General features: G+C 69.9%; 52 protein-coding genes and 3 pseudogenes (2 of these 55 only partly in view). 28 read left to right on the top strand and 27 right to left on the bottom strand.

The window, feature by feature from the left end:
- The 5 genes and pseudogenes from ACGFSA_RS01070 to ACGFSA_RS01050 form a co-directional block, all read left to right on the top strand.
- On the top strand, positions 1-1,813 hold the 3' portion of the coding sequence (locus ACGFSA_RS01070; RefSeq protein WP_393297795.1) for an acyl-CoA dehydrogenase. The gene continues 14 nt to the left of window position 1, outside the view; only the last 1,813 of its 1,827 coding nucleotides appear in the window; its start codon lies off the left edge, out of view; the stop codon is at positions 1,811-1,813.
- Positions 1,814-1,924: 111 nt separating this feature from the next.
- Positions 1,925-2,548, top strand: a complete 624-nt coding sequence (locus ACGFSA_RS01065) for a Uma2 family endonuclease (protein ID WP_393297792.1) — start codon at positions 1,925-1,927, stop codon at positions 2,546-2,548.
- Between the two features lie 35 nt (positions 2,549-2,583).
- The gene (locus ACGFSA_RS01060) at positions 2,584-2,787 is read left to right on the top strand and encodes a hypothetical protein (protein ID WP_393297789.1); all 204 of its coding nucleotides are present in this window, start codon (positions 2,584-2,586) and stop codon (positions 2,785-2,787) included.
- 34 nt (positions 2,788-2,821) lie between these two features.
- The gene (locus ACGFSA_RS01055) at positions 2,822-4,120 is read left to right on the top strand and encodes a M18 family aminopeptidase (RefSeq protein ID WP_393297786.1); all 1,299 of its coding nucleotides are present in this window, start codon (positions 2,822-2,824) and stop codon (positions 4,118-4,120) included.
- Positions 4,121-4,233: 113 nt separating this feature from the next.
- Positions 4,234-4,314 (top strand): annotated as a pseudogene (locus ACGFSA_RS01050) (DUF4232 domain-containing protein); the annotation flags it as partial.
- 13 nt (positions 4,315-4,327) lie between these two features.
- Here the strand turns inward: ACGFSA_RS01050 and ACGFSA_RS01045 are convergent.
- On the bottom strand, positions 4,328-6,145 hold the full coding sequence (locus ACGFSA_RS01045; RefSeq protein ID WP_393297783.1) for an NHL domain-containing thioredoxin family protein: 1,818 nt from the start codon (positions 6,143-6,145) through the stop codon (positions 4,328-4,330).
- A gap of 121 nt (positions 6,146-6,266) precedes the next feature.
- Between ACGFSA_RS01045 and ACGFSA_RS01040 the strand changes: the two genes are divergently transcribed.
- Positions 6,267-6,758 carry an LURP-one-related/scramblase family protein gene (locus tag ACGFSA_RS01040; protein WP_393297780.1) on the top strand — a complete coding sequence of 164 codons (492 nt, stop codon included), beginning with the start codon at positions 6,267-6,269 and terminating at the stop codon, positions 6,756-6,758.
- A gap of 112 nt (positions 6,759-6,870) precedes the next feature.
- Here ACGFSA_RS01040 and ACGFSA_RS01035 read toward each other — a convergent pair whose 3' ends face one another.
- The gene (locus tag ACGFSA_RS01035; RefSeq protein ID WP_393297777.1) at positions 6,871-7,671 is read right to left on the bottom strand and encodes a carbon-nitrogen family hydrolase; all 801 of its coding nucleotides are present in this window, start codon (positions 7,669-7,671) and stop codon (positions 6,871-6,873) included.
- A gap of 182 nt (positions 7,672-7,853) precedes the next feature.
- On the opposite strand from ACGFSA_RS01035, the gene ACGFSA_RS01030 reads away from it, so the two are divergent.
- Positions 7,854-8,678, top strand: a complete 825-nt coding sequence (locus tag ACGFSA_RS01030; protein WP_393297774.1) for a maleylpyruvate isomerase family mycothiol-dependent enzyme — start codon at positions 7,854-7,856, stop codon at positions 8,676-8,678.
- 72 nt (positions 8,679-8,750) lie between these two features.
- Here ACGFSA_RS01030 and ACGFSA_RS01025 read toward each other — a convergent pair whose 3' ends face one another.
- Both ACGFSA_RS01025 and ACGFSA_RS01020 read right to left on the bottom strand, forming a co-directional pair.
- A complete protein-coding gene (locus ACGFSA_RS01025) occupies positions 8,751-10,061 on the bottom strand; it encodes a nitrate/nitrite transporter (RefSeq protein WP_393297771.1) in 1,311 nt (436 codons plus the stop codon).
- Positions 10,058-10,732 carry a GntR family transcriptional regulator gene (locus ACGFSA_RS01020; RefSeq protein WP_393297768.1) on the bottom strand — a complete coding sequence of 225 codons (675 nt, stop codon included), beginning with the start codon at positions 10,730-10,732 and terminating at the stop codon, positions 10,058-10,060. The genes ACGFSA_RS01025 and ACGFSA_RS01020 overlap by 4 nt, the downstream gene beginning before the upstream one ends.
- A 173-nt stretch (positions 10,733-10,905) precedes the next feature.
- Between ACGFSA_RS01020 and ACGFSA_RS01015 the strand changes: the two genes are divergently transcribed.
- Both ACGFSA_RS01015 and ACGFSA_RS01010 read left to right on the top strand, forming a co-directional pair.
- Positions 10,906-11,805, top strand: coding sequence for a D-alanyl-D-alanine carboxypeptidase family protein (locus tag ACGFSA_RS01015; RefSeq protein ID WP_393297766.1), 900 nt, complete (start codon positions 10,906-10,908; stop codon positions 11,803-11,805).
- Between the two features lie 114 nt (positions 11,806-11,919).
- Positions 11,920-13,929 (top strand): PA14 domain-containing protein, encoded by a 2,010-nt coding sequence (locus tag ACGFSA_RS01010; RefSeq protein WP_393297763.1) that lies wholly within the window; start codon positions 11,920-11,922, stop codon positions 13,927-13,929.
- A gap of 77 nt (positions 13,930-14,006) precedes the next feature.
- On the opposite strand, the gene ACGFSA_RS01005 is transcribed toward ACGFSA_RS01010, so the two are convergent.
- Genes ACGFSA_RS01005 through pdhA (ACGFSA_RS00995) form a run of 3 tightly spaced genes read right to left on the bottom strand, consistent with a single transcriptional unit; the run spans position 14,007 to position 17,544 of the window.
- Positions 14,007-15,401 carry a dihydrolipoamide acetyltransferase family protein gene (locus ACGFSA_RS01005; RefSeq protein WP_393297760.1) on the bottom strand — a complete coding sequence of 465 codons (1,395 nt, stop codon included), beginning with the start codon at positions 15,399-15,401 and terminating at the stop codon, positions 14,007-14,009.
- A gap of 11 nt (positions 15,402-15,412) precedes the next feature.
- A complete protein-coding gene (locus tag ACGFSA_RS01000) occupies positions 15,413-16,393 on the bottom strand; it encodes an alpha-ketoacid dehydrogenase subunit beta (protein WP_393297757.1) in 981 nt (326 codons plus the stop codon).
- Between the two features lie 2 nt (positions 16,394-16,395).
- Positions 16,396-17,544: a pyruvate dehydrogenase (acetyl-transferring) E1 component subunit alpha gene (pdhA, locus tag ACGFSA_RS00995; protein WP_393297754.1), complete on the bottom strand. Its 1,149-nt coding sequence runs from the start codon at positions 17,542-17,544 to the stop codon at positions 16,396-16,398.
- A 338-nt stretch (positions 17,545-17,882) separates the two neighbouring features.
- On the opposite strand from pdhA (ACGFSA_RS00995), the gene ACGFSA_RS00990 reads away from it, so the two are divergent.
- From ACGFSA_RS00990 to ACGFSA_RS00980, 3 genes are all read left to right on the top strand, one after another.
- Complete coding sequence (locus ACGFSA_RS00990) at positions 17,883-18,542, top strand: response regulator (protein WP_393298360.1); 660 nt, start codon at positions 17,883-17,885, stop codon at positions 18,540-18,542.
- A 141-nt stretch (positions 18,543-18,683) separates the two neighbouring features.
- The gene (locus tag ACGFSA_RS00985; RefSeq protein ID WP_393297751.1) at positions 18,684-19,112 is read left to right on the top strand and encodes a pyridoxamine 5'-phosphate oxidase family protein; all 429 of its coding nucleotides are present in this window, start codon (positions 18,684-18,686) and stop codon (positions 19,110-19,112) included.
- A gap of 63 nt (positions 19,113-19,175) precedes the next feature.
- A complete protein-coding gene (locus ACGFSA_RS00980) occupies positions 19,176-20,159 on the top strand; it encodes a phosphotransferase (protein WP_393298357.1) in 984 nt (327 codons plus the stop codon).
- 28 nt (positions 20,160-20,187) lie between these two features.
- Here ACGFSA_RS00980 and ACGFSA_RS00975 read toward each other — a convergent pair whose 3' ends face one another.
- Complete coding sequence (locus tag ACGFSA_RS00975) at positions 20,188-21,816, bottom strand: protein kinase (protein ID WP_393297748.1); 1,629 nt, start codon at positions 21,814-21,816, stop codon at positions 20,188-20,190.
- A gap of 303 nt (positions 21,817-22,119) precedes the next feature.
- Here ACGFSA_RS00975 and ACGFSA_RS00970 point away from each other — a divergent pair, with 303 nt between their 5' ends.
- Complete coding sequence (locus tag ACGFSA_RS00970) at positions 22,120-23,763, top strand: protein kinase (protein WP_393297745.1); 1,644 nt, start codon at positions 22,120-22,122, stop codon at positions 23,761-23,763.
- A 417-nt stretch (positions 23,764-24,180) separates the two neighbouring features.
- Here ACGFSA_RS00970 and ACGFSA_RS00965 read toward each other — a convergent pair whose 3' ends face one another.
- Entirely contained in the window at positions 24,181-24,327 is a 147-nt protein-coding gene (locus tag ACGFSA_RS00965; protein WP_393297742.1) for a hypothetical protein, read from the bottom strand.
- A gap of 7 nt (positions 24,328-24,334) precedes the next feature.
- Between ACGFSA_RS00965 and ACGFSA_RS00960 the strand changes: the two genes are divergently transcribed.
- The 5 genes from ACGFSA_RS00960 (at position 24,335) to ACGFSA_RS00940 (ending at position 30,026) form a co-directional block, all read left to right on the top strand.
- Positions 24,335-24,697, top strand: coding sequence for a hypothetical protein (locus ACGFSA_RS00960; RefSeq protein WP_393297740.1), 363 nt, complete (start codon positions 24,335-24,337; stop codon positions 24,695-24,697).
- 84 nt (positions 24,698-24,781) lie between these two features.
- Positions 24,782-25,408 (top strand): PadR family transcriptional regulator, encoded by a 627-nt coding sequence (locus ACGFSA_RS00955; RefSeq protein WP_393297737.1) that lies wholly within the window; start codon positions 24,782-24,784, stop codon positions 25,406-25,408.
- 270 nt (positions 25,409-25,678) lie between these two features.
- Positions 25,679-26,452 carry an ABC transporter ATP-binding protein gene (locus ACGFSA_RS00950; protein ID WP_393297734.1) on the top strand — a complete coding sequence of 258 codons (774 nt, stop codon included), beginning with the start codon at positions 25,679-25,681 and terminating at the stop codon, positions 26,450-26,452.
- Positions 26,449-29,295, top strand: a complete 2,847-nt coding sequence (locus ACGFSA_RS00945; protein WP_393297731.1) for an FtsX-like permease family protein — start codon at positions 26,449-26,451, stop codon at positions 29,293-29,295. The genes ACGFSA_RS00950 and ACGFSA_RS00945 overlap by 4 nt, the downstream gene beginning before the upstream one ends.
- Positions 29,296-29,477: 182 nt before the next feature.
- Positions 29,478-30,026, top strand: a complete 549-nt coding sequence (locus ACGFSA_RS00940; protein ID WP_327245455.1) for a bacterial proteasome activator family protein — start codon at positions 29,478-29,480, stop codon at positions 30,024-30,026.
- Positions 30,027-30,123: 97 nt separating this feature from the next.
- Here the strand turns inward: ACGFSA_RS00940 and ACGFSA_RS00935 are convergent, their stop codons facing one another.
- The 7 genes from ACGFSA_RS00935 to pdhA (ACGFSA_RS00905) form a co-directional block, all read right to left on the bottom strand.
- The gene (locus tag ACGFSA_RS00935; RefSeq protein ID WP_393297728.1) at positions 30,124-31,110 is read right to left on the bottom strand and encodes an NAD(P)H-quinone oxidoreductase; all 987 of its coding nucleotides are present in this window, start codon (positions 31,108-31,110) and stop codon (positions 30,124-30,126) included.
- A gap of 57 nt (positions 31,111-31,167) precedes the next feature.
- Complete coding sequence (locus ACGFSA_RS00930) at positions 31,168-32,298, bottom strand: potassium channel family protein (protein ID WP_393297725.1); 1,131 nt, start codon at positions 32,296-32,298, stop codon at positions 31,168-31,170.
- Complete coding sequence (locus ACGFSA_RS00925) at positions 32,256-33,863, bottom strand: molybdopterin-binding protein (RefSeq protein WP_393298354.1); 1,608 nt, start codon at positions 33,861-33,863, stop codon at positions 32,256-32,258. The genes ACGFSA_RS00930 and ACGFSA_RS00925 overlap by 43 nt, the downstream gene beginning before the upstream one ends.
- 416 nt (positions 33,864-34,279) lie before the next feature.
- Positions 34,280-35,128, bottom strand: coding sequence for an NTP transferase domain-containing protein (locus ACGFSA_RS00920; RefSeq protein ID WP_393297722.1), 849 nt, complete (start codon positions 35,126-35,128; stop codon positions 34,280-34,282).
- An 84-nt stretch (positions 35,129-35,212) separates the two neighbouring features.
- Entirely contained in the window at positions 35,213-36,595 is a 1,383-nt protein-coding gene (locus ACGFSA_RS00915; protein ID WP_393297719.1) for a dihydrolipoamide acetyltransferase family protein, read from the bottom strand.
- The gene (locus tag ACGFSA_RS00910) at positions 36,595-37,626 is read right to left on the bottom strand and encodes an alpha-ketoacid dehydrogenase subunit beta (protein WP_393297716.1); all 1,032 of its coding nucleotides are present in this window, start codon (positions 37,624-37,626) and stop codon (positions 36,595-36,597) included. The genes ACGFSA_RS00915 and ACGFSA_RS00910 overlap by 1 nt, the downstream gene beginning before the upstream one ends.
- Positions 37,623-38,795, bottom strand: a complete 1,173-nt coding sequence (gene pdhA / locus ACGFSA_RS00905; RefSeq protein WP_345517227.1) for a pyruvate dehydrogenase (acetyl-transferring) E1 component subunit alpha — start codon at positions 38,793-38,795, stop codon at positions 37,623-37,625. The genes ACGFSA_RS00910 and pdhA (ACGFSA_RS00905) overlap by 4 nt, the downstream gene beginning before the upstream one ends.
- A 264-nt stretch (positions 38,796-39,059) precedes the next feature.
- Between pdhA (ACGFSA_RS00905) and ACGFSA_RS00900 the strand changes: the two genes are divergently transcribed.
- On the top strand, positions 39,060-39,566 hold the full coding sequence (locus ACGFSA_RS00900; protein ID WP_393298351.1) for an Lrp/AsnC family transcriptional regulator: 507 nt from the start codon (positions 39,060-39,062) through the stop codon (positions 39,564-39,566).
- 212 nt (positions 39,567-39,778) lie between these two features.
- Here ACGFSA_RS00900 and ACGFSA_RS00895 read toward each other — a convergent pair whose 3' ends face one another.
- A complete protein-coding gene (locus tag ACGFSA_RS00895; RefSeq protein ID WP_393297713.1) occupies positions 39,779-40,567 on the bottom strand; it encodes an alpha/beta hydrolase family protein in 789 nt (262 codons plus the stop codon).
- Between the two features lie 41 nt (positions 40,568-40,608).
- Positions 40,609-41,202 (bottom strand): TetR/AcrR family transcriptional regulator, encoded by a 594-nt coding sequence (locus ACGFSA_RS00890; protein ID WP_393297710.1) that lies wholly within the window; start codon positions 41,200-41,202, stop codon positions 40,609-40,611.
- 123 nt (positions 41,203-41,325) lie between these two features.
- Between ACGFSA_RS00890 and paaN the strand changes: the two genes are divergently transcribed.
- Positions 41,326-43,026: a phenylacetic acid degradation protein PaaN gene (gene paaN / locus ACGFSA_RS00885; RefSeq protein ID WP_393297707.1), complete on the top strand. Its 1,701-nt coding sequence runs from the start codon at positions 41,326-41,328 to the stop codon at positions 43,024-43,026.
- Positions 43,027-43,215: 189 nt separating this feature from the next.
- Here the strand turns inward: paaN and ACGFSA_RS00880 are convergent, their stop codons facing one another.
- Genes ACGFSA_RS00880 through ACGFSA_RS00870 form a run of 3 tightly spaced genes read right to left on the bottom strand, consistent with a single transcriptional unit; the run spans position 43,216 to position 45,994 of the window.
- Positions 43,216-43,950 (bottom strand): TrmH family RNA methyltransferase, encoded by a 735-nt coding sequence (locus tag ACGFSA_RS00880; RefSeq protein WP_393297704.1) that lies wholly within the window; start codon positions 43,948-43,950, stop codon positions 43,216-43,218.
- A complete protein-coding gene (locus tag ACGFSA_RS00875; protein WP_393297701.1) occupies positions 43,947-45,221 on the bottom strand; it encodes an HTTM domain-containing protein in 1,275 nt (424 codons plus the stop codon). Before ACGFSA_RS00875 ends, ACGFSA_RS00880 begins: the two co-directional genes overlap by 4 nt.
- Positions 45,218-45,994 (bottom strand): DUF5819 family protein, encoded by a 777-nt coding sequence (locus ACGFSA_RS00870; protein ID WP_393297698.1) that lies wholly within the window; start codon positions 45,992-45,994, stop codon positions 45,218-45,220. Before ACGFSA_RS00870 ends, ACGFSA_RS00875 begins: the two co-directional genes overlap by 4 nt.
- 115 nt (positions 45,995-46,109) lie before the next feature.
- Here ACGFSA_RS00870 and paaA point away from each other — a divergent pair, with 115 nt between their 5' ends.
- The 6 genes from paaA to ACGFSA_RS00840 all read left to right on the top strand — a co-directional run bounded on the left by paaA (position 46,110) and on the right by ACGFSA_RS00840 (position 51,144).
- Positions 46,110-47,225: a 1,2-phenylacetyl-CoA epoxidase subunit PaaA gene (gene paaA / locus ACGFSA_RS00865; RefSeq protein ID WP_393297695.1), complete on the top strand. Its 1,116-nt coding sequence runs from the start codon at positions 46,110-46,112 to the stop codon at positions 47,223-47,225.
- Positions 47,222-47,512, top strand: coding sequence for a 1,2-phenylacetyl-CoA epoxidase subunit PaaB (gene paaB / locus ACGFSA_RS00860; protein WP_030972485.1), 291 nt, complete (start codon positions 47,222-47,224; stop codon positions 47,510-47,512). Before paaA ends, paaB begins: the two co-directional genes overlap by 4 nt.
- Positions 47,509-48,210, top strand: coding sequence for a 1,2-phenylacetyl-CoA epoxidase subunit PaaC (gene paaC, locus ACGFSA_RS00855; RefSeq protein ID WP_393297692.1), 702 nt, complete (start codon positions 47,509-47,511; stop codon positions 48,208-48,210). The genes paaB and paaC overlap by 4 nt, the downstream gene beginning before the upstream one ends.
- Complete coding sequence (gene paaD, locus ACGFSA_RS00850) at positions 48,204-48,710, top strand: 1,2-phenylacetyl-CoA epoxidase subunit PaaD (RefSeq protein ID WP_393297689.1); 507 nt, start codon at positions 48,204-48,206, stop codon at positions 48,708-48,710. The genes paaC and paaD overlap by 7 nt, the downstream gene beginning before the upstream one ends.
- On the top strand, positions 48,711-49,769 hold the full coding sequence (locus ACGFSA_RS00845) for a 2Fe-2S iron-sulfur cluster-binding protein (protein ID WP_393297686.1): 1,059 nt from the start codon (positions 48,711-48,713) through the stop codon (positions 49,767-49,769). It abuts the gene before it with no gap.
- 187 nt (positions 49,770-49,956) lie between these two features.
- Complete coding sequence (locus tag ACGFSA_RS00840; protein WP_393297684.1) at positions 49,957-51,144, top strand: acyl-CoA dehydrogenase family protein; 1,188 nt, start codon at positions 49,957-49,959, stop codon at positions 51,142-51,144.
- Between the two features lie 52 nt (positions 51,145-51,196).
- On the opposite strand, the gene ACGFSA_RS00835 is transcribed toward ACGFSA_RS00840, so the two are convergent.
- The 4 genes and pseudogenes from ACGFSA_RS00835 to ACGFSA_RS00820 all read right to left on the bottom strand — a co-directional run.
- Positions 51,197-51,541, bottom strand: a complete 345-nt coding sequence (locus ACGFSA_RS00835; RefSeq protein ID WP_393297681.1) for a rhodanese-like domain-containing protein — start codon at positions 51,539-51,541, stop codon at positions 51,197-51,199.
- Positions 51,542-51,587: 46 nt separating this feature from the next.
- A complete protein-coding gene (locus tag ACGFSA_RS00830) occupies positions 51,588-52,490 on the bottom strand; it encodes a hypothetical protein (protein WP_393297678.1) in 903 nt (300 codons plus the stop codon).
- A 58-nt stretch (positions 52,491-52,548) separates the two neighbouring features.
- Positions 52,549-54,000 carry a DUF2252 domain-containing protein gene (locus ACGFSA_RS00825; protein ID WP_393297675.1) on the bottom strand — a complete coding sequence of 484 codons (1,452 nt, stop codon included), beginning with the start codon at positions 53,998-54,000 and terminating at the stop codon, positions 52,549-52,551.
- 146 nt (positions 54,001-54,146) lie between these two features.
- Positions 54,147-54,446 (bottom strand): annotated as a pseudogene (locus ACGFSA_RS00820) (hypothetical protein); the annotation flags it as partial.
- A gap of 75 nt (positions 54,447-54,521) precedes the next feature.
- Between ACGFSA_RS00820 and ACGFSA_RS00815 the strand changes: the two are divergent.
- Together ACGFSA_RS00815 and ACGFSA_RS00810 are read left to right on the top strand one after the other, a co-directional pair.
- The gene (locus tag ACGFSA_RS00815; RefSeq protein WP_393297672.1) at positions 54,522-54,989 is read left to right on the top strand and encodes a MarR family winged helix-turn-helix transcriptional regulator; all 468 of its coding nucleotides are present in this window, start codon (positions 54,522-54,524) and stop codon (positions 54,987-54,989) included.
- A 92-nt stretch (positions 54,990-55,081) separates the two neighbouring features.
- Positions 55,082-55,189: pseudogene (locus ACGFSA_RS00810) on the top strand (FMN-dependent NADH-azoreductase); the annotation flags it as partial.
- A gap of 352 nt (positions 55,190-55,541) precedes the next feature.
- Here the strand turns inward: ACGFSA_RS00810 and ACGFSA_RS00805 are convergent.
- Both ACGFSA_RS00805 and ACGFSA_RS00800 read right to left on the bottom strand, forming a co-directional pair.
- Positions 55,542-56,201 (bottom strand): response regulator, encoded by a 660-nt coding sequence (locus ACGFSA_RS00805; RefSeq protein WP_393297669.1) that lies wholly within the window; start codon positions 56,199-56,201, stop codon positions 55,542-55,544.
- A gap of 28 nt (positions 56,202-56,229) precedes the next feature.
- Positions 56,230-56,940, bottom strand: the final stretch of a protein-coding gene (locus tag ACGFSA_RS00800) for a sensor histidine kinase (RefSeq protein WP_393297666.1). 1,011 nt of this gene lie beyond the right edge of the window; the window shows 711 of its 1,722 coding nt (coding positions 1,012-1,722); its start codon lies beyond the right edge, outside the window — the gene reads right to left on this strand; its stop codon occupies positions 56,230-56,232.

Here is a 56,940-nt window from a genome sequence, read left to right as displayed (position 1 = left end):
GTCGAATCTCCGCGACATCGAGTTCAACCTCTTCGAGGTCCTCGGGCGCGACAAGCTGTACGGCACCGGACCGTTCGCGGAGATGGACGTCGAGACCGCGAAGAGCATCCTCGACGAGGTCAACCGCCTCGCCGAGAACGAGCTCGCCGACTCGTTCGCCGACGCCGACCGCAACCCGCCGGTCTTCGACCCGGAGACCAACACCGCACCGGTCCCGGCCTCCTTCAAGAAGTCCTACCAGGCCTTCATGGACTCCGAGTACTGGCGCCTGGGTCTGCCCGAGGAGATCGGCGGCACCACCTCGCCGCGCTCCCTGATCTGGTCCTACGCGGAGCTGCTCCTCGGCTCGAACCCGGCCGTGTGGATGTACTCCTCCGGCCCGGCGTTCGCCGGAATCCTCTTCGACGAGGGCAACGAGGCGCAGAAGAAGATCGCCGAGATCGCCGTCGAGAGACAATGGGGCTCGACGATGGTGCTGACCGAGCCGGACGCCGGTTCGGACGTCGGCGCCGGCCGCACGAAGGCCGTCGAGCAGGAGGACGGCTCCTGGCACATCGAGGGCGTGAAGCGCTTCATCACCTCGGGCGAGCACGACATGTCCGAGAACATCATTCACTACGTGCTGGCCCGCCCCGAGGGCGCGGGCCCCGGCACGAAGGGCCTGTCGCTCTTCATGGTCCCGAAGTTCCACTTCGACTGGACCACCGGCGAGTTGGGCGAGCGCAACGGCGTGTACGCGACGAACGTCGAGCACAAGATGGGCCTCAAGGCGTCCAACACGTGCGAGATGACGTTCGGCGACCAGCACCCCGCCAAGGGCTGGCTGATCGGCGACAAGCACGACGGCATCCGCCAGATGTTCCGCATCATCGAGTTCGCCCGGATGATGGTCGGCACGAAGGCCATCGCCACCCTCTCGACGGGTTACCTGAACGCGCTGGAGTACGCCAAGGAGCGCGTCCAGGGCACCGACCTGGCGAACTTCATGGACAAGACCGCGCCCAAGGTCACCATCACGCACCACCCCGACGTGCGCCGTTCGCTGATGACGCAGAAGGCGTACGCGGAGGGCATGCGCTCCCTCGTGCTGTACACCGCCTCCGTCCAGGACGCGATCCAGGAGAAGGAGGCCGCGGGCGAGGACGCGAAGGCGCTGCACGGCCTCAACGACCTGCTGCTCCCGATCGTGAAGGGCTACGGCTCCGAGAGGTCGTACGAGCAGCTGGCGCAGTCGCTCCAGACGTTCGGCGGCTCCGGGTACCTCCAGGAGTACCCGATCGAGCAGTACATCCGGGACGCCAAGATCGACACCCTCTACGAGGGCACGACGGCGATCCAGGGCCAGGACTTCTTCTTCCGGAAGATCGTCCGTGACCAGGGTGCCTCGCTCAACGCGCTGTCCGAGGAGATCAAGAAGTTCCTCGCGGGCGCCCAGGGCAACGAGGAGCTGTCCGGCGCGCTGGACGCGCTCGCGAAGGCGGCCGTGGACCTGGAGGCGATCGTCGGCACGATGATCACCGACCTCACCGCGACCGGCGAGGACGTCAAGAACATCTACAAGGTGGGCCTCAACACCACGCGCCTGCTGATGGCCTCCGGCGATGTCGTCGTCGGTTACCTGCTGCTCAAGGGCGCGGCCGTCGCGGCCGAGAAGCTGCCGACCGCCTCCGCGAAGGACGTCGCCTTCTACCGGGGCAAGATCGCCGCCGCGAAGTTCTTCGCCGCGAACGTCCTGCCGGGCGTCTCGGCCGAGCGCGCGCTCGCCGAGGCGGTCGACGGTTCGCTGATGGAGCTGGACGAGGCCGCATTCTAGTCCCCACCCCGCTCACGATCGTCAACACGCGCCGTCACCCGGACACGCTTTCGGGTGGCGGTGCTGTCGTATCAGCTGGGTACGCTGAGTGCACGGCCGAGAATCCCGTCCATGGGAGGAACCATGACCGCCGAGGCACTGCCCGAGGCGTCGCAGCCGCGGCGCGACGATTCCACATGGCCGGTCCCGCCGCCGGACGGCTATACCGTCGACGACCTGTTCACTCTTCACGACCTCCCGCCGCACACAGAGCTGATCGACGGGAGTCTGGTTTTCGTGAGTCCGCAGCGGAAGTTCCACACACTGGCGATGTATCTGCTGGAACAGGGGCTGCGCAGCCACGTTCCAGGGGATCTGCGTGTCCGCCGCGAAATGGCCGTCGTGCTCGGCAAGCGAAACGCCCCGGAACCCGACCTCGTCGTGGTCACGGCCGAAGCGGACGGGGACCAGCGCCAGACCCGCTACCAGGCTGCCGACGTCCTGCTCGCCGTCGAGGTCGTCTCCCCCGACTCCGAGGCCAGGGACCGCGACACCAAGCCGCACAAGTACGCGGGAGCGGGCATCCCGAACTTCTGGCTCGTCGAGATGGCCGAGAACGACCGGCCCGTGGTCTGGACGTATCAGCTGGACCCGGTCAACAAGACGTACGTCTCCACCGGCGTCCACCACGACCGGCTCAAGCTCTCCGCCCCGTACGACATCGACATCGACCTGACCGCCATCGACAAGCTGTAGACCGGGTCTCCCCAACGGCCCCTGTCCTCCTCTCTGTGATCGGGCATCCGGTAGCCGGAGGGGACGGGTTCATCCATGACTTCTGGACCGTCGCCTACCAGGACGAGAGGGCCGTGGACGCCGCGTACAACGCCCTGGCCGAGTGGTACGGCGGGGACAGGGCCGGCCAGAACGGCGAGAAGCCCTCGGCGGCGCTGCCCGGACGCCCCGCGGGCCGCCCGCCCGCGGGGCGACGGTGAACCGTCCCGGTCCGGCCTCGTTACAGTGAAGAACATGAGTTCTCCCCTCCGCTTCGACCGCGGTCACACCGACGATCTGATGGCCTTCCTGATGGCCTCCCCCTCCCCGTACCACGCCGTGGCCACCGCCGCGGCGCGGCTGGAGAAGGCCGGCTTCCGGCAGGTCGAGGAGACCGCGGCCTGGGACGCTTCCACCGGTGGGAAGTACGTGCTGCGCGGCGGGGCGATCGTCGCGTGGTACGTGCCGGAGGGCGCCGGGGCGCACACCCCGTTCCGGATCGTCGGGGCGCACACCGACTCGCCGAACCTGCGGGTGAAGCCGCTGCCCGACACGGGGTCGTACGGCTGGCGGCAGATCGCCGTCGAGGTCTACGGCGGGACGCTGCTCAACACCTGGCTGGACCGGGACCTCGGTCTCGCGGGCCGGATCAGCCTGCGCGACGGCACGCACCGGCTGGTCAACATCGACCGACCGCTGCTGCGCGTGCCTCAGCTGGCCGTGCATCTGGACCGGTCGGCCAACACCGACGGCCTCAAGCTCGACCGGCAGAAGCACATGCAGCCGATCTGGGGGCTCGGGGACGTCGAGGAGGGCGGCCTGATCCGGTTCGTCGCCGCGGAGGCGGGCGTCGCCGCCGACGACGTGACCGGCTGGGACCTGATGCCGCATCCGGTGGAGCGGCCGTCGTACCTGGGCCGGGACCGTGAACTGGTGGCCGGGCCGCGGATGGACAACCTGCTCTCCGTGCACGCGGCGACCGCCGCGCTCGCCACCGTCGCCGGACAGCCGGACGAGGAACTTCCGTACATCCCGGTGCTGGCCGCGTTCGACCACGAGGAGAACGGTTCGCAGTCCGACACCGGCGCGGACGGCCCGCTGCTCGGCACGGTACTGGAGCGCTCCGTCTTCGCCCGCGGCGGTACGTACGAGGACCGTGCCCGGGCGTTCGCGGGGACCGTCTGCCTCTCCTCCGACACCGGTCACGCGATCCACCCCAACTACGGGGAGCGCCACGACCCGACGCACCACCCGGTCGCGAACGGCGGGCCGATCCTCAAGGTCAACGTCAACATGCGGTACGCGACGGACGGCAGCGGCCGGGCCGTGTTCGCGGCGGCGTGCGAGAAGGCGGGCGTGCCGTGGCAGACGTTCGTCTCCAACAACTCGATGCCGTGCGGCACGACGATCGGCCCGATCACCGCGGCCCGGCACGGCATCCAGACCGTGGACATCGGCGTCGCGATCCTGTCGATGCACAGTGCGCGTGAGCTGTGCGGCGCGGACGACCCGTATCTGCTGGCGAACGCGCTGGCCGCCTTCCTGGCGGGCTGAGCAGGTCGTTTTCCGGGCAGGTCCGACTCCGGACAGGTCCGATTGCGGGCAGGCCTCTTCCGTCGGGGCCTGCCCGTTCCGCGTCGGCCGGGCCGGTTCGGGCGCGCGGCAGCGAGGGCATCGCCGTCGACCCGGCGAAGTGGGCGACCGGCTACTGGACGTACGAGCTGCGCAACGGCGCAGACGACTTCTGAGCCCGCCGGCCCATCAGGCCTGCTCGTCCATTCCGGCGAGCACCAGCGGCAGCCGCGGCGTTCCCTGCGCACTCACGCGGACGGGGACGCCCCAGTCCTGCTGGTGGACGTGGCAGGCCGGGTACTCGTTCTCCGGGTCGTCGTCGCAGGACGCCGCCATCGCGGACACATGCAGGACCCCTTCGGTGACGCCGTCGGCCAGGACCAGGTCGCGGAAAAGATCGGTGCCGGGCCCCGCACCCTCCGCCAGCAGCTCGGGCGGGGCCGACGAGACCAGCAGCCGGGTCGAGGGACCGTACCGGGTGTCCAGCTTCTGCCCGGCGGGCGCCTGGAAGACCACGTCGAGCCGGAGCGTGCCGGGGGAGATCTCGGTGGCCGCGCGCTGGGTGCGGTGCGCCTGGCCGGCGACGCGTACGGCTTCCTCGGGCAGTCGCAGCCGGGTCAGCCGGTGCCGGGCGGATTCGACGACGACGAGATCACCGTCGGCCAGCACGGCGTCGCTGGGCTCGCGCAGATCCGTGGCCAGGGTGGTGACCTCACCACTCGCGGGGTCGTAGCGCCGCAGCGCGTGGTTGTACGTGTCGCAGACGGCGACGGACCCGTCCGGCAGCGCGGTGACGCCCAGCGGGTGCTGGAACAGCGCCTGGCCGGCGGCGCCGTCGCGGTGGCCGAAGTCGAAGAGTCCGGTGCCGACGGCGGTGTGCACGGTCCCGTCCCGGTCCACGTACCGCAGCGCGGACGTCTCCGAGTCGGCGACCCAGAGCCGGTCGCCGTCGGCCGAGGCGGCAAGCCCGGACGGCTGGGCGAACCAGGCCTCGTCGGCCGGACCGTCGACCAGTCCTTCGTTGGTCGTACCCGCGGCGACCTGCACGGCTGCGGAGTCGGGGTCGTACGACCACAGCTGGTGCACGCCCGCCATGGCGATCCACAGCCGGTCGGCGAACCAGGCGACGTCCCACGGGGAGGAGAGGTCGACCTCGAGCGCCGGGCCGGTCGTCGGAGAGCCCTGCCACCACTGGCGGCCGGTGCCGGCGAGGGTCGTCGTCACCCCGGTCATGAGGTCGAGGGCGCGGATGGCGTGATTGACGGTGTCGGCGACCGCGATCCGGCCGTCGGGCAGCACGGCGAGCCCCTGCGGCTCGCTGAACCGCACCTCATCGGGTCCGCCGTCCGCGAACCCGCGGTCCCCGGTGCCGAAGTGGCGGCGCACCGTTTCGCCGTCGGGGTCGAGCTCGACGAGGCGGTGCCGGGTGGTGTCGGAGACCAGGAAGCCGCCGTCGGCCAGCAGCAGGGCCTTGCCGGGGAAGCGCAGATGCGTGGCGACAGGCTCGGGCGCCACGTACGGGCCGTCGCCGCGGCGCAGCGTGCCCTTCTCGGCGTGCTCGGCCTCCAGCTCCTCGACGAGCTTCTCGATGGCGTGCGCATGGCCCTCGCCGGCGTGCTGGGCGACGACATAGCCCTCGGGGTCGATGACGACGAGCGTCGGCCAGGCCCGTACGGCGTACTGCTTCCAGGTGGCGAGCTCGGGGTCGTCGAGGACGGGGTGGTGGACCTCGTACCGCTCGACGGCATCGACGACGGCCTGGTGCTCGGCCTCGTGGACGAACTTCGGCGAGTGCACACCGATGATCACCACGGTGTCGCGGTGCTTCTCCTCCAGCTCGCGCAGCTCATCGAGGACATGCAGACAGTTCACACAGCAAAATGTCCAAAAATCCAGAATGACAACGCGCCCTCGCAGGTCAGCAAGGGTGTACTGGTGGTCACCGGTATTGAGCCAGCCGCCCTTGCCGACCAGCTCGGGGGCCCTGACGCGCGCACGTGTTGCCATGTGAACAGTCAACATCACCGCAGCGCCTCCGCATTCCGGAGGGTCTCCGGCCTTTTTGAGCTCCCGCGCGTCCCGGGGAGTCTCACGTATCCCGGGGCGTCACCAGGGGAACCTGTCAGCCATGAGATTCCTGGTGCGTGAGCGACTGTTCGCTGTCGGCGACGACTACTGGATCGAGGACGCGGACGGGCGCAAGGTCTTCCTCGTCGACGGCAAGGCGATGCGGGTGCGCGACACCTTCGAACTGAAGGACGCGCAGGGCCGGATCCTGGTCGAGATCCGGCAGAAGCTGCTCAGTCTGCGCGACACGATGCTCATCGAGCGCGACGGCGAGCAGCTCGCCAGGGTCAAGCGGAAGCGGCTCTCGCTGCTGCGCAACCATTACCGGGTGACGCTGGTCGACGGCACCGAGCTCGATGTCAGCGGCAAGATCCTGGACCGCGAGTTCGCCATCGACTACGACGGCGAACTCCTGGCCCAGATCTCACGGCGTTGGCTGACCGTACGGGACACGTACGGCATCGATGTCGTACGGGAGGACGCCGACGCGGCACTGCTCATCGCCGTATCGGTGTGCGTCGTCGTGCTCGCGGACAAGGAGCGCGACGGCTGACCGGGACGTTTCACGTGAAACCGGGCCCCGCCCGACGATGGGGCGAGGCTCGGTCCGGCGGATACGCCGGCGGGTGCCCGACGGTGGTGCGAAGTCCGGTCCGACCGATGCGTCAGCAGCCGCTCGACGGCGGGACGAGACCCAGCCGTCGGTCCTTGAGCGCCGGGAACTGCTCCCGCGTGGTGGCGACCTTCGCCGGGTCGAACTCCACGGTGAGCACCTCCTCGTCCGCGCCCGCCTCGGCGAGCACCTCGCCCCACGGGTCGACGGCGATGCTGTGTCCGGCCTGCTGGACCCCGGCGTGGGTGCCGGCGGTGCCGACGGCCAGGACATACGCCTGGTTCTCCACGGCACGCGCCTGGGCGAGCAGAGTCCAGTGGGCGCGGCGCCGCTCCGGCCAGCCCGCCGGGACGACGAGCGTCTGCGCACCGGCGTCGACGAGGCCGCGGAACAGTTCGGGGAAGCGCAGGTCGTAGCAGGTGGCGAGGCCGAGCGTGGTCTGCGGCAGGGCGACCGTGACCAGGTCCTCGCCGGCGCCCATCATCACCGCCTCGCCCTTGTCGAAGCCGAAGCGGTGGATCTTGCGGTACGCGGCGGCGAGCTCGCCCTCGGGCGTGAAGACCAGCGAGGTGTTGTAGAGCGTGCCGTCGTCGGCGCGCTCCACGAAGGAGCCCGCGTGCAGCCAGACCCCGGCGTCGGCCGCGGCCTTCGCCATCAGGTCGTGGGTGGGTCCCCGGAGCGGTTCCGCCTCGTCGGCGAAGGCGGCGTACGCGAACGCGCCGACCGGCCACAGCTCGGGAAGGACCACCAGATCGGCACCGCGCCGGCCCGCGACCAGGGAAGCGACTCGGTCCCTGCGGGAATTGACGGATTCGTCCGGGTCTACTGCGATCTGGATGAGGGAGGCGCGCACACTACCACCGTCCTGGCATTCGAGCCGTCAACACAGGCCTACGATCGTCACATGAAAGCACTGCCGGGGTGCCTGCTCGCAGCGTAACTTAGCGACCGAACCTCCCACGCAGCCCGCAGCCGCCGCCCGCCGACCGCGCCAGCAGTCCAGCCCATGCACCGCAGAACCGCACGAGGGGTCCCGTGACCGTCCATCCCAGCCTCCAGACCTACGCCGATGCCTGGACCCACTCCATCGAGTCGATAGCCGAGCTGGTGACGCCGCTCGCCGAGGGGGAGTGGAATCGCCGTACACCGTGCCCCGGTTGGTCGGTGCGCGACATCGTCTCGCACATCATCGGTATGGAGTGCGAGCAGCTCGGCGATCCGCGGCCGATCCACTCGCTGCCGCGCGATCTCTACCACGTACAGAACGACTTCACCCGTTACATGGAGATGCAGGTCGATGTACGGCGTCACCACACCGCACCCGAGATGACCTCCGAGCTGGAGTACACGATCATCCGCCGCTCGCGTCAGCTGCGGAACGAGTCGCGTGCCCCGGAGACCATGACCCGCGCGCCGCTCGGCGCCGAGCAGACCCTCGAACTGGCACTGCGGATGCGGGCCTTCGACGTCTGGGTGCACGAGCAGGATCTGCGTACGACGCTGGGCAAGCCCGGCAATCTCGACTCCCCCGGTGCCACCATCACCCGGGACACGCTCCTCGCCGCGCTGCCGAAGGTGGTCGCCAAGGACGCGGGCGCACCGCCGAATTCGGCGGTCGTGCTCGACGTGCACGGGCCGATGGAGTTCCTGCGCACGGTCAGGGTCGACGCGGACGGCCGCGGTTCGGTGGACGGTTCGCCGTCGCTGGGGCCCGTGGTGACGCTGGCGATGGACTGGGAGACGTACGTCCGGCTGGCCTGCGGACGGGTGCGGGCGACGGCGGTCGCGGACCGGATCAAGGTCGAGGGCGACCAGGAGCTGGCGACGGCGATCCTGCGGAACTTCGCCGTCACGCCGTAACGCCACGGTCGGCGGCGCCCGTCTTTGTGAGCAGAAGAGACGGGCGCGCCGCCGGACCGGCTGAGGCAGGCCTCACGCGGGGACGTGCACAGCCTCCACGCGGCTGATCACATGGTGGTTCCGCTCGCGGAGCGTGGCACGGGCGTGCAGCCGCAGGATCTGCACGACCCCGACCGCCTCCAGGACGAAGACCGAGGCGAACGCGATGCGGTAGTTGTCCCCCGTCGCGTCGAGCAGCACACCGACGGCGAACAGTGTCGTCATCGAGGCGATGAAACCGCCCATGTTGACGATCCCCGATGCGGTGCCCTGTCGCTGCGGCGGGTTGGCCGGGCGTGCGAAGTCGAAGCCGATCATCGAGGCGGGTCCGCAGGCGCCGAGCACGGCGCAGAGCGTGATCAGCAGCCACATCGGCGCATGGTCGCCCGGGTACAGGATCGTCGACGCCCACACGACGGCCGTCACCGCGACCGTGCCGAGGGCGAGCGGGGCGCGCGCGACGTGGTGGCGGGCGATGACCTGTCCGTAGACGAGGCCGACGGCCATGTTGGAGAGCACCACCAGGGTGAGCAGCTCCCCGGCGGTGGACCGGCTCAGCCCCTGTGCCTCCACCAGGAACGGCATCCCCCACAGCAGCAGGAACACCATCGCCGGGAACTGTGTGGTGAAGTGCACCCACATCCCGAGCCGGGTGCCGGGCTCCCGCCACGCGGCGGCGATCTGCTTGCGTACGTAGGCGGCGCCCGCGTGTTCGACGGGCGGCGGCTCGTACCCCTCGGGGTGGTCCTTCAGGAAGAGGAGGAGCAGGACGAGGACCACGGCCCCGGCGGCCGCGCTGCCCGCGAACGTGGCGGTCCAGCCGAAGCTGTGCAGGGCGCGGGCGATGAAGAGCGTGGAGACGAGGTTGCCCGCCATGCCGAAGAGCGCGGCGATCTGGCCGATGAGCGGTCCGCGCCGGGCCGGGAACCAGCGGGCGCCGAGCCGCAGCACGCTGATGAACGTCATCGCGTCGCCGCAGCCGAGCAGCGCCCGGGAGGCCAGCGCCATGCCGTACGACGGGGAGAGTGCGAAGCCGAGCTGCCCGACGGTGAACAGGACGGCCCCGAGGGTGAGGACCTTCTTGGTGCCGAGCCGGTCGACCATCAGGCCGACAGGTATCTGCATGCCCGCGTAGACGAGCAGCTGAAGGATGGAGAACGTCGACAGCGCGGAGGCGTTGACGTCGAACCGGTCGGCGGCGTCGAGACCGGCGACCCCGAGGCTCGTACGGAAGATGATGGCGACGAAGTAGACGGCGACGCCGATGCCCCAGACCCGGGCGGCCCGCCGGCCGCCGGGCGGATCACCGGGCAGGGACAGGGTGGGGGCGGCGGCAGAACTCACCGGTCCTCACCCCGGACCAGCACCTTGACCCGGCTGACATGGCGTCGTACGACCTGCGCGGCACCGTCCGCGTCCCCGGCCCTGATGGCCTCGAGCAGTTCGGTGTGCTCGGTGATGTTGGCGGCGATCCTGCCGGGATGCGCCTCCATCACGGCGACGCCCATCCGCAACTGCCGGTCGCGCAGCTGGTCGTAGAGGCGCGACAGGATCTCGTTGCCGGCGTTGCGCACGATCTCGGCGTGGAAGCAGCGGTCCGCGACCGACACGGCGGCCAGGTCGCCGACCGCCACCTGCCGCCGCTGCTCGTCGAGCAGTTCCTCCAGGCGGGCGATCAGCTTCGCCGAGGCGGGCACGGCCTTGCGCGCGGCGAACTCCTCTACGAGCAGCCGGGTCTCCACCACGTCCGCGATCTCCTGCGCGGAGACGGCAAGCACCAGGGCCCCCTTCTTCGGATAGAGCTTGATCAGCCCTTCGACCTCCAGCCGCAGCAAGGCCTCGCGCACGGGCGTACGGGAGACGCCGACGGCGTCCGCGAGGTCGCCCTCGGTGAGGAGCGTGCCCCCCTCGTAACGGCGGTCGAGAACCGCCTGCTTGATGTGGGTGTAGACGCGTTCGGCGGCGGGCGGCTGCTTGGCGCGCGGGTGCGTCACGACAGAGGGTGCGGCAGGCATGCACACAGCATAGATACAACGTGCACGTATGCGGCGGCACCGTCCGGAATCTGGACGGTAAAACCCCGGAAAATACCCGGGGATTCGGCACATCCATTCGGGCGCCTCGTGAGTCTCACCACCGAGCGGCACCGATATGCGGCCGCATTCCAGGGGCATTTGGAGCGTTCAAGTTGAAAATCGGCATTAAGGGCATAAACCGCGTTTCCGCCACTGCCACCGTGGCTCTTACCGCGGGTGCTGTCATCGCGGGCAGCGTCTTCGCCTCCGCGGCGCAGGCTGCCACGCTGCCCGTCCCCACGATCGCCGCCAAGGGCGGCTACGTGATGAACAACGGAACCGCGTCGACCCTCTACACGAAGGCTGCGGACACCCGTCGCTCCACCGGCTCGACCACCAAGATCATGACGGCCAAGGTGGTGCTGGCGCAGACGAACCTCAACCTGGATTCCAAGGTCACGATCCAGAAGGCGTACAGCGACTACATCGTCGCCAAGGGCGCCTCGTCGGCGCACCTGATCGTCGGCGACAAGGTCACCGTCCGCCAGCTCCTCTACGGTCTGATGCTGCCGTCCGGCTGCGACGCCGCGTACGCGCTCGCCGACAAGTTCGGCACCGGCACCACCCGCGCGGCCCGCGTGACGTCGTTCATCGGCAAGATGAACGCCTCCGCCAAGTCGCTCGGTCTGAAGAACACCCACTTCGACTCGTTCGACGGCATAGGGAACGGCTCGAACTACTCGACGCCGCGCGACCTGACGAAGATCGCCAGCAGTGCGATGAAGAACTCCACGTTCCGCGCGGTCGTGAAGACCAAGTCGACCACGCAGAAGGTCACCACGAAGAGCGGTGGCTACCGCTACATGTCGTGGACCAACACCAACACGATGCTCGGCAGCTACAGCGGTGCGATCGGTGTGAAGACCGGTTCCGGCCCGACGGCCGGGTACTGCCTGGTGTTCGCCGCGACCCGGAACGGCAAGACGGTCATCGGCACCGTGCTGGGCTCCACGAGCGCGACCGTCCGGGCCGCGGACATGAAGAAGATCATGGACTACTCCTTCAAGAAGTAGTCCCCCCGCTTCCGGGGGCACGAGGAGGGGTCCGCCGTGCGGTACGACGGGCCCTTTCCTGTACCCGGCCGCGGGTTCTCCCCCGCCATCCGGCCTGAAAGGGCAATACACACATTGACCACCATTCCTCGCGGGCGGCTTCGCAGCGTCGCCGCGCTGTCGGTCGCCGCGACCTCCTGCAGTCTGCTCACCGCCGTGAGTGCCACGCCCGCTGCTGCGGCGACCAGTTGCACCTCGCCGGTCTTCAAGCGGCAGTTCTTCGCGAACACGTCGTTCTCCGGTACGCCGAAGAAGACCGACTGCGACTCGGTCATCAACGAGAACTGGGGCACCGGCGCCCCCGCCTCCGGCCTGCCGAAGGACAACTTCGGTGTCCGCTGGTCCCTGACCCGGGACTTCGGCTCCGGCGGCCCTTTCGCCTTCACCGTGGCGACCCGTGACGGCATTCGCGTGTACGTCGACGGGGTGCGCAAGGTCGACATCTGGAAGAACGTCTCCACCACCCAGAAGAAGACGGTCAACGTCACCGTCCCCGCCGGGAAGCACTCCCTGCGCATCGACTTCGTCAACTGGACGGGCCCGGCCGACGTCAAGTTCGGTTACGCACCGAGGACGTCGGCCACCGTCGACAAGGTCAAGCCGCTCAGCCCGGTCGGCGTGAAGGCGGTCCTCGACAACGCCACGGCGAACGCCAAGGTGACCTGGTCCGCGAACAAGGAGATGGACCTCGCCGGCTACCGCGTCTACCGCCGGCTCAAGGGATCCAGCACGTTCACCCTCGTGAAGACGACCACCGCGACCTCGTACGCGGGGGTCCCGCCCGAGGGCGGGAAGACGTACTACTTCGAGGTCCGCGCCTACGACAAGGCCGGAAACGTCTCCATCGGCAGTGCCGACATACCGCTGACCACTGTCGCCGTCACCCCTCCGGCGGACTTCACCGCGAAGGGCACCGACGCCGGCATCGTGCTGACCTGGAAGCCCGTCCCGGGCGCGGTGCGCTACAACCTGAAGCGCGACGACCAGCACGGTCACGTATCGGTCCGCTCCGTCACCGCCACGGCCTTCACCGACACCACGGTGAAGCGCTCCGAGAAGTGGACCTACCAGGTGGCCGCTGTGGACGGTGCCGGGCGCGCCTCCGCGTACGGCCCCGCCGTCGCGGCGTACCGTCCGGTCGCGGCGCCGCGGGACATCGTCGCGACGCCGGGGATCAGCAGTGCGACCTTCACCTGGACGACCGATCACGCCGTCGACGGCGATGTGTACGACTTCCACGTCTACCGTTCCGAGACGCTCCCCGTGGACACCTCGGCCGCGCCGATCCGCTGCAGCACCACCTGGAAGACGCTCGGCGACGGACGGCTCCAGTACACCTGCACCGACACCTCTCCGGCCGACGGCCTCGCCTACCACTACGTCATCAAGGCCTACGACAGCTCGGGCCGGGAGTCGGCTCCTTCGGCCACGGTCAAGGTCACCACGCTCGCCAGGGACGTGACCCCGCCCGCGCCGGTCACCGGGCTCACCGCCAAGGCCACCGAGTACGGCATCGAGCTGCACTGGAACGCCAACACCGAGCCCGATCTCGAGCGGTACGTGGTGTACCGCGGAGAGCTGATCGACGGCGAGGACGAGCGGGTCTGCTACGGCACCTCGCGCGAGTACCTCGACGCGGCCACCACGTCCTACACCGACGAGCGGCTGCCCGACGGTGAGGAGCGGTGCTACTTCATCGACGTCGAGGACACCTCCGGCAACTCCAGCTTCCGGATGACGCACAGCGCCGAGATCGCTGTCGTCACCGAGCTGGACCTGACACCGTCCGAGGAGACCCCGGACAACGACCTGCTCACGCTCACCGCGACCCGGGGCACCACCGGCGCCTCGGTGGACCTGTCCTGGAACACGGTCGCCGATGCGACGGGCTACCTGGTCGAACGGTGGAACCCGACCGCGGGCGCGTACGAGAAGCTGACCGCCGACCCCGTCACGGAGGTGTCGTACACGGACGCCACCGCCCCGACCGGCACCACCCACTTCTACCGGGTGACCGCCGTGTACGCCGACGGCACCCGGTCGGCGCCCGCCGCGGACTGGGTGATCCTGGCCCCCGCCGGGTGAGCTGACCCGACAGGAAGAAGCGGGCCTGCGCGGAAGGAATCTCCGCGCAGGCCCGCTTCTTCCGTCTCACACGGCCATCAGGCCCAGGTGATCAGCCTCTTGGGCTGTTCCAGGATCGCGGCGACATCCGCCAGGACCTTGGAGCCCAGCTCGCCGTCGACCAGGCGGTGGTCGAACGACAGGGCAAGGGTGGTCACCTGACGGGGCTTCACCTTGCCCTTGTGGACCCAGGGCTGGAGCTTGATCGCCCCGACCGCGAGGATCGCGGACTCGCCCGGGTTGAGGATCGGCGTACCCGTGTCGACGCCGAAGACGCCGACGTTGGTGATGGTCACCGTGCCGCCCGCCATCGCGGCGGGGGACGTCTTGCCCTCGCGGGCCGTGGAGACCAGCTCGCCCAGGGACGCGGCGAGCTGCGGCAGCGTCTGCTCGTGCGCGTCCTTGATGTTCGGCACGATCAGACCGCGCGGGGTGGCGGCCGCGATGCCCAGGTTCACGTAGTGCTTCTGCACGATCTCCTGGTTGGCCTCGTCCCAGGCCGCGTTGACCTCGGGGTTCCGCTTGATCGCGACCAGGAGCGCCTTGGCAATGATCAGGAGCGGGTTGACCCGGACCCCCGCCATGTCCTTGTCCTCCTTGAGCTCCGCCACGAGCTTCATCGTGCGCGTGACGTCGACCGTCACGAACTCGGTGACATGCGGTGCGGTGAACGCACTGCCGACCATGGCCTGCGCGATGGCCTTCCGCACGCCCTTGACCGGGATACGGGTCTCCCGGGCACCCGGTAGCGGGGCGGGAGCGGTGACCACCGGTTCCGGGACCGTGACCGGTACCGGGGCGGGTGCGGTCGCCTGCGCCTGTACGGGCGTGGCCGCCGCGTGCACGTCCTCGCGCGTGATGATCCCGCCCTCGCCGGTCGGGACGACCGTGGCCAGGTCGATGCCCAGGTCCTTGGCCAGCTTGCGCACCGGCGGCTTGGCGAGCGGGCGGCTCTCCGGGACGGCCGGTCCGTGACCGTTCAGCTCGCCCTGGATCGCGGCAGCCGCGGCCGCCGGCTGCTCGGCGCCCTTGCGGGCGCGGCGCTTGGTGGAGGACTCGGCCACGCCGTAGCCCACCAGCACCGGCTGGCGGCCCTTCGGCGCCTCCGGTTCCGGTTCGGCCGAGGCCGGAGCCGGAGGCGCCTCCGCAGCCGCGTCACCGCTGCCCGGCGCCACGTCCACCGCGATGATCACCTGGCCGACGTCGACGGTCGTGCCCTCGGCGAAGCGCAGCTCGTGCACCACGCCGTCGAACGGGATCGGCAGCTCCACGGCCGCCTTCGCGGTCTCGACCTCGCAGACGACCTGGCCGTCCGTGACGGTGTCGCCCGGCTGTACGTACCACTTGAGGATCTCGGCCTCGGTCAGCCCCTCGCCCACGTCGGGCATCTTGAACTCACGGAAGCGAGCAGACGTTTCGGTCATCGTCGTCACGACCCCTCTCCTCAGTACGCCAGCGAGCGGTCGACGGCGTCGAGCACCCGGTCCAGGCCCGGCAGATACTCGTCCTCGAGACGCGCCGGCGGATACGGGACGTGGTAGCCGCCGACCCTGAGCACCGGTGCCTCCAGATGGTAGAAGCAGCGCTCGGTGATGCGGGCGGCGATCTCGGCACCGGAGCCGTAGAACACCGGCGCCTCATGGACGACGACCAGCCGGCCGGTCTTCTCGACCGAGGCCTGGACGGCGTCGAAGTCGATCGGGGACATCGACCGCAGGTCCAGGACCTCGATCGACTTGCCCTCCTCCTGGGCGGCCGCGGCGGCCTCCAGGCAGACCTTCACCATCGGGCCGTACGCGGCGAGGGTGAGGTCCGAGCCCTCCCGTACCGTCGCGGCCCTGTGCAGCGGACCGGGAATGAGGTCCGTCTCGACCTCGCCCTTGTCCCAGTAACGCCGCTTCGGCTCGAAGAAGATGATCGGGTCGTCGCTCTGGACGGCCTGCTGCATCATCCAGTAGGCATCCGAGGCATTGGACGGCGAGACCACCTTCAACCCCGCGACGTGCGCGAACAGCGCCTCGGGCGACTCGCTGTGGTGCTCGACGGCGCCGATGCCGCCGCCGTACGGGATCCGGACGACGACCGGCAGCTTGATCTTGCCGAGCGCGCGGGCGTGCATCTTCGCGAGCTGCGTGACGATCTGGTCGTACGCGGGGAAGACGAAGCCGTCGAACTGGATCTCCACGATCGGCCGGTAGCCGCGCAGGGCCAGACCGATCGCGGTGCCGACGATGCCGGACTCGGCGAGCGGCGTGTCGATGACCCGGTCCTCGCCGAAGTCCTTCTGGAGCCCGTCGGTGATCCGGAAGACCCCGCCCAGCTTGCCGACGTCCTCACCCATGATGAGGACCTTGGGGTCGGTGTCGAGGGCCTTGCGCAGCGACTCGTTGAGCGCCTTCGCGATGGACATCTTTTCCAGGGCCATGACTAGTTGCCCTCCTCGGCGAACGAAGCCTGGTAGGCGGCGAACTGGGCGCGCTCCTCATCGACGAGGGGGCTGCCGTCGGCGTACGCGTGGTCGAAGATCGCCAGCCGGTCCGGATCGGGCATGGCCCGTACCGCTTCACGGACCCGCTTGCCGAGAGCCTCGCTCTCCTCGTCGAGCGCGGAGAAGTACGCCTCGTCGGCGAGGTCCTGCTTCTCCAGGTACGTCCGGAGCCGCAGGATCGGATCCTTGGCCTCCCAGGAGGCGCGTTCCTCGTCCGCTCGGTACTTCGTCGGGTCGTCGGAGGTGGTGTGCGCGCCCATCCGGTAGGTGAACGCCTCGACGAGGGTGGGTCCCTCGCCCCGGCGGGCCCGCTCCAGCGCCGACTTGGTGACGGCGAGGCAGGCGAGTACGTCGTTGCCGTCGACCCGGACTCCGGGGAAGCCGAAGCCCTGCGCGCGCTGGTAGAGCGGGACGCGGGTCTGCCTCTCGGTGGGCTCGGAGATCGCCCACTGGTTGTTCTGGCAGAAGAAGACGACCGGGGCGTTGTAGACCGCGGAGAAGGTGAACGACTCGGCGACGTCGCCCTGACTGGAGGCGCCGTCCCCGAAGTACGCGATCACGGCGGAGTCCGCGCCGTCCTTGGCGACGCCCATGGCGTAGCCGGTGGCGTGCAGGGTCTGCGAGCCGATGACGATCGTGTACAGGTGGAAGTTGTTGCTGTTCGGGTCCCAGCCGCCGTGATTCACACCGCGGAACATCCCGAGCAGATTGGTCGGGTCGACCCCGCGGCACCAGGCGACACCGTGCTCACGGTAGGTCGGGAAGACGTAGTCGTCATCGCGCAGTGCTCGGCCGGAACCGATCTGCGCGGCCTCCTGACCGAGCAGCGAGGCCCACAGACCCAGTTCGCCCTGACGCTGCAGGGCGGTCGCCTCGGCGTCGAAGCGGCGGGTCAGGACCATGTCCCGGTACAGACCGCGCAGCTCGTCCGCGGTCAGGTCGATCGTGTAGTCCGGATGCTCGACGCGCTCGCCCTCGGGCGTCAGCAGCTGTACAAGCTCGGGCTCGGAACTCTGTGGCGTCTTCGCGGCGCTGGTCCGCTTGCTGCTGCGTCGCGGTTTGCGCGCGGCAGTGCTCTCCACGGTCACGTGCGTGCTCCTCCGTCGGTCCGGCCCCCGGGGTCTGCCGGGAGACCAGTGCGGCTCGCCTGTGTCCGTACCCGTGCACGGGGTGGGTGCCGCTCGGCCGGGAACAGGCGTGACAGGTGCCCCGGCGAGCGTCCTGTCAAAGGCACGTTACCCAGTGCATCGCACAACTGCGAAACACTCTCTGACCTGCGATTTTGCTTGGATTTCCAAGTAAATCGAGAAAATCGGGAACTCTCGCTGGTCACAGCACTGGGAACAGCCTTGCAGGCCGCCGGAACAACGGCACGTTATCCCGCCGTTCAGCGGCAGGGAAGAGGGGAGTGTGTGAGACTGCGATTGTGCGCGAAGAAGGAAAAATCACCGTATTTCTGTTGGACGACCATGAGGTCGTGCGACGCGGGGTCCATGAGCTGCTCTCGGTCGAGGACGACATCGAAGTCGTCGGCGAAGCCGGTACGGCGGCGGACGCTCTGGTGCGCATCCCCGCCACGCGGCCCGATGTGGCGGTGCTCGACGTACGGCTGCCGGACGGCAGCGGGGTGGAGGTCTGCCGGGAGATCCGGTCCCTGGACGACAGCATCCACTGCCTGATGCTGACCTCGTACGCCGATGACGAAGCTCTCTTCGACGCGATCATGGCGGGCGCGTCGGGATATGTACTCAAAGCGATCCGCGGCAATGAGCTGCTGAATGCGGTACGGGATGTGGCGGCCGGAAAATCGCTGCTGGACCCGGTCGCGACCGCGCGTGTGCTGGAGCGGCTGCGCGAGGGAAAGAAGGGCCGGGGCGACGACAGGCTCGCGAGCCTCACCGACCAGGAGCGCAAGATCCTCGATCTGATCGGCGAGGGGCTGACGAACCGGGTGATCGGTGAGCGGCTCCATCTCGCCGAGAAGACGATTAAGAACTATGTCTCCAGCCTGCTCTCCAAGCTGGGCATGGAGCGCCGCTCGCAGGCAGCCGCCTATGTGGCGCGGCTCCAGGCCGAGCAGCGCTGAGCGGTACGGGACGGGGCCGCGGGCGCCCGCCCTCCTCTCCGACGGGGCCGCGGTCCCGGGCGGCCCTCGGGACTTTGGTCCCGGATCACCCGGGGCTGCGGCCTCTTTCTGTGCCCACCGCGGTATCGCAGAGTGGAGCGCATGTCCTCCGAGGAACTGCAAGCGATCGAGCTGCTCGCCCGGGTGCCGTACGGCCGGCTGGCGACGACCCGACGGGCACTCCCTTATCTGGCGGTGGCCCGTCACATCGTGATCGACGGACACGTCGTCCTGCGGATGCACAGCGGACTCGGGTACCACGCCTCGTGCGACGGCACCGTCGTCGCGTACGGGGCGGACAATTTCAACACGGCGGCCTCCGGCGACGGCGGCGGCCTGTGGTCGGTCCAGTTCACCGGTCCTGCCGAGATCGTGCATCCGACCGAGGAACAGCGCGAGTGCTTCGGTGCGGCACCCCGGGAGGTCAGCGGCGAACCCTTCGAGCCGGTCTACCTCCGCCTCGCCCCGCATTTCGTCACCGTGCACACTCTGGGCTTCCACGCAAGTCAGGCGAACCGACACGCCGCGTGATCTACCATTTGGCGAGTGCCGCGCTCATCTGTCACCCTCCCGCCTGTTCCTCCGGTCGGCGAGGTGCTGCGCCGCTACCCGGACACCGGTGAGCCCCTCAGCTGCAAGCCCCTCACCAAGGGCCTTCTCAACCACGGCTACCGCGTCTCCACCACCCGCGGCTCGTACTTCCTCAAACACCATCTCGACGACTCCACCGGCGACCGCGCGACGATCGTCCGCCAGCACCGCGCCACCCAGCGGCTGCAGTCGCTCGGGGTGCCGGTCGCCCCGCCCGTCGAGGACACGGAGGGCGACACGGTCACGGAGATCGACGGCCGGTGCTACGCGCTGCACCCCTGGGTGGACGGACTGCACCGGGTCGGCGCCCAGCTGACCCTCGCCCAGTCGGAACGGCTCGGGGCGCTTCTCGGAGCCGTACACACGGGGCTCGCGCAGGTGATAGAGACGGGGGCGACCGGGGGACGCGGGCATGCCAGTCCGGACGCCGTCGACACGTTCGCGCTGATCGACGATCTGCTGGCCGCGGCGCGCGAACGCCGCCCCCGGGACTCCTTCGACGAGCTGGCCGAGCACCGCCTCGTCGAACGGCGTGCCCTGCTGGAGCGGCACGCCGACCGCCGGCCGCCCACCCCCGACATCCCGGCGACCGGCTGGGTGCACGGCGACTTCCACCCGCTGAACGTGCTGTACCGGGGCGCCGACCCGGTGGCGATCATCGACTGGGACCGGCTGGGGGTGCAGCCGCGCGCCGAGGAGGCGGTACGGGCCGCAGCGATCTTCTTCGTACAGCCCGCCGGGAAGCTGGACCTGGAGAGGGTACGGGCCTACGCGCGGGCCTACCGGCGTGCGGTCGGGGCGGGCGCCTGCGAACTGGCTGCCGCGGTGCACCGGGTGTGGTGGGAGCGGCTCAACGACTTCTGGACACTGCGCTGGCGCTACCGCCTGGACGACCGAAGGGCCGACCCGCAGTTTCCTGCGGTATCGGCCCTGGCGGTCTGGTGGACGAGGGAGTACGAGGCGGTGCGCGAGGCGTTCACGGGGTGAGCTCACCCCCCGTGAACGCTCTGCGCGGTTACGGGACGGTGGTGCCCGCGGTGGTGCCGGCCGCTCCGGCCGCTCCGGCAGAGGTTCCGGTCGACGTACCCGTGCCGCCGTCGGTCGCCCCGGTACCGCCGTCGGTCGCACCCGTGCCGCCGTCGGTCGCCCCGGTACCGCCGTCCGTCGCCCCGGTACCGCCGTCCGTCGCCCCGGTACCGCCGTCGGTCGCACCCGTGCCGCCGTCGGTGCTGCCACCCGTGGCCGATTTCGACGGCTCGGTCGACGGCACCTCGGGCGAATCGCTCGGCGTGACGGGCGGGGAATAGCGCTTCGTCGGCCGTGAGTCATGCTGGTTGCCGGTGGAGTTCTCCGGCTGCTGGCCGCCCTCGCTCTGCTGGTCGCTCGGTGAGGGCGAAGTCTTCGACGGGGACGGCGAGCTGGAGGCCGGCACGGGCTTCTTCTCCTGCTGGTTGCCGGGGTCTTTCGCCGCGTTGACCGCCATGGCGACACCGGCGCCGATCGCGATCAGCGCGAGCACGACGAACAGCCACAGCTTGCCGCGACCGCCACCGCCCTGGTGTCCGCCTTCGTAGCCACCGTCGTCGGGGTTCATCGGCGGCAGGATCGGGCCCTGCGAGGTGTCCCCGTGCTGCGGCTGGCTCATCGCCATCGTGCCCCCGGCAATGCCCATGGCCGGGGTGTGTCCGCCTTCGTGCATCGCGACCGGGCCGGTGTTCCACGTACCCGTGTGGCCGCCCTGCACCTGGAGCATCTGCAGGCTGTACTGGACCAGCCCGCGCATCTCCTCGGCGCTCTGGAACCGGTCGTCCGGGTCCTTCGCGAGCGACCGCATGACGAGCCCGTCCAGCTCCGGCGGCACCGCGTCCAGGATCTCGGACGGCGGGACCGGAATGTCCTGGACGTGCTGGTACACCACGGAGAGCGGCGTCTCGCCCGTGAACGGGGGCCGCAGCGCGAGGAGTTCGTAGAGCAGACAGCCGGTGGCGTAGAGGTCGGAGCGGTGGTCGACGGCCTTGCCCAGCGCCTGCTCGGGGGAGAGGTACTGCGGCGTGCCCATGACCATGCCGGTCTGGGTCATCGTCGACTGCGCGCCGTGCAGCGCACGGGCGATGCCGAAGTCCATCACCTTGACCGCGCCGGAGTTCGTGATGATCACGTTGGCCGGCTTGATGTCACGGTGCACGATGCCGTGCTGGTGCGAGTACGCGAGGGCCTCCAGCACCCCCGAGACGATGATCAACGCCTGCTCGGGCGGCGGCGCCTCGGCATTGAGCAGCAGATCACGGATGGTGCGGCCCTCGACGAGCTCCATCACGATGTACGGGACGGTCTGGCCGCCCACGACGTCCTCACCGGAGTCGTACACGGCGACGATCGCATGGTGGTTGAGGCCCGCGACCGACTGTGCCTCACGCGTGAACCGGGCCTTGGAGACCGGGTCCTCGGCAAGATCGGAACGGAGCAGCTTCACCGCGACGGTACGTCCCAGCCGGACGTCCTCCGCGGCAAAGACCTCGGCCATGCCGCCCCGGCCCAGCCGGTGTGTCATCCGGTAACGTCCGTCACCGACCACACCTCCGATGCCCCAGGAGTCGGCTGCATCCGAGACTCCGCCGCCGTTTGCTTCGGGTTCGGGTGCCATCAGTCCTCGCCGTCGTATCTGTCCGCGCGTCCGCGGGTTCTCACGGTGTCTTGCATGCCTTGCTGCATTGCCACGTCACGCTACAGGCTCTACCGGACACCCGGTTCTCGAGAGGGACGGGCCATCGAACCGGCCGCCGCACCGATCACGCACATTCCATGCTTTTCCTGTAACGCTTCCGAGACGCTTCTTGTGCGTAGGGTCACGGAACGGGCACCCGGCTTGACGTGTCGTACCCCTCGGGCAGACTTGGCCCGTCATACGGATCTTCGCGCGAGACGCGCGCCGAGGGGGAAGCAAGTCATGAGCCAGGACGGCGCACACGGCGCCCAGGGTCGCTACGCGGGCGGTTCGGTCGCCGGCGGCCGCTACCAGCTTCGCGACCTGCTCGGCGAAGGCGGGATGGCGTCCGTATACCTGGCGTACGACTCCGCGCTCGACCGTCAAGTGGCGATCAAGACTCTGCACACGGAGCTGGGGCGTGAGCAGTCCTTCCGTGAGCGGTTCCGTCGCGAGGCTCAGGCCGTGGCCAAGCTGCAGCACACCAACATCGTCTCGGTCTTCGACACCGGCGAGGACGAGCTCGGCGGTGCACTGATGCCGTACATCGTCATGGAGTACGTCGAGGGGGAGCCGCTCGGCTCCGTGTTCCAGGCGGACATCCGCAGTCACGGTGCGATGCCGGCCGACAAGGCACTCAAGGTCACCGGCGACGTGCTGGCCGCGCTGGACACCAGCCACGAAATGGGCCTGGTCCACCGCGACATCAAGCCCGGCAACGTGATGGTGACCAAGCGCGGCGTCGTGAAGGTCATGGACTTCGGCATCGCCCGCGCCATGCAGTCGGGCGTCACGTCGATGACACAGACCGGCATGGTCGTCGGCACCCCGCAGTACCTCTCCCCCGAACAGGCCCTGGGCCGTGGGGTGGACGCGCGCTCCGATCTGTACTCGGTCGGCATCATGCTGTTCCAGCTGCTGACCGGACGGATCCCGTTCGACGCGGACTCGCCGCTCGCCATCGCGTACGCGCACGTCCAGGAGGAGCCGGTCGCGCCGTCCTCCATCAACCGGTCGATCACCCCGGCGATGGACGCACTGGTCGCCCGGGCACTGAAGAAGAACCCGAACGAGCGCTTCCCCAGTGCGGCGGCGATGCAGGACGAGATCACGCGCGTGCTGAACGCGGGCGGCCAGACGGGCGCCCCGGTGATCATCGGCGGCGCGGCCGGACCGGCGAACAGCGGCTCGGGCGTGGGCTCGACGGTCTTCCCGCCGGTCGACCAGTCCACGCCGGCGCCGCAGGGCGTGCAGATGCCGTACCAGCCGCAGCAGTACCAGCAGCAATACCAGCAGCAGCCCGGCCCGTACGGCCCGCCGACCCCGGCGCCCACTCCGGCACCGTCGTACGGCTATCCGCAGTCGAGCCCGGCGTACCGGACCCCGGCCCAGACGCCGTACACGATCTCGCCGCAGCCGGTGGGTGGCGGCGGTGGCACCGGTGGGGGCGGCAAGCGGAACATGCCGGTGATCGTCGGTTCGATCGTGGTCGCGCTGATCGCGATCGGCGGCCTGATCACGGTGCTGTCGCTGAAGAACGACCCGGGCTCGGACACGGGCAAGGGCGGTGACCCGAGCAGCTCGCATGTGGCGGGCGAGCACAAGGATCCGGAGCGGAACCGGACGATGAAGACGGAGGCTTGCACCGACCCTTCCGAGGACACCGACGACCCGAGCAAGGTCGAGGCGCCGGACTTCACGTACAAGGACTTCCTCTCCGCCAAGGAATGTGCCACGGCTGCGGGCTGGACGATCAAGAAGATCAAGGTCCCGGGCAACACCTACGCCGAGGACCAGGTCCTGGAACAGTTCCCGTCCGCCGGTACCGCCATGGACGACAAGGGCGCGCACTTCGAACTGCGCGTCTCGACGGGCGACCCGGCCTGACACGCGCGCACGAGGAGAAGTGACGGTCCGGCACGCGTGAGGTGTGCCGGTCGGTCCTAGCTCCTCTTACGGTCGTCCGGGATGCCGGACGACCACCTGGGATGCCGGACATATCGGCACATGTGACGCTGACCTCATGGCTTCAGCACTCCTCTCCATATGGTCGTCGAGGTGTGTGGCCTGTCTGGTGATAGCCGCGGGGGCGGCCTTGGGGCCGGCACAGGGACAGGCCCACTCCGACCAGCGCACTTCCGGTGGTACGCCGGGGCCGACCCGGACTCGGGCCGGCAATTCGGTGGCCGCTCCGCCGCCCCCCGAACGCTCCTCGCCTCCTAGCCCGGCCGCCCCGACCGTCACCCCCTCCTCCGACGCATCCGTCGGCCCTTCGGGCGAACCCTCGGTCACCCCTTCGGCCGATCACTCGACGATTCCGTCCTCGCCCTCCCCGGCCGCGTCGGCCGGCAGGCCGGCCGCCCCCTCCTCCTCGGCCTCGGCCTCGGCTTCACGCTCCGCCTCGCCCTCCGCTTCACACTCCGCCCCGCCCTCCGCCCCCGGCTCGCCCACGGCATCCGTGAGCCGGTCGGCCAGGCCGTCGGCCCGCCCCGAGGCGCAGCCACCGCTCGCCGGGCGGCTGGCCGGGGAAGGGCGTCTGCGGCCGGGCCGGCCGTTCTCTCCGGGGGAGCTCGCTCATCGCGACACCCCCCACGGCCTGCCCGAGGTGCAGCCCGAGGTCCAGCCCGTCGTGACGACTCCCGTCGCGGTGCCCGCGGTCACGCCCGAGGTGAGCGGCTCCCCGCCGGAGGGCCGGCTCGCGCCGCAGCCCCTCGACACTCCCGCCGTGCGGCGAGTACAGAAGGTGTCGCTGGGCGCCGGAATCGCACTGATAGGGCTGGGGCTGGGCTTCCTGGCGTTCCGTCTGCGCCGGCCGAACTGATACCGAGCTCATGAGCCCCCCGCTGCGCCCGCGCGTTCCAGCAGAGGCTTGCAAAACGCAGCATACTCGGTATACATACTCAGTATGTCGATCCGTCACGGGCTGCTGGCCCTGCTGGAACGGGGGCCCCGATACGGCTCCCAGCTCCGTACCGAATTCGAGTCACGCACCGGCTCCACCTGGCCGCTCAACGTCGGCCAGGTCTACACGACACTGAGCCGGCTGGAGCGCGACGGCCTGGTCGTCCAGGACGACGAGGACGACCAGGGCCACGCCCTCTACGCGATCACCGACGACGGACGCACCGAGCTGCGGAGCTGGTTCGAGACGCCTGTCGACCGCAGCAACCCACCCCGTGACGAGCTGGCCATCAAGCTCGCCATGGCGGTCGGCGCGCCCGGTGTCGACATCCGGGCCGTCATCCAGTCCCAGCGCCACCACACGGTGAAGGCGATGCAGGACTACACGCGTCTCAAGGCCCAGGCCCTCGCCGACGTCCCGGCCAACCGCGACGAGGTCGCCTGGCTGCTCGTACTGGAGCAGCTGATCTTCCAGGCGGAGGCCGAGGCCCGCTGGCTGGACCACTGCGAGTCCCGGCTGGTCCGCCTCGCCGAGGCCGCCGCCACGGAGCCGGAACCCGCGGTGCGTACGCCCGGCCGCGCCCCGGCCCGTACTCCTGCTCGCACCACCCGCCCGCACACCCGGCGCTGACCACAGGACGGCCCGGCAGCCGGCACGGCTCGGACCGCCCGCGTACGCGCCGGGCACCAACCGCCACGTGCGGGCCCGGCACTCACCACCGACCGCCGCATACGCACCCTGCGCCGACCACCGACATCTTCGGCATCGACGACCGCCGGGTATCTCCGACCGCTTCGGCATCGACGACCGCCCGGTATCTCCGACCGCTTCGGTCGCAGTGAACGCTCCGGTATCGGCCGTCAGCCCCACAAGACCCGTTCCAAGGGGGAACCACTCACCATGTCCTCGCGCGCCCCGTCCCGATCCTCGTCCGGTTCGCCGCTGCCGGTCGACGCACCGGTGCTCGAACTCCGAGCGCTCACCCGCACCCACGGCACCGGCATCGCCGAGGTGCACGCCCTGCGCGGCGTCGACCTCTCCGTGCACACCGGTGAACTCGTCGCCGTGATGGGGCCCTCCGGCTCCGGCAAGTCCACCCTGCTGACCATCGCGGGCGGTCTCGACACCGCGTCCAGCGGCCAGGTCATCATCGAGGGCCAGGACATCGCCGGCCTCGGCCGCAAGGGCGTCGCCGCCCTGCGCCGCCGCAGCGTCGGCTATGTCTTCCAGGACTACAACCTGATCCCCGCCCTCACCGCCGCCGAGAACATCGCCCTGCCGCGCGAGCTCGACGGGGTCTCCGTGCGCAAGGCCCGCAAGGAGGCGCGGGCGGCGCTGGAGGAGATGAAGCTCCTGGAAATCGCCGACCGGTTCCCGGACGAGATGTCCGGCGGCCAGCAGCAGCGCGTCGCGATCGCCCGTGCGCTGGTGGGGGACCGGCGCCTGGTGCTCGCCGACGAACCGACCGGGGCGCTCGACTCCGAGACCGGCGAGGCCGTGCTCGCGCTGCTGCGCAACCGCTGCGACCAGGGTGCGGCCGGCGTGATGGTGACGCACGAGCCGCGGTACGCCGCCTGGGCGGACCGGGTCGTGTTCCTCCGGGACGGTTCGATCGTCGACCAGACGCTCACCACCGGCGCCGACTCGCTGCTGGCCGCCGAGGGCGCCAAGTGAGCATCTTCACGGGTTGGCGCGCCACCCTCCGGATAGCCCGGCGCGACGCGATGCGGGCCAAGGGCCGCAGTGCGCTGGTGGTCGCGATGATCGCGGTACCGGTGCTCGGCGTCACGGCCCTCGATGTGACGTACCGCAGCGTCACTCCGACCGTCGCCAAACAGCTGACGGCCGACATGGGCTCCGCCGACGCGCTCTTCAGCGACCAGCAGATGGGCCCCATCGAGCAAATGCCCGACGCGGAGGGTTACAACAGCGTCGACGGCAGCGGGCTGGGGAACGGCACGGGCCCCTCGGTCGACATCAGGACCACCTTTCCCAAGGGCTCACGAGCGATCAGCATCCAGTCCGTCCCCGCGAGCGTCACCACCGAGTACGGCATAGCGAACACCGACGTCTACGAGTTCCGGACATCGGACAAGCTGGCCCATGGCAAGATCGACCTGGTGCGGGGCGCCTATCCGCACGGCAAGGGCGAGGTGGCGGCCACCGAGTCGTTCCTCAAGTCGACCGGGCTGCACGTCGGTTCGACCACCACCCTGCGAAACTCCGGCGAGAAGTACACGATCACCGGAGTGGTCGAGCGGCCCGATGAACTGAAGGCCAAGGCCCTGTACGCCGACCCCGGTGCGGTCATCGCGCCGTGGAAGGCCAAGGCCGACCACGACAAGAAGGTGCTGCCGCCGAACACCGGCTCCAAGAACTGGCTGGTCAGGGGCCCGGAAGGGGTAGGGGTGACCTGGCCGCACGTCATGGAGGCCAATAGGTCGGGCGTCCTCGTCAAGTCCCGTCAGGTCGTCCTCGACCCGCCGCCGGACTCCGAGGTCCCGCTGGCCAAGAAGAACGGCGACATGTCCATGGGCAGCTCCGGTGAGCTGAGCGCGGAGCTCGTCACCGTGATCGTCATGGCGGTCCTGGAGATCGTGCTGCTCGCCGGACCGGCCTTCGCCGTCGGCGCGCGCCGCTCCCGCCGTCAGCTCGGCCTGCTCGGCACCTGCGGCGGGGACAGGCGCCATGTCCGGGCCGTGGTGCTCGGCGGCGGTCTCGTGCTCGGCGGCATAGGAGCCGTGGCCGGTGTGGTGGTCGGACTCGGGCTCACCGCGGCGCTCCGCCCCCTGATCGAGGAGTGGGCCGGGCACCGCTTCGGCTCCCTCTCCCTGAAGCCCACGGAGCTGCTGGTCATCGCCATGCTCGGCCTGGTCACCGGTCTCCTGGCAGCGTTCGCCCCGGCGATCGTGGCGAGCCGGCAGTCCGTACTCGAGTCGCTCACCGGCCGCCGCGGCGTCCGCCGCTCCTCACGGGTGCTGCCCGCCCTGGGCGCCTGCGTACTGGCCATCGGTTGTGCCGTCGCCGTCTACGGCGGCACCAGCGGGAACACGACGCTGGTCGCCGGCGGCTCGGTCGTCGCCGAACTCGGACTGCTCGCCTGCATCCCGGTGATCGTCGGATTCCTCGGGCGGCTGGGCCGCAGGCTGCCGCTCTCGCCGCGGATGGCGCTGCGCGACGCGGCCCGTAACCGCGGGCGTACCGCACCAGCGGTCGCCGCGGTGATGGCGGCCGTCGCAGGTTCGGTGGCCGTCGCCACGTACTTGTCCAGTATCTCGGCCGAGACCGAATTCAACTACTCCCCCACGCTCACGCGGGGAACCGTCGTCGTCAACGCAGCCGACGCCAAGGCGGCCGAGCGGCTCCCGCTGGCACGGGCCGTCGTCGAGCGGAACATGGCCGTCACCGGCGGGCACGCCGACTACGGACGGGTCTGGGCGGGCAGCGACTGCAACGTCTACTACGAGGAGGAGAACGGCTGCGGCACCCTGGATATGGTCAAGCCCACCGGCAAGGGGCACAGCTGCCCGCTCAAGGACAAGGGCGCCAAGGAACTCGCCGCGCGGCTCTCCGCCGACGAGCACAGGAAGCTGGTGCGCTCCCCCGCCTGCCTGGACGAGTACATGTCCTGGACCTCCTTCGGCACCGACTCGAACAAAATCGTGGTGGCGGACGCGGCCATGCTCACCACGTACGTGAAGCTCGACGACCCCGCAGCCGCCAAGGCACTTGCCGCGGGCACTCCGGTGCTGCTCAACCCGGCGTACGCGAAGAACGGCGTGGTCACCCTCAAGGCCGTCCACACGTACAACGACCGCGACAAGAAGAACCGGAAGCTGCACCCGGGCACGGCACGGACCACCACGGAACGGCTGAAGGTGTACGTGGCACCCGAAAAGTACGCCGCCACCCCCGCAGTCCGCATGATCCTGCCCCAGAAGACCGCGGAGCGGCTCGGCCTGCACACCGAACCGTCCGGCAGCGTGTACACCGTCTCGCACACCCCGACGGACGCGGAGGACCAGCGGGTCTCCGCCGCGATCCAGCAGGCGGGCGGCGGCATCTGGGTGCAGTCGGACTACGGCCCCAACCGGCGGGGGGACATCATCCTGCTGATCCTGACCCTGTTCGCGGGAATGGTGACCCTGGGCGCGGCCGCGATCACGACCGGTCTCGCCAAGGCGGACGCGGAGGCCGACCTCAACACGCTCAGCGCGGTGGGCGCGCCCCCGCGGGTGCGGCGCTCGCTCTCCGGGTTCCAGTGTGTGGTGGTGGCACTCACGGGTGTGGTGCTCGGCACACTGGCGGGGCTGGTGCCCGCGGTGGCGCTGCGCCTCATCGACCTGCGCAACGCGTTGCAGCAGATGCGGATCGAGCCCATGCGGTCGGCGTACACGCCGATCGTGCTGCCCTGGGACACTCTCGCTCTGCTCGTCGTGGGCGTGCCGCTGGTCGCCGGGGTGCTCGCGGCGGCGTTCACCCGGTCGCGCCTGACACAGGCACGGCGGGCCGGATGACGCCGTGGACGACACGTGGCGGGCCGGATGACGCCGTGGACGACGGGACGGGTCGGCCGAAGATCTCGTACGGCGCGTGATCGGCGGCCTGATCGGCTGTTCTGGTGCCCCCAAAAACGGTGGATCAACCGTTTGCGGGGGCACCACCGTGTTGTACAGAAGGTGTGCGAGACAATGGCGCCATGGAGATGCCGAGGAATGAACGGTCGCAGGAGCACCCCCAAGTCCTCGTAGTGGGACAGGACGGCATGGCGATCGGCGGCGGTGGCACTGACGACGAATCGCGTGAGGTCCCAGTGACAGAAATGGTCGAACAGCCCGCAAAGGTCATGCGCATCGGCAGCATGATCAAGCAGCTCCTGGAAGAGGTCAGGGCAGCTCCTCTCGACGAGGCGAGCCGGGTCCGGCTCAAGGAGATCCACGCAAGCTCCGTGAAGGAGCTGGAGGATGGCCTCGCCCCGGAGCTGGTGGAGGAACTTGAGCGGCTCTCCCTGCCGTTCACCGAGGAGTCGGTGCCCTCCGAGGCGGAACTCCGGATTGCGCAGGCTCAGTTGGTCGGCTGGCTGGAGGGCCTCTTCCACGGCATCCAGACAGCGCTGTTCGCCCAGCAGATGGCGGCCCGGGCGCAACTGGAGCAGATGCGTCGCGCCCTCCCGCCGGGCAGCGGTCACGAGGACGATGACGGCGCGTCGGACGCGCACGGGGCGATCCGCTCGGGGCCGTACCTGTAGCCCGTACGCCTTCCCTCCACCTATCCACGCACGGACGGACAGTGGGGCCCGGCACACGAATCTGTGTGCCGGGCCCCACTGTCCGTCTGGGTATGGCTCAGGCCACCGGCGTCCGCAGAAGCACCTTGCCGATGTGCACACTGGACTCCAGCACCCGGTGGGCCTCCGCCGCGTCGGACATCGGCAGCGTACGGTCCACGACCGGCCGGACCACACCGCTGCCGATCAGCGGCCACACGTGCTCGCGCACGGCGGCGACGATGGCGGCCTTCTCCGCAAGGGGGCGTCCGCGCAGCGACGTCGCGGTGACGGCAGCCCGCTTGTTCAGCAGGACGCCCAGATTGAGCTCGCCCTTGACGCCGCCCTGAAGACCGATGATGGCGAGTCGACCGCTGACGGCAAGCGCCTTCACATTCCGGTCCAGATACTTCGCGCCGACGATGTCGAGGATGACGTCAGCGCCCGCCCCGTCCGTCGCCTTGAGCAACTCCTCGACGAAGTCCTGCTCCCGGTAGTCGATCAGGATGTCGGCCCCGAGCTCCGCGCAGCGCGCCAGCTTCTCAGGCCCGCCCGCCGTCACCGCGACCCGCGCGCCCACGGCCTTGGCGAGCTGGATCGCCATCGTGCCGATACCACTGGACCCGCCGTGCACCAACAGCGTCTCGCCGGGGCGCAGATGGGCCACCATGAAAACGTTCGACCAGACGGTCGACGTCACCTCGGGCAGCGCCGCAGCCACCGTCAGGTCGATGCCGTCCGGTACGGGGAACAGCTGTCCGGCGGGTACGGCGACCTTCTCCGCGTATCCGCCGCCCGCCAGCAGCGCACACACCTCGTCGCCGACCGACCAGCCGGTGACACCGGGGCCGATCTCCGTGATCCGGCCGGAGCACTCCAGACCGGGGTAGGGGGACGCGCCGGGCGGCGGGTTGTAGAAGCCCTGCCGCTGGAGCACATCGGCGCGGTTGACCGCGCCGGCCACGACCTCGACGAGGACCTCGCCCTCGCCGGGTACGGGATCGGGGACCTCGGCCCATACGAGCGCGTCGGGGCCACCGGGTTCGGGGATCGTGATCGCATGCATGGCGGCGAGGCTACTCCGTGTCGTCGTGGTGCCGGATGAAGAGACACCCCCGGACCGTCACGCCCCTTGTCGGCGCGGCGTGTTCAGCGGCGGGGTGCCCGAGACGCGCACGATGGTGATCAGCCGGTCCGTCAGCTGCAACGGGCTGGCCGCCGGATCGTCGTAACCGAGCAGCCGGTGGCCACGCAGCACGCTGACGACCAGGTCGTCGGTCTCCCGGACGCTCTTGCCGACCTCGGCCTTTATCACCGGCCGTTCGACGAGATCGAGGCCGCTGCCCTGCTGGATCAGGTCCTCCATCACCGTGCCCGCGCTCGGGCTGAGGACCGAGAGGCCCAGCAGTCGGCCCGCGGCACTGGCGCTGGTGATCACGGCGTCGGCGCCGGACTGCCGCAGCAGAGGTGCGTTCTCCTCCTCGCGCACCGCCGCGACGATCTTCGCGCCACGGTTGAGCTGCCGTGCCGTCAGCGCGACCAGCACCGCCGTGTCGTCACGCTGGGTGGCGATGATGATCTGACGCGCCTTCTGGAGTTCGGCCCGCAACAGCACGTCGCTGCGCGTCGCATCCCCGACGACGCCCACGTAACCTTCGGCGTTCGCTGCCTCGATCACCTTGTTCGCCGGGTCGACGATCACGATCTGTTCCTTCTTCAGACCGGTGGCGCAGAGCGTCTGGATCGCCGAACGGCCCTTCGTGCCGAAGCCGACGACAACGGTGTGGTCACGCAAGTTGGTTCTCCAACGGTTCAGCCGGAAGTCCTCCCGGGTCCGCTCCGTCAGGACCTCCAGGGTGGTGCCGACCAGGATGATCAGGAAGAGCACGCGCAGCGGTGTCACAAGCACCACGTTAGTCAGCCGTGCGGTGTCGCTGTACGGAGTGATGTCGCCGTAGCCAGTGGTGGAGAGGGTGACCGTCGAGTAGTAGATGGCGTCGAGCAGGTCCACCGATTCATCTGCGCTGTCGTGGTAGCCGGAACGGTCGGCCCAGACGATCAGCACCGTGGCGGTCAGGACTATCAGCGCCATCAACAGCCGTTTGGCGACCTGTCGTAGCGGCCTGTCGACGACACGGCGCGGAAGCATGATCCGGGTGGGGACGAGATGCTCGTCGACCCGCCTGGCCATCGCGTCGTGGCCGGGAAGTTTCACGTGAAACACCCTTCCGTCCACGGCGTCGCCGAGGCCCACGGTAGATCGAGGATCTCCACCTCGGTGCCGGACCGTACCCCGCCCGGCGGCACGACGGCCAGCCCGTCGGCGGCGGCGATCCCACGGAGCATGGCCGGACCGTTGTAGTGCAGCGGCACGACATGTTCGGGGCCCGAGCCCGCACCGACCCGGTGCACGACAGGGACCAGGCGGGTGTCGTGCGGGTGCCCGTGCACCTCGTCAAGCACGACGACCCGGTACGGATCCTCCACCGTCTGGCCGGCCAGCCCGCGCAGCAAGGGCTCCGCGAGCGTGAGGAGACCGGAGACGGCGGCGAGGGGATTGCCGGGCAGCCCGACGAGATACGGGCCCCCGGAGGTCAGCCGGGTCAGCAGCATCGGGTGACCGGGGCGCACGGCGACGCCGTCGACCAACAGCTCCGCGCCGATCTCGGCGAGGACGGGATGGACGTGGTCGGCGGGGCCTGCCGCGGTACCGCCGGTGGTGATGACGAGATCGGCGTCGGAGGTGGTGAGGGCATGCCGGAGGGCCTCACGGTCGTCGCCGAGGCGTCGCGGAGCGGAGACCTCGACGCCCATCGCCCGGAGCCAGGGGCCGATCATGGGGCCCAGGGCGTCCCGGATCAGCCCGTCGTGCGGCAGACCGGTGGTGAGCAGTTCGTCCCCGAGGACGAGGACGTCGACGCGCGGGCGGGAGACCGTCAGCAGCTCGTCGTAACCGGCGGCTGCTGACAGCCCGAGGACGGCGGGCGTCACCACCGTTCCGGCGGGCAGGAGTTGATCGCCGGAACGGCACTCCTGGCCACGCGGCCGGATGTCCTGCCCGGGAACCACCTGGCGCTGTGCGTACAACAGCCCCTTGGCCTCGTCGGCGTGAGCGTGTTCGCTCCGGATCACAGCGGTGGCATTGGCCGGGATGCGGGCGCCGGTGGCGATCCGTAGGGCATCACCGTCGGGAAGCGGGGCGGGCGCACTGTGCCCGGCCAGAATGCCCAGCCCTTGCCCGCCGTCCTCGCCTCGTCGGAGAGTCCAGGGCCCGGGTCCGGCAACGACCCAGCCGTCCATGGCGGAGGTGTCGAAGGACGGCAGATCGGCGAGTGCGGCAAGCGGCTCGGCCAGTACGCGTCCGATGGCCCGGTCGAGGGTGAGCCGCAGAGTGCGGGGCGGGGCGGACCGCCCGGCCCGCGCGGCGAGAACACGGGCCTCGCCCCAGGCGGTGGCATGCCTGCGCTGAACGTCGGCTCGTCGGTCACGGGCACGCGGGTCGCGGGCGGATTCGGGGGCCGGGTACTGGCCGGAGGAGTGACCGAGGGGCTGCCGCGCAGGGGCGCGGCCGGGGCTGTGGCCGGCACCGTGGCCAGTTCCCTGGTGCACGCACGGGCCGGGACCGGCACCAGGGCTCTGAACGGAGTCCGGGTCCGATCCCTGCCCGGGTCCTTGGCCAAGGACGTGGTCAGGGCTGTGGTCAGGACTCTGGCGCGGGCCCGAACCGGATCCCTGCCGGGGACTCTGTTCCGAGAACGCGGCCCGGGGCTGTGGCTGAGCAACTGATCGGGGCTCACCCGAGAAGCGGCGCCCGACCAGCGCGAGCGCCTGGTCGACGGCCCGGTCCTCCTCGGCGACGCGAGCCTCTGCGGCGGCACGGGTGCCCTCGGCGACGCGAGCCTCTGTGGCAGCACGAGCCTCCTCGGCGGCGCGGGCGCCCTCGGCGTTCCGGACCTCATCCTCCGCACGGGCTTGACCGGCCGCCGACGCAACCCCTGCGGCACCGGCACCTGAAACAGACTGAGCTTCTCCTGCGACACCGGCACCCGCGACAGCCCGGTCCTGATCCGCTGCGGTGGCCCCGCCGGCCGCCGGAGCCTGCGCGGCGGCACCGATCTCCCCCGAGGTCAGGTCGGCGGCCTGGTCCGCCCCCGAACCCCTGCTCCCCGGATCCGGAGGGGGACTGGGGGTCCAGTCGTCGGCCGCGCCCCCGTCGACCTTGCGTGCGGGCGTCGTCATGGTGTCTCGGCCTCGTCCGCCCAGCGAAGGGCGAGCGCGGCCGCCTTCCGGGCGGCTTCGGCCACGGCCTCGGCTCCGCCGCCGTCGCCGCTCGCCTTCGCCGCCGCGTACCCGACCAGGAAGGTCGTCAGGGGCGCGGCGGGCCGGGCCACACCGTGGGCGACATCACGGGCGAGGTCGAGCAGGACGTCGGTGTCGACGTCGAGTTCGATGCCCAGTTCGTTCTTGACTGCGGTGATCCATTCGTCCAGCACGGTCCCATGCTCTCTGATATGGGCCCGGGCTGCGGCAATGTCGTCCCAGGTGTCGCAGTCGAAGGAGGCGAGCGGATCGGCCTCGACGCGGGCGAGGTCCAGTTCCTGCGTCAGCAGGCGCAGCGGGAGCCCGGCCAGGCTGCCGTGCTCGGCGGCCAGCAGGGCCAGCTCGCGACGGAGCGGCTCGGAACGGTAGAGGGCGACCAGCGGCTGGTCCCGCCCGTCCTGATCCACGCACAGCGCCCCGTCACGCTCCCCGTGAGCAGCTGCGGCCAGCAGTTCCTCGACCGTGCTCTCCCCCAGGAACGGCAGGTCGGCGGAGAGCACGAGCAGATGCCCGGCCGTCGTGAGCCGCACCCCGGCACCGAGCGCCGCCAACGGCCCGCCGCCCTGCGGCTCCTCGCGCGCCCAGGTCACTGGGCGTACGGTGGGCCGCCGACCGCCCACCACGACGGTGGCTGTGGCGTCGGCGCAGGCGGCGAGCACCCGGTCCAGCAGCGCCCGGCCACCCACCCGCAGGGCCGGCTTGTCGGCACCCCCGAGGCGCTTGGCGGCCCCTCCGGCAAGGACGATGGCGTCATACACGGTCATGCCTCGAGTATGAGTGCCACACGCTCGCGTTGGACCTCCCCCTTCCCTTCCTCCTCGCCCTCCTCCGCTTCCTCTCTTCTTCTCCTACAACGTGCGCAACAGCAGCGCAGGCTGTTCCACGCAGTCGGCCACGTATCGCAGGAAGCCGCCTGCCGTGCCGCCGTCGCAGACCCGGTGATCGAAGGTCAGCGAGAGCTGAACGACCTGGCGCACAGCCAACTCACCCTGGTGCACCCACGGTTTGGCCACGATGCGACCGACACCCAGCATGGCCGCCTCCGGGTGGTTGATGATCGGCGTCGAACCGTCGACCCCGAACACCCCGTAGTTGTTCAGCGTGAACGTGCCGCCGCTCAGATCCGCCGGGGTCAGCTTCCCCGTCCGGGCGGCCTCGGTCAGCCGGCCGATCTCGGCACCGATCGACTCCGCGTTACGGTCCTGCGCATTCCGCACGACAGGGACGACCAGCCCCCGTTCGGTCTGGGCCGCGAACCCCAGATGGACGTCGGGCAGCCGCACGATCTCCCGCGCGTCCAGGTCCACCGTGGAGTTGAGCTCGGGGAACCGGGCCAGCGCGGCCGTGCAGATACGGGCCAGCAGGGCGAGCACCGACACCTTCGGCCCCGCAGCCGGACCGCCGGAGGCGTTCATCGCGGCTCTCGCGGCCATCAGCTCGGTGGCGTCCGCGTCGACCCAGCACGTGGCGTCGGGTATCTCGCGCCGGCTGCGTGCCAACTTGTCGGCGACCGCGCCCCGTACACCGCGCAACGGAATCCGCTCGCCGACGACCGCACGGGCAACCGAAGGGGCCACCGATGCCGGGGACGACGCCGGGACTGCGGACACGGGAGCCGGCTCCGCTGTTCCGCTCGCCGCCGCCCTGATGGCGGATTCGACATCGGACCGGAGAATCAGACCGTCCCGCCCCGACCCCGTCAGCTGCCGCAGGTCGAGATCATGCTGCCGCGCCAGTTTCCGGACCAAAGGCGAGATGACCGCCACCGGCCCCGGTTCCTCACCAGGAACAGCCGCTGGGACCGTCCCTGCGTCAGCCCTCGGGGCCGGCTCCGCCGCAGGCACCGTCACAGACCCCGCGCCGGAGACCGCCTCGGGCCGAACCCTCCGACGACGCGCCGCCGGTGCCCCCGTCCCGTACCCCACCAGCACATTGCCTGACGACTCGGCCTCCGCAGCCCCATCAGCGGAGAGTTCTCCCGCAGTGGACCCGACCGCCACCGTCAACAACGGTGCCCCGACCGGAAGTTCCGCGCCCTCCTCGCCGAACCTGGCGGTCACCACACCTCCGTAGGGGCACGGCACCTCCACCATCGCCTTGGCCGTCTCGACCTCGACGACCGGCTGGTCGATGGCGACCACGTCGCCGACCTCCACCAGCCAGCGCACGATCTCCGCCTCGGTCAGTCCTTCGCCGAGGTCGGGCAGCTTGAATTCGAGCACCTGGGGCATCAGCTCTCCGCCTCCCACTGCAGCCGCGCGACCGCGTCGAGCACCCGGTCCACGCCCGGCAGATGGTGCCGCTCGACCATCGGCGGCGGATAGGGGATGTCGAATCCGGCGACCCGCAGCACCGGCGCCTCCAGGTGGTGGAAGCAGCGCTCGGTGATCCGGGCGGCGATCTCCCCGCCGGGGCCGCCGAACCCGGACGACTCATGGACGACGACCGCGCGACCGGTGCGCCGCACCGAAGCGGCGACCGTCTCGTCGTCGAACGGGACCAGCGAGCGCAGATCGACCACTTCGAGGTCCCAGCCCTCCTCGACGGCCGCTTCCGCGGCCTCCAGGCAGACGGGCAGGGACGGCCCGTACGTGATCAGCGTCGCGCTGCGCCCGGGGCGGCGGACGACGGCCCGCCCGATCGGTTCGACGGCCACCGGCGCCTCCGGCGACCAGGCCGCCTTCGACCAGTACAGCCGCTTCGGCTCCAGGAAGACCACCGGGTCGTCGGAGGCGATCGAGGCCCGGAGCAGCCCGTACGCGTCGTCGACCGTGGCGGGCGTGACGACATGCAGGCCGGGCGTGGCCATGTAGTACGCCTCGGACGAGTCGCTGTGGTGCTCGACGCCGCCGATCCCGCCGCCGTACGGCACCCGCACCGTGATCGGCAGCGGCATGGCACCACGGGTCCGGTTCCGCATCTTGGCGACGTGGCTGATGAGTTGCTCGAACGCCGGGTAGGCGAACGCGTCGAACTGCATCTCCACCACGGGCCGCAGCCCGTACATCGCCATACCGACAGCCGTCCCGAGGATGCCCGCCTCGGCCAGCGGCGTGTCCGTACAGCGGTCCTCGCCGAACTCCTTCGCCAGCCCGTCGGTGATCCGGAAGACCCCGCCGAGCGTGCCGACATCCTCACCGAGGACATGCACCGTCGGGTCCTCGGCCATCGAGTCGCGCAGCGCACGCCCCAGAGCCTGCGCCATGGTGGCCGGCTTGGCCCTCTCCGTCTGCTCGCCGGTCATAGCCGCCACCGTCGTCATCGCCCTCCCTCCGCACCACGTGGGCCGCTCTGGCCGTGGTGGTCCTGCTCGGCGTCGAGCTCGACCCGCAACCGGGCCGCCTGCTCCCGTAGTTGCGTGGTCTGTTCCGCGTACACATGGGTGAAGAGGTCCATCGGGTCGAGCACCGGATCGGCGTTCATCCGCTCGCGAAGCCCGGCGGCCATCCGCTCCGCGGCTGCGCGCGCCTCCTCGATGCCGTCTTCAGCGAGCAGCCCACGGCCGGTCAGCTCCCGCTCCAGAAGCTGAATCGGGTCGTGCGCCCGCCACGCCTCCACCTCGCTGTCGACGCGGTAGCGCGTGGCGTCGTCGGCGTTCGTATGGGCGTCCATCCGGTACGTCACAGCCTCGACGAGCGTCGGACCGCCTCCGGCCCTGGCCCGCGCCACCGCCTCGCCGAGCACCTGGTGCACCGCGGCCGCGTCATTGCCGTCGACCAGCCGGCCCGGCATCCCGTACCCCACCGCCTTGTGCGCCAGCGACGGCGCCGCCGTCTGCTTGGCCAGGGGCACGGAGATGGCAAAGCCGTTGTTCTGGACCAGGAAGACCACGGGGGCCCGCCAGACGGCCGCGAAATTCAGCGCCTCGTGGAAGTCGCCCTCGCTGGTGCCGCCGTCGCCGACCATGGCGAGCGCGACCACGTCGTCGCCCGCCAGCCGCGCCGCGTGCGCCAGGCCCACGGCGTGCGGGAGCTGGGTGGCGAGCGGGGTGCAGAGCGGGGCGATGCGGTGCTCGCGCGGGTCGTAACCGGTGTGCCGGTCGCCGCGCAGCAGGGTCAGTGCCTCGACCGGATCGAGACCGCGCGCGACCGCCGCGAGGGTGTCGCGGTAGCTGGGAAAGAGCCAGTCACGCTCTTCCAGCACCAGCGCCGCCGCTATCTCGCAGGCCTCCTGCCCGGTGCTGGACGGGTAGACGGCAAGTCGGCCCTGCTTGGTGAGGGCGGTCGCCTGTGCGTTGTACCTCCGGCCGCGCACCAGCTCGGCGTAGAGCCGCAGGAGCAGCTCCGGGTCTGCGTCGGCCGCGGCGTCCGTACCGAGCACGCGGTACGGCTCGGGGTCCGGGAGCAGCGGCGCGGGGTCGGTGAGCGGCTTCCAGGCCGGGGGCGGCGTGGGCCGGTAAGCGGCCGCGCCGGGCAGCTCTTGGACCGTCATGACAAGCACCTCCTGGCATCGAGGGGTATCGAGCGGCATCTGGCGATATCGAGGGATCACCCGATATCGAGGTGTGACTGAATATGTCGAAATGTCGAGCACGTGCCGAGGCGCGGATGTGGTGTGCCTCACCTACCGATTGTTCGGTCGCGAACGCATTTTGGCTACAGGCACCGTCAGCCTGTGGACAAACGGTTCTCCACAGCCTGGGATAGGGGCAGGTCGTCCAGGACAGGGAGGCACGGGGACATGGCAGCTGAACAAATGGCCGACGGAGCCGAGGACCCCGGCCGGGTTCCGCCCGCGCGGCCCCTCGACGCCATCGACCGCGACATCCTCCGGCTGCTCCAGACGGACGGCCGCGCCTCGATACGATCGGTGGCCGACCGCGTCCATGTGTCGCGCGCCAATGCCTACGCCCGGATCAACCGGCTCATCGACGACGGAGTGATCCGCGGCTTCAGCGCGCGGGTGGACCATGAGCGGGCGGGGCAGGGCGCCTCCGCGTACATCACGCTCAAGATCGTCCAGAACACCTGGCGAACGGTGCGCGAGCAACTCCAGGCGCTGCCGGGGGCTACCCACATCGCACTGGTCAGCGGCGATTTCGACGTACTGCTGCTCGTACACACACCGGACAACCGGTCGCTGCGCGAGCTCGTCCTGACCAGGATCCAGGCCATCCCCGAGGTGCTCTCCACCCGCACGCTGCTGGTCTTCGAGGAGACGGACCTGGCCCCGGGCCCCGAGCGCCACACCGAGCTGACCTAGTGCCGTGACCGGCGATGTCTGCCCCATGAGGAGCGACGTCCGGTGCGTGCGATCGCAAGGTGGCGGGAAGCCCTTGGATGGGGCCTCCTCTGCCCGAACGAAGCTGAGAGCTCGGGGAAGGAGCTACCAGGGCTTTGGCCGACGCGGCAAGCGGGCGCGCCGGACGGTGCGACGGGGCAGAGCCTGCCGGGAGGGGCACCAGCCATGGCCTCTCACGAACCGTACTTCTTGAGGAACGCCCGTACCGCGGCCCAGTTCTCCCGGCTGTCGAGCAACGCCACCCCGTGCTCGCCGGCGCCCTTGACGTAGATCAGCTTGTGCTCCGCCGCCTTGGTGCTCGCCCGGTTCAGCGTCTTCGCGTCATCCCCGAAGTACTCGTCGTACTCGGCGGCCATGTAGAGCACCGGCGCGGTCAGCTTGGGCACGGCGCCCAGCGCGTTCATTCCGGAGTACAGCGTCGGCGCGGAGAGCGAGACCACCGCGTCCGGCTGCGGCTGCAGCTCCGGCGCCGCGGTGAGCACGGCGGTACCCCCCTTGGACGCCCCCATCAGCAGCAGCTTCTTCGCGCCCTCGCCGCGCAGATACCCGGCCGCCCCGACGATCTCGGAGACTTCCTGGCCCGCCGAATTGACCGCGAGCACCCGATAGCCGGCCCGGTGCAGCTCGTCGGCCTTGTCCTTCCACTGGCAGGCGGTGCCGTCGGACTGGTGGGCCAGCACGATCCCCGCTCCTGTCCCGGCGCCGCTCGCACCGCCGGGCATATAGCCGCCGGTCTCGGTGGAGTCGGCGGACTTGAAGGTGATGGACGCCGCCTCGGCCTCGGCCGAGGTCAGACAGCCGAAGTCATCAGGCCGCCGGGACGCCTCACTCGCGTCCGCCCCCTTCTCGGCACCGCTGCCATCGGTGGTGCCGCTGCCGCCCTCTCCGCAGCCGTTCAGCGACACGGCGGCAAGCAACGTGACAGCACACAGGAACCCGGGAACACGAAGGAAGGCAGCCATGCCGAAGGATGGTGGTCTGGACCTGTCCTGCCGTCAACGGTTCAGCGGTCGGAACGCATCCCCTCGAAGGCCAGCTGGACGACCGTGTCCGCCAGCTGCTCGCCCTCCACGTCGCCCCCCGGCTGCGGCCGGTACCACTCCACCAGAGAGTTGACCATTCCGAAGAGCAGCCTCGTCGCCAGCCGTATGTCCACGTCGGAGCGGAGATCGCCGTCCGCGACGGCCGCCTTCAGCAGTTCGGCCACCCGCTGGTCGAACTCACGCCGGCGCTCCATGGCCCAGCGCTCGGCCTTCGTATTGCCCCGTACCCGCAGCAGCAGCGTGACGTAGGGCAGTTCGGCTATCAGCACCTCGACGGTACGTCGCGTGACGTACTCGACCCGCGCGATCGCGCGCCCGCGCGTCGCACCCGGCTCGTCGAGAATCCCGAAGAGCCCGTCCAGCGCCCGGCTGACCGCGCGCCGCAGCAGCTCCTCCTTGCCCGCGACGTGGTGATAGATGGACGATTTGGAGATGCCCGCCGCCTTGGACAGGTGCTCCATGGACGTGCCGTCGTAACCGCGCTCGTTAAAGACACGGACGGCGACAGTGAGGAGAGTCTCCGGGGTGTACGTGTCCCGCTTGGCCGTGGTCATGTTCGCGATCCTCCCCTACGAGTTGTCCACAGGTTTCGTGGGGCCCCTTGTCCCGACCGATCGTTCGGTTACTCTAACTCTGTCCGCCCGTCCCTGCCCAGCTCGATGAGGAGTTGGTCCGCCATGGCCGCCGAGCTCTCCCCGCACCTGCTGTCCGAGAAGCACCGCCCCACGCTCGACCAGGCCCTCGACGCGATCCACACGCGCGCGTACTGGTCCCCGCACCCCGAGCACCCGAAGGCGTACGGCGAGGGCGGTGCACCGGGCAGCCTGAGCGCCGCCGAGGGCAAGGCCGCCTTCGACGCCGTACTGCACACCCGGCTCGACCTCGGTCAGCCGGGCACCGACGGCTGGACGGGAGGCGAGATCTCGCCCTACGGACCGGAGCTCGGCGTCGAGTATCCGCACGCCGACCTGGATGTGCTGCTTCCGGCGATGCGCGCGGGAATGGCAGCGTGGCGCGAGGCGGGGCCCGAGACCAGGGCGCTGGTCTGTCTGGAGATCCTGGCGCGGATCAGCGCCCGCACCCATGAGTTCGGCCACGCCGTGATGCACACCAGCGGTCAGGCGTTCATGATGGCGTTCCAGGCGGGCGGCCCGCATGCCCAGGACCGCGGCCTGGAGGCGGTGGCGTATGCGTACGAGGAGCAGATCCGCACCCCGCGGGCGGCGGACTGGTCCAAGCCGCAGGGCAAGCGCGATCCGCTGCAGCTGCACAAGACGTACATCGCGGCGGGCCGCGGCATCGCGCTGCTGATCGGCTGCAACACCTTCCCCACGTGGAACGGCTATCCGGGACTGTTCGCCTCTCTCGCCACCGGAAATCCCGTCCTGGTGAAGCCGCACCCGCGCGCCGTTCTCCCCCTGGCGCTCACGGTGCAGGCGGCACGTGAGGTACTGAGCGAGGCCGGCTTCGACCCCAATCTCGTCTGTCTGGCCGTCGAGCGTCCGGGCGAGGGCATCGCGAAGGCCCTGGCGGTCCGCCCCGAGATCAAGATCATCGACTACACCGGGTCCACCGCCTTCGGCGACTGGCTGGAGACCAACGCCCGCCAGGCCCAGGTCTACACGGAGAAGGCGGGGGTCAACACGATCGTCGTCGACTCCACCGACGACTACCGCGGCATGCTGTCCAACCTGGCGTTCTCCCTCTCCCTGTACAGCGGCCAGATGTGCACCACCCCGCAGAACCTGCTGATCCCCCGGGACGGCATCGCGACGGACACGGGCGACAAGACGTTCGACGACGTGGTGGGCGACATCGCAGCCGCGGTCACCGGTCTGCTCGGCGACGACGCCCGGGCGAACGCGCTGCTCGGCGCGCTGGTCAACCCGGACGTGAAGGCCCGCCTGGAGGCCGCGGCAGGGCTGGGTGAAGTCGCCTTGGCCTCAAGGGAGGTGGCCAACCCGGAGTTCCCCGACGCGGTGGTCCGTACCCCGGTCGTCGTGAAGCTCGACGGCACGAAGCCGGACGACGAAGCGGCGTATCTGTCGGAGTGCTTCGGACCGGTGGCATTCGCTGTCGCGGTCGACTCGACGGCGGACGCGGTGGAGCTGCTCCGCCGCACGATCCGTGACAAGGGCGCGATGACGGTCGGGGCGTACACGACATCACCGGAGGTGGAGCGCGCGGTGGAGAACGTCTGCCTGGACGAGTCGGCCCAGCTCTCGCTGAATCTGACGGGCGGGGTGTACGTCAACCAGACCGCGGCGTTCTCCGACTTCCACGGCTCGGGCGGCAACCCTGCGGCCAACGCGGCCCTGTGCGACGGAGCGTTCGTATCAAATCGCTTCCGCATGGTGGAAGTCCGCCGCCAGGCCTGACACAGCCCGCCCTGCCCCCTCCCCGGCTCCAGCCCCTCGGCGCCTCTTCAGCTCCTCCGGCGTTTGAGGAGCCGGCCCCGGGGGCGGAGCCCGCATTTCGGGAAGAAGCGCGCGCTACGGGCAGGGGCGCCGAGACCCGCCGCAGGCGCCACCCCGCCGCCCCGCCCGCACAGTCGGACACCCCGGGCCTCAGCCCGCTCCCACGCCCCCCGAAATATCCGCATACCGCTGCACCCACGCATGCATGGCAATGGCCGCCGCAGCCCCCGCGTTGATCGACCGCGTGGATCCGAACTGCGCAATCGAGCACACCATCGTCGCGTGCTTACGCGCCTCCTCGGTCAGCCCCGGCCCCTCCTGCCCGAAGAGCAGCACACACCGCCGCGGCAGCTCGGTCCGCTCCAGCGGCACCGCCCCCGGCAGATTGTCGATCCCGATGATCGGCAGCCCCTCGGCCGCCGCCCAGGCGGTCAGATCCGCCGTGTCGGGGTGATGCCGCACATGCTGGTACCGGTCGGTGACCATCGCACCGCGCCTGTTCCACCGCCGCCGGCCCACGATGTGGATCTCCTTGGCGAGGAAGGCATTCGCAGTGCGCACCACCGACCCGATATTGAAGTCGTGGCCCCAGTTCTCCACCGCTACGTGGAAGTCGTGCCGCCGAAGATCCAGATCGGCGACGATCGCCTCCCTCGACCAGTAGCGGTACTCGTCACCGACATTGCGCCGGTCACCCTGGGCGAGCAGCTCGGGGTCGTACCGCTCGCCCTCGGGCCAGGGCAGCGAATGCGGCCCGACGCCGATCTCCGCCCCGAATCCGTCGTCGTACTGCAACGCCTCCGCGGACTGCTCACCGATCCCGAGGCCATCGGCCGACGGACTCTCACTGCTACTGCTCCTGCTCCTGCCGGTATCACTGCTCACCCGACGAGGGTATGGCCACTGCTTCCGCTGTGCTGCGCGACCTCCTCCTCGCCGCCCCGCTGCTGCTCGGGCACCCGGGCCGTGCGCGAGAACAGCAGCTGCCGCCCGACTGTCACCCGGCCGCCCAGCCAGACCAGGAAGACCGTCGGCAGGAAGACGGAATCGGCGGCGATCATCGCCATCGAGAAGAAGGGCAGCCCCAGCAGCAGAGCGATGCCCGCGTGCTCGCACATCATGGCGACGAGCAGGACGTTCTTGACGCGTCGGTTGAAAAGAGTGAAGGGGAAGGCGACCTGCACGATGACCGTGCCGTACGTCAACACCATGACCATCACGCCATTGGACGCGAGGAGGTCCGACAGTGCGGGCCACGGGGTGAAGGAGTCGAGTCTGAGCGGGTAGTACAGCGCCGTGCCATCCTGCCAACGCGATCCCTGGATCTTGTACCAGCCCGCGGTCGCGTAGATCAGACAGACCTCGGCCATGATCACGACGAGAGTGGCGTTGTGCGCGAGGTTGGCGAGGACATCGAGCAGCGTGCGTGGTTCGCTCCGCGGCGCGTAACGGTTCACGGCCCACCAGACGCCGTGCCCGATCCACAGCACCCAGAAGAGAGTCGGCAGCCACCAGGTGCCACCGAGGCCGTCCGTCGCCGTAGCCACAACAAGGACCAGACCGAGTACAAGCCACAGAATCGTCCCGGCGACATTCGAGGCCGGCCGGGCGCCTCCCGCCCCCGGCTCCTGCTCCGACTTCGACTCGCCCACCGCCCCTGACTCCGTACGGTGTGCCCGCGCCGCACGTCGCGCATCCAGCGACCAGACCTGCCCGCAGCGCGTCAGCACGAGGTAGATCGCCATCAGATGGACGACGTTGTCCCCGCCGTCGCCCAGGAAAATGCTGCGGTTCTGAAGCGAGAGCACACCGACCATGAAAAGGACGGACATCGCGCGGGTGTGCCAGCCGACCATCAGCAGTGCGGCGGAAAGCAGGACGACCGCATAGACGATCTCGAACCAGGCCGTGCTGTCCGACCACATGAGCACCGAGAGGGACTCATTGCCCGATATGAGCTGCTTCGCCATGTCCCAACGCCATGGGGCGTCGGGGCCGTACATCTCATGGCGGTGGGGCAGCTCGCGCAGCAGGAACAGCAGGTACGTGGCGGAGAAACCGATCCGGATAACGGCGCTCTGATACCGGCCGAGGGCCGAGGAGGTGATGCGCTGCACGCCGCTGGCGAGCTTGCGGCCGAGGAAAGCCGTACTCACTTGACCGCCTCCTTGGCGCTCTCGGGGAGGTCGGCGGGGGTGACCGTCCACCACGGCAGCACCCGGTAGTTCGGCTTGGTGCTGATCTTCTCCGTGCTCCACGGCGGCGCGGCGACGGATCGCACCTCCGAGCGGACCTGGATGCGCTCGACGGTGCCTCCGTAGTCGTGCTCACCAAGGCGCAGCATCACAATGCGGCGGATGTAGCGCTCGGAAAGATCGCCGCGCAGTCCGTTCGGGCGGTTCTGGATGTCGTGGGAGTTGAGATAGAAGTCCCAGGCGCGGCGGAGCTGGTTCTGGTGGATGTGACTGGGGAGGAAATTGCCTCGTATCCCTCTGTTGTCCTCGACCGAGAGACTCATCCACGGAGTGGTGCGACGACCTTCGGGACCGGCTATCTCGGCCCGTACGTGCACTGCGACGTTCTGCTGGAGCGGATTGGGAGCGAAGAGCTTCCAGTTCTGCTCGAACTCGGGATAGACCCAGTCGTCGACCGCTTTGCCGTGCTGCTTGGTCAGCGTGTTGGACGGGGCGACGTGCAGAAACACCATGGCCAGATGGGTACAGGCAATCATCCCGATGACCGACAGCCCGATGGCGGCCACGATCTGGTACGGAAGGGACAGTCCGGCGATACCGGAACACACCGGCGCGGGAGCTCCGGCGGATTCAGCGGGCGGCGTCGTACGGAGAGGCTGGCCCGAACCCGGATCCACCCCCGGACCACGGCTCCCGTCCCCGTCTCCGACGCCCCTGTCGTCGTACGAATCCATCCCGCCCCGATCCCCGTCGATCCCCGGTCAGATATCCACAGGGTTGACACCCTACGGGCCACCGACTCACCATTGAAGCCAATGAACCGAACGATCGGTCGGTAGGGAGCCCGGGATGGCGGCAGTGACTGCGGACCAGACAGCGCAGGGCCAGACGCGAGGGACCGCGCAGGCGACAGCAGGTGGGCCCGATGGGCCGGCGGGGGCGGACGCGGCTCAGCAGGCAGCCTTCGACGCCACGGTGGCGGCCGACGAGCGCATCGAGCCGCGCGACTGGATGCCGGACGCGTACCGGGCCTCGCTGGTCAGGCAAATGGCCCAGCACGCCCACTCCGAAATCATCGGCATGCAGCCCGAGGCCAACTGGATCAGCCGCGCGCCCTCGCTGCGCCGCAAAGCCATCCTGATGGCCAAGGTGCAGGACGAGGCGGGACACGGACTGTACCTCTACAGCGCGGCGGAAACGCTGGGGACGAGCCGCGAGGAAATGCTCGACAAGCTCCACGCGGGCCGCCAGAGGTATTCGTCAATCTTCAATTACCCCACGCTGACCTGGGCGGATGTCGGCGCGATCGGCTGGCTGGTGGACGGCGCCGCGATCACCAACCAGGTGCCGCTCTGCCGCTGCTCGTACGGTCCGTACGCACGGGCCATGGTCCGTATCTGCAAGGAGGAGTCCTTCCACCAGCGCCAGGGGTACGAGCTGCTGCTCACCCTCGGCCGCGGAACCCGGGAGCAGCGCGAGATGGCGCAGGATGCGGTGAACCGCTGGTGGTGGCCGTCCCTGATGATGTTCGGCCCGCCGGACGACGCATCGGCGCACTCGGCGCAGTCGATGACCTGGAAGATCAAGCGTCACTCCAACGACGAGCTGCGGCAGCGGTTCGTCGACATCTGTGTCCCGCAGGCCGAGGCGCTGGGGCTCACCCTCCCGGACCCGGACCTCCGGTGGAACGAGGAGCTCGGTCACCACGACTTCGGGGCGATCGACTGGACGGAGTTCCAGGAGGTCCTGAAGGGCAACGGCCCGTGCAACGAACAGCGCCTCACACAGCGGCGCCGGGCACACGAAGAGGGCGCCTGGGTCAGGGACGCGGCGGCTTCGTACGCGCTCAGGCACCCCGCGCCGACGCGCCACGCCCACGCACCGGCCCACATCACAGATGCACCACACGCGGAAATGTCCCAGACAGAAAGGCAGACCCCACCGAACGCGGAGGCGACGGCATGAGCAGCTCGACCGACTGGCCGCTCTGGGAGGTGTTCGTGCGCTCGCGGCGCGGCCTCTCCCACACCCACGCGGGCAGCCTGCACGCCCCGGACGCCGAGATGGCCCTGCGCAACGCCCGTGACCTGTACACACGCCGTTCCGAGGGCGTCTCCATCTGGGTGGTGCCATCCACGGAGATCACGGCCTCCTCGCCGGACGAGAAGGACTCGTTCTTCGAGCCGGCGGGCGACAAGCCCTACCGGCACCCCACGTTCTACGAGATCCCGGAAGGGGTGAAGCACCTGTGACCGCGGCCCTCGCCCTCGGCGACGACGCGCTGGTGCTCTCGCACCGGCTGGGGGAGTGGGCGGGCCACGCGCCCGTGCTGGAGGAGGAGGTGGCCCTCGCCAACATCGCCCTGGACCTCCTGGGACAGGCCCGGGTGCTGCTCTCGCTCGCCGGGGACGAGGACGAGCTGGCGTTCCTGCGCGAGGAGCGCGCCTTTCGCAACGTCCAGCTGGTCGAACAGCCCAACGGCGACTTCGCCCACACCATCGCCCGCCAGCTGTACTTCTCCGTCTACCAGCGGGGGCTGTACGAGCAACTGGCGGCCGGCGGAGGCGCGTTCGCCGGGCTGGCCGCGAAGGCCGTCAAGGAGGTCGCGTACCACCAGGACCACGCCACGCACTGGACGCTGCGGTTGGGAGACGGCACGGAGGAAAGCCATCAGCGGATGCAGCGCGGGGTGGATGCGCTGTGGCGGTTCACCGGTGAACTGTTCCAGCGGGTCGAGGGAGTGGAGATCGACTGGCCGTCGCTGCACGCCGACTGGCTGGCCACCGTCACCGGCGTCCTGCAGCAGGCGACACTGACGGTGCCGACCGGTCCGGAGTCCGGGGCCTGGACGGCCGGTGCAGGACGGCAGGGCATCCACACGGAACCTTTCGGGCGGATGCTCGCCGAGATGCAGCATCTGCACCGCAGCCACCCGGGGGCGTCGTGGTGACCGGCACGCTGCTGGAAGAGGAGGTGCGCAGGCTCGCCGGGTCCGTGCCCGACCCGGAGCTGCCTGTGCTCACCCTGGAGGAGCTGGGCGTGCTCCGCGGAGTGGAGGTGCTCGCCCCGGGCAAAGTCACCGTCCGCCTCACCCCGACGTACACCGGCTGCCCGGCGATCGAGGCCATGTCGGCCGATATCGAGCAGGTGCTGCACGACCACGGCATACCGGAGGTCTCTGTGGTCACTGTGCTCGCACCGGCCTGGTCGACCGACGACATCAGCGCGGAGGGACGGCGCAAGCTCGCCGAGTTCGGCATAGCACCCCCACGCCCGCATGATGCCGCCGCCGGGTCCGGCGGACCGGTGCCGCTCACCCTCTCGGTGCGCTGCCCGCACTGCGGCTCCACGGACACGGAGCTGCTGAGCCGGTTCTCCTCCACCGCCTGCAAGGCGCTGCGCCGCTGCGCGAGCTGCCGTGAACCGTTCGACCACTTCAAGGAGTTGTAGATGTTCCATCCGCTCCGGGTCCGCGCGATCGAGCGGCTGACCGACGACTCGGTGGCCGTGACCTTCGCGGTGCCCCCCGAGCTGCGCGAGACCTTCCGCCACAAGCCGGGGCAGCACCTCAATGTGCGCTACACGGTCCAGGGCGAAGAGATCCGGCGTTCGTACTCGATCTGCACCCCGGCCGCCGATGCCCCAGCCGATCCCGAGCTGCAGGTGGGCATCCGCCTGGTCGACGGCGGTGCGTTCTCCACGTACGCCCTCAAGGAACTCGCCGTCGGCGACCAGATCGAAGCGATGCCCCCGATGGGACGCTTCGTGCTCACGCCCCGCGCCGGTCACTACGCGGCGATCGTCGGCGGCAGCGGCATCACCCCGGTGCTGTCGATCGCGTCGACTCTGCTGGCCCGTGAGCCCGAGGCCCGGTTCTGTCTGATCCGGAGCGACCGGACGGCTGCCTCGACGATGTTCCTGGACGAGGTCGCCGACCTCAAGGACCGCTACCCGGACCGCTTCCAGCTGGTGACAGTGCTCTCCCGTGAGGAACAGCAGGCAGGTCTCCCGTCCGGCCGGCTCGACCGGGAGCGGCTGGCCGGGCTGCTGCCCGCGCTCCTGTCGGTGGGAGATGTGGACGGCTGGTATCTCTGTGGGCCGTTCGGTCTGGTCCGGGCGGCAGAGGGTGCGCTGCACGGCCTCGGCGTCGACCGGGCCCGTATCCACCAGGAGATCTTCCACGTCGACGACGGCCCAGCCGCTCCCGCCCGCACGCGGGTCGAGGCGCCCGCACACAGCACGCTCACCGCGACACTGGACGGACGCTCGGGCAACTGGCCGGTCCAGGACGGCGAATCGCTGCTGGAAACGGTCTTGCGCAGCCGCTCCGATGCTCCGTACGCCTGTAAGGGCGGGGTGTGCGGGACGTGCAGGGCGTTCCTGGTCTCGGGCGAGGTCCGGATGAACCGCAACTTCGCGCTGGAACCGGAAGAGACAGGGGCGGGCTACGTGCTCGCCTGCCAGTCGCATCCGCTCACACCGCAGGTGGAAATCGACTTCGACCGCTGACCCCTCGGATCACTCGGATCCCACCGGGTTCGATTGGATCTCCTCGGAACCTCCCCGAACCTCCTCGGATCTCCGGGTCCCCCGGACCGCTGCGCCCCTTCCCTGTTCCCTTCTCATAGAACCTGTCCTATCTTGACGAACCGTCAGGTTCGGGTACGGGCACAGCGGTTCGCGGGAGGTCAGTGCAGTGGACTTCACCTTCACCGAGGAGCAGCAGGCAGCCGTCGAGGCAGCAAGGGCGGTCTTCTCGGGCGTCGAGCCCGACGGAGTGCCCAGCCCCGCGCTCACTCCGGGAGCGGTGGGCGAGGATATCGACCGGTCCGTGTGGGCGGGGCTGGCCGCAGGTGACCTGCTGAGCCTGACGCTGGCACCGGAACACGGCGGGGCCGGGCTCGACGCGGTCGCGCTCTGCCTGGTCCTGCGCGAATCGGCGAAGGTGCTCGCCCGGGTGCCGCTGCTGGAGACCTGCGCGGTCGCGATGACGATCCAGCAGCACGGTGACCCCGGCCTGGCAGCCGAGCTGCTGCCCCGCGTCGGCCGGGGTGAGCTGGTCCTCACCGTCGGGGCCAACGGCCGCACCGGCCACGATCCGGCCGCACTCGCCGTCACCGCCCGCCGGGACCTTGCGGGAAAGGCCGGCCAGGACCGTGACCGGTCCAACGGCGAGGACGGCGAAAGCGCGGGCTGGGTGCTCGACGGAGTGCAGTCGGGGGTGCCGTGGGCCCAGTCCGCGGACTGGATCGCGGTGCCCGCCCACACGGACGAGGGCCTGGCCGTGCTGGCATTGGTCCGCCGCACGGCCGAGGGCGTCGCACTCGCCGAACAGGTCTCCACGAGCGGTGAGTTGTTCGCCGAGGTTCGGCTGGACACGGTACGGATCGAGGACAGGGCGCTGATCAGTACGCCGGGTGCCTGGGAGTGGCTGCGCACCCTGCTCACCACCGGAACCTGCGCGTTCGCGCTGGGTCTCGGCGAGGCCGTGCTCGCCATGACAAGTGAATACACCGGAAAGCGCGAGCAGTTCGGATATCCCGTCGCGACGTTTCAGTCCGTCGCCGTCCAGGCCGCGGACCGGTACATCGATCTGCGGGCCATGGAAGTGACCCTCTGGCAGGCGGCCTGGCGGATCTCCACCGGTGCGCCCGGAACGCTGCCCGTCGCGGGCGATGTCGCGGTGGCGAAGATCTGGGCATCGGACGGGGTCCGTCGGGTCGTACAGACCGCCCAGCATCTGCACGGCGGCTTCGGCGCGGACACCGACTACCCGCTGCACCGCTTCCACGCCTGGGCGAAGCAGATCGAGCTGTCACTCGGCCCCGCAGCGATGCACGAAGAGGCACTGGGCGACCTGCTGGCCGCCCATCCCCTCGGCTGAGTCACCCAGCCCGCTCCGGCTCCCACCGGAGCCCGGGAGGATCCCCGCCGGATCAGAGAACGAAGGCCGGGTTGCCGTTGTCCGTGACCATCGGGCGCCCGGCACCGTCCCAGGCGAGCATCCCGCCGTCGACGTTCACGGCGTCGATGCCCTGCTGCACCAGGTACTGAGTGACCTGGGCGGACCGGCCGCCGACCCGGCACATCACATGTACGCGTCGGCCGTCCTCCGCCGCCTCGGTCACCTCACCGAAGCGGCCGACGAAGTCACTCATCGGAATGTGCAGGGCACCATCGACGTGCCCCGCCGCCCATTCGTCGTTCTCCCGGACGTCCAGCACGAGGCCGTCCGACGGCACCGCCGCGACAGCCACCGAGGGCAGCGGGGCGAAATTCATGGGTCATGCCTTCTCTCGTACGTACACTCCGGACTTACCAGAAACGCTACTGCACCAGACCTGCCAGCTCCGCCTCTCGCTGCGAGACCTCACCCAGCAACTGTTCGGCGATCTCGTCGAGCAGCCGGTCCGGGTCGTCGGGCGCCATCCGCAGCATGGCCCCGATCGCGCCCTCCTCCAGCTCCTGGGCGAGTACCGTCAACAGTTCCTTGCGCTGGGTCAGCCAGTTCAGCCGGGCGTAGAGCTCCTCACTCTCGCTGAGCTCCGCCTGCGGTGGAACGGGCCCCGCCGCCCACTCCTGCGCCAGCTCCTTCAGCAGGGCCTCGTCCCCACGCCCGTAGGCGGCGTTGACGCGGGTGATGAACTCGTCCCGGCGCGCCCGCTCCGTCTCGTCCTGGGCGAGATCCGGGTGGGCACTGCGTGCCAGCTCGCGGTAGAGCCTGCGCGCCTCCTCGGTCGGCCGGACCCGCTTGGGCGGCCGCACCGGCTGCTCGGTCAGCATCGCCGCCGCCTCGGGGGACAGCCCGTCGGAGTCGAGCCAGTCGTGGAAAAGCTCGTCGATGCCCGGCAGCGGCATCACGAGCGCCCGAGCCTCCTGTGCCCTGCGCAGATCCTCTGGGTCACCGGTCCGAGCGGCTCGGGCCTCCGCGATCTGCGCGTCGAGCTCGTCGAGGCGGGCGTACATCGGGCCGAGCTTCTGGTGGTGCAGCCGGGAGAAGTTCTCCACCTCGACCCGGAAGGTCTCCACCGCGATCTCGAACTCGATCAGCGCCTGCTCCGCCACCCGCACGGCCTTCGCCAGCCGCGCCTCGGGGCGCGCATCAGCGGCAGCGCCCGCGTCGGCGTCGCCCCGAGGGCCCTGCTGCTCGTGCTGTTCCTGCTGCCGGTCGTTGTCCTGCCGGTCATCGTCATTCCGGGTGGTCGGCACCCCGGCGGCTTCGTGGGTCACCCGTCCAGCGTATGGCCCCGGCCCGCGCCCCGAGGACACACGGTCGGCGGAGCGCCCCTCACACCCCGAGCTCGGCCGCTATTCGCCCCGAACCGACGGCCCGCACCAGTTCCGCGTGATCCGCTTCCGTACGGTCCGCGTAGGTCACGGCGAAACTCGCCACCGCCTCGTCCAACTCGTCGTTCTTGCCGCAGTAGCCCGCGATCAGCCGCGGGTCGGCACTGTGGGCATGGGCCCTCGCCAGCAGTGCGCCCGTCATCCGCCCGTAGTCGTCGACCTGGTCGGCCGCCAGGGCCGCCGGGTCCACGCTCCCCTTGCGGTTCCTGAATTGCCGCACCTGGAACGGCCGCCCCTGCACGGTCGCCCAGCCCAGCAGAATATCGCTGACCACCTGCATCCGCTTCTGCCCGAGCACCACTCGGTGACCCTCGTGCGCCACCTCGGGCACTTCGAAACCGACGGCGGGCAGATACGGCGCCAGCGCGGAGGACCGCGCCTCCTTCACCTGGAGGACCAACGGCTCGCCGCGATGATCGAGCAGCAGCACCACGTACGACCGGGTTCCGACGCTCCCCGTGCCGACCACCCGGAACGCCACGTCATGGATCGCGTAACGGGCGAGCAGCGGCACCCGGTCCTCCGAGATCGTGCCCACATAGTCGCCGAGCGCCACCGCGACCGCCGCGGCCTCCGCATCCGGCACCCGTCGCAGCACCGGCGGTGCGTCGACAAAGCGGCGTCCGCTGCCCTCGGCCTCCTCCGTGGACTTGGCGGCGAAGCGGGCGCTGGTGTTCCTACGGGCCTTCTGCGAGACCCGTTCCAGCATGCCGACCAGATCCCGCGCGTCCGTGTGCGAGACGAGTTCCTCGTCGGCGATGGCATTCCAGGCGTCGAGCGCGGGCAGTCTGGCCAGCAATCGCATCGTCCGCCGGTACGCACCCACCGTGTCGTACGCACCCCGCCGACAGGTGTCCTCGTCCGCCCCGGCCTCACGCCCCGCGAGTACCAGCGAGGTGGCGAGCCGCTTGAGGTCCCACTCCCACGGGCCGAACACGGTCTCGTCGAAGTCGTTCAGATCGATGACCAGGCTGCCTCGCGCATCGCCGTACAGCCCGAAGTTGGCCGCATGCGCATCGCCGCAGAGCTGGGCGCCCACGCCGGTCACCGGTGTGCCCATCAGGTCATGGGCCATCAGCCCGGCCGAACCGCGCAGAAACGCGAACGGTGTGGCAGCCATCCGCCCCACCCGGATGGGCGCGAGGTCGGGCACTCGGCCCCGGTTCGACTCCTCGACCGCCTGCACGGCGTCGGGCCGGCCCGAGGGAAGTGCCAGCGCATCGTGCGCGGTCCTGGGCACCCGGTCGCGCAGCGTCCTGCCCGTCCGCCTCGGCGACTGCGGCGCGCTGTCCGCCGCAGCGTCCGCGCGCCGGGCGAACCCGGGCACGACCGGTATGCGCGGCTCATCCGTCACAACCCGCTGCCTCGGCACTGCCGCTTCGAACTCACCCATGGCGCGCAGCCTTCCCCGCCCTCGATCGACGTCCTGTCCAACATCAACTGCCGACGACGGTACCGCCGTCCGCCAACAGCCGTCTGCCCCTGTGGAAAACCTGAACGAACGCCTGTGGACAGCGCCTTGCCCTGGTCAGACGCCGACAGGTAGGCGCCGTAACTCGCCTGTGCCCTTAGGTGGTTCACCGCGGTGTCCCGGTCGGGGACGGTACGCACGCTGAGCGCGCCGTCACCCTTGTCCTGCAGCGTCTGCGCGAGCACGTGCGCGCTCGGCCCCGATCCGACCACGTCCACCCGCAGGTCGTGCGGTTCCGGAGCATGGAACGCCCCTAGGTAGGCAAGCCCCATCCCGATACACATCAGCAGGGGCGTGACGAGATGGCTCAGCACATGGCGCAGGGCAGCGGCGGTCGTGCCGCCGGCGGCACTTGGACTCGTGGACATCGAACTGCAATGGTTGGCTTTTACAACTCTTCCATCCGTTGCACTATACAACTAAACATTTGGGAAGGTGAGACCGTGCCAGACACCGCCGGGGAACGCGAAGAGTCGCTGGACGTCATCGGGCGTGAGCTGACGGCGTTCGCGCGCCGGGCGCGCGCCGCCGCGGCCCGCCTCCATCCGGAGCTGCCGCTGGTCTCGTACACACTGCTGTCGCACATCGACGACCGGCAGGGCTGCCGCGCAACGGATCTGGCCGCGCACTACATGCTCGACAAATCGACGGTCAGCCGGCAGATCGCCACCCTGGAGAAACTCGGGCTGGTCGAGCGCCACCCGGACCCCACGGACCACCGGATCCAGGTACTGCACCCCACCGAGGCCGGAACCCAGGCCCTTGCCTCGACACAGGCCAGCCGTCACGCGGCCTACCAGCAGCGCCTCGCGGAGTGGACCGCGGACGATCTCGCGCGGTTCGCCGAGTACCTGCTGCGCTACAACACGTCGGGCGGGACGAGCGCCCCGAGCACGGGCACGCCCCAGTAACCGCCGGAAGCCGTCAGCAGCCGCCCTCGTCGACCATGAGGTACGTCTGCGCCCAGAGCGCCAGCTCCTTCAGGGCGGGCTCCATCGGGCACCAGCCCGCGATGGCCGAGCTCATCCCGCTCGCCGAGGCCTCCCGCGCCAGGGCGTTCACCGAGGCCACGGAGAAGGTCAAGGCTCTCGCCGCACGACTCGCCGCCTGAGAGCCTGTCGGGCGACCTCTGATCGGGCGGTCACGGCGTGGCACGCACGCTTCCGGCGTTGCCGAAATGCCCTAGTAGCTCCGCTACGAGGCCATCCCGGCGCCTTGGAATCGCACGCACCACGCCGCGTCCGCTCTCCGATCGAAGGTCACCCGACAGGCTCTGAGCCGCGGCACGACGGAATACCGGCCGGGGCTCGCGGGGATCGGACACTCCCGCGAGCCCCGGCCCGTCGTCGTACGGGGACACACAAGCACCCCGCCACACAGGAACGCCCCGACTTACTGGAATGCCCCGAATCGGACGTTTCACGTGAAACAAGGCCCAGCGTTCCAGAGCCTCCAGGGCACGCCTACAGCCCCGCATCCCTCGACAACAGCGCAGCCTGCACCCGGTTCTCGCACCCCAGTTTCGCCAGGATCCGGCTCACATACGTCTTCACCGTTGCTTCGCTCATGTGCAGCCGCCTGCCCGCGTCGGCGTTGGACAGCCCCTCGCCGAGCAGCGCCAGTACCTCGCGCTCCCGCCCGCTGAGTTCCGCCACCCGCCGCCGCGCCCCTTCACCCCGCTTCGCCGCCCGTCCCATGGCCAGCTGATCGACCACATGCCGAGTGGCACCGGGCGAGAGATAGGCATCACCGGCCGCTGCCGCCCGAACCGCCTGGATCAGCTCGGCCGGCGCGGTGTCCTTGAGCAGGAAGCCGGCGCCCCCATGCTCCAGCGCCCGCAGGACGTTCTCCCGCTCCCCGAACGTCGTGAGCACAATCACCCGCACCGCCGGTGCCGCCGTGCGCAGTTCCACCAGTGCTGTGAGCCCGTCCATCACCGGCATCTGGATGTCGAGCAGCACCACGTCCGCCGCATGGGCACGGACCTGATCCACGGCCTCGCGCCCATTCGCCGCCTCGGCAACAACCTCGATGGAGCGGTCCGAGGTCAGGATCATCCGTATCCCCGCCCGGATGAGGGGCTCGTCGTCAGCGATGACGACCCTGATTAACTGCCCCGTCACACGTACCCCCGCACTCGTCCTGCGCGTCTCATCTACTGGGGACCTCATAGGACTTCTTCTCGATCAGCCTGCCGTCCCGGAAGCAGAACCGGAACACCGGATCGGTACTGAAGCTGTCGCCCACCTCTGAGGACAACAGAACCAGACACCGCGCCCCGGCCGGCTCCTCGGGCCCCGAACCGTCCAGCCCGGCCGACATGAATGTATCCCCGGCGGGCAACTGGTCCCGCACCTCGTCCTCCGCCGACCCGATCTTGATCGCCCGGTACTGGCTCGGATCGACCATCGCCTTGTCCGCCGCTCTCACCAAGAAATACAGGCCGAACCCACCGATCAGCATCAACAGCACCAGTGCGCCCGCCGCTATCCCGCAGCCCAGCGCGATGCCACTGCCCGTGCTCCTCGTCCTGCCGCTCATCGCCAACTCCCGCTCGGAAACCGTCCAGTCCATGACCGGACCAGCGTTCCCCTGCGGGACCGTCTGTGACTGCTGCCGGAAGTCGTCCTCCGCATCAACCATCGGCGTACCCACGACCCCCCCGGCCATGGACTCCGCACCGTACGGCAGCACGCCGGCCACCCGGAAGCCGCCGCCCTCGGTCCGCCCGGTGTGCACCATGCCGCCGACCAGCCGGGCCCGCTCGTGCAGCCCGGGCAGCCCCTGCCCGCCGCTGACCACCCCACCCACGGCCTGTGCGCGCCGCTGCGGACCACTGACGATCTCGACGACGAAGGAATC

The sequence above is a fragment of the Streptomyces sp. NPDC048496 genome, assembly GCF_043200055.1.
Lineage (GTDB): Bacteria > Actinomycetota > Actinomycetes > Streptomycetales > Streptomycetaceae > Streptomyces.
The sequence above is the reverse complement of the archived record's forward strand: the minus strand, read 5'-3'. Positions and strand labels throughout refer to the sequence as shown.

Coding starts and splice junctions, on each gene's coding strand:
- ACGFSA_RS01065 (WP_393297792.1), top strand. CDS start 1,925: ATGGGAGGAACCATGACCGCCGAGGCACTGCCCGAGGCGTCGCAGCCG.
- ACGFSA_RS01055 (WP_393297786.1), top strand. CDS start 2,822: ATGAGTTCTCCCCTCCGCTTCGACCGCGGTCACACCGACGATCTGATG.
- ACGFSA_RS01045 (WP_393297783.1), bottom strand. CDS start 6,145: ATGGCAACACGTGCGCGCGTCAGGGCCCCCGAGCTGGTCGGCAAGGGC.
- ACGFSA_RS01040 (WP_393297780.1), top strand. CDS start 6,267: ATGAGATTCCTGGTGCGTGAGCGACTGTTCGCTGTCGGCGACGACTAC.
- ACGFSA_RS01020 (WP_393297768.1), bottom strand. CDS start 10,732: ATGCCTGCCGCACCCTCTGTCGTGACGCACCCGCGCGCCAAGCAGCCG.
- ACGFSA_RS01000 (WP_393297757.1), bottom strand. CDS start 16,393: ATGGCCCTGGAAAAGATGTCCATCGCGAAGGCGCTCAACGAGTCGCTG.
- ACGFSA_RS00985 (WP_393297751.1), top strand. CDS start 18,684: ATGTCCTCCGAGGAACTGCAAGCGATCGAGCTGCTCGCCCGGGTGCCG.
- ACGFSA_RS00975 (WP_393297748.1), bottom strand. CDS start 21,816: ATGGCACCCGAACCCGAAGCAAACGGCGGCGGAGTCTCGGATGCAGCC.
- ACGFSA_RS00970 (WP_393297745.1), top strand. CDS start 22,120: ATGAGCCAGGACGGCGCACACGGCGCCCAGGGTCGCTACGCGGGCGGT.
- ACGFSA_RS00955 (WP_393297737.1), top strand. CDS start 24,782: ATGTCGATCCGTCACGGGCTGCTGGCCCTGCTGGAACGGGGGCCCCGA.
- ACGFSA_RS00950 (WP_393297734.1), top strand. CDS start 25,679: ATGTCCTCGCGCGCCCCGTCCCGATCCTCGTCCGGTTCGCCGCTGCCG.
- ACGFSA_RS00940 (WP_327245455.1), top strand. CDS start 29,478: ATGGAGATGCCGAGGAATGAACGGTCGCAGGAGCACCCCCAAGTCCTC.
- ACGFSA_RS00935 (WP_393297728.1), bottom strand. CDS start 31,110: ATGCATGCGATCACGATCCCCGAACCCGGTGGCCCCGACGCGCTCGTA.
- ACGFSA_RS00920 (WP_393297722.1), bottom strand. CDS start 35,128: ATGACCGTGTATGACGCCATCGTCCTTGCCGGAGGGGCCGCCAAGCGC.
- ACGFSA_RS00915 (WP_393297719.1), bottom strand. CDS start 36,595: ATGCCCCAGGTGCTCGAATTCAAGCTGCCCGACCTCGGCGAAGGACTG.
- ACGFSA_RS00910 (WP_393297716.1), bottom strand. CDS start 37,626: ATGACGACGGTGGCGGCTATGACCGGCGAGCAGACGGAGAGGGCCAAG.
- pdhA (WP_345517227.1), bottom strand. CDS start 38,795: ATGACGGTCCAAGAGCTGCCCGGCGCGGCCGCTTACCGGCCCACGCCG.
- ACGFSA_RS00900 (WP_393298351.1), top strand. CDS start 39,060: ATGGCCGACGGAGCCGAGGACCCCGGCCGGGTTCCGCCCGCGCGGCCC.
- ACGFSA_RS00895 (WP_393297713.1), bottom strand. CDS start 40,567: ATGGCTGCCTTCCTTCGTGTTCCCGGGTTCCTGTGTGCTGTCACGTTG.
- ACGFSA_RS00890 (WP_393297710.1), bottom strand. CDS start 41,202: ATGACCACGGCCAAGCGGGACACGTACACCCCGGAGACTCTCCTCACT.
- paaN (WP_393297707.1), top strand. CDS start 41,326: ATGGCCGCCGAGCTCTCCCCGCACCTGCTGTCCGAGAAGCACCGCCCC.
- ACGFSA_RS00870 (WP_393297698.1), bottom strand. CDS start 45,994: ATGGATTCGTACGACGACAGGGGCGTCGGAGACGGGGACGGGAGCCGT.
- paaA (WP_393297695.1), top strand. CDS start 46,110: ATGGCGGCAGTGACTGCGGACCAGACAGCGCAGGGCCAGACGCGAGGG.
- paaB (WP_030972485.1), top strand. CDS start 47,222: ATGAGCAGCTCGACCGACTGGCCGCTCTGGGAGGTGTTCGTGCGCTCG.
- ACGFSA_RS00845 (WP_393297686.1), top strand. CDS start 48,711: ATGTTCCATCCGCTCCGGGTCCGCGCGATCGAGCGGCTGACCGACGAC.
- ACGFSA_RS00835 (WP_393297681.1), bottom strand. CDS start 51,541: ATGAATTTCGCCCCGCTGCCCTCGGTGGCTGTCGCGGCGGTGCCGTCG.
- ACGFSA_RS00825 (WP_393297675.1), bottom strand. CDS start 54,000: ATGGGTGAGTTCGAAGCGGCAGTGCCGAGGCAGCGGGTTGTGACGGAT.